At 61.1% G+C, this 56,040-nt stretch carries 49 protein-coding genes, 1 tRNA gene and 4 pseudogenes (2 of these 54 running past the window's edge); 25 read left to right on the forward strand and 29 right to left on the reverse strand.

Annotated elements, in window-relative coordinates:
- Nucleotides 1–648, reverse strand: the 5' end (the start) of a protein-coding gene (locus G6K99_RS07060; RefSeq protein ID WP_174196119.1) for an ATP-dependent helicase. 1,422 nt of this gene lie to the left of the window's left edge; only the first 648 of its 2,070 coding nucleotides appear in the window; the start codon lies at nucleotides 646–648; its stop codon lies beyond the left edge, outside the window.
- 221 nt (nucleotides 649–869) lie between these two features.
- Between G6K99_RS07060 and G6K99_RS07065 the strand changes: the two genes are divergently transcribed.
- The 4 genes from G6K99_RS07065 (at nucleotide 870) to G6K99_RS07080 (ending at nucleotide 4,805) form a co-directional block, all read left to right on the forward strand.
- Complete coding sequence (locus G6K99_RS07065) at nucleotides 870–1,820, forward strand: iron ABC transporter substrate-binding protein (protein ID WP_162238006.1); 951 nt, start codon at nucleotides 870–872, stop codon at nucleotides 1,818–1,820.
- A 72-nt stretch (nucleotides 1,821–1,892) separates the two neighbouring features.
- A complete protein-coding gene (locus tag G6K99_RS07070; RefSeq protein WP_174196120.1) occupies nucleotides 1,893–3,473 on the forward strand; it encodes an iron ABC transporter permease in 1,581 nt (526 codons plus the stop codon).
- Nucleotides 3,470–4,531, forward strand: a complete 1,062-nt coding sequence (locus tag G6K99_RS07075; protein ID WP_174196121.1) for an ABC transporter ATP-binding protein — start codon at nucleotides 3,470–3,472, stop codon at nucleotides 4,529–4,531. The genes G6K99_RS07070 and G6K99_RS07075 overlap by 4 nt, the downstream gene beginning before the upstream one ends.
- Nucleotides 4,532–4,631: 100 nt before the next feature.
- Nucleotides 4,632–4,805, forward strand: a complete 174-nt coding sequence (locus tag G6K99_RS07080) for a DUF1328 domain-containing protein (protein ID WP_082471987.1) — start codon at nucleotides 4,632–4,634, stop codon at nucleotides 4,803–4,805.
- Between the two features lie 314 nt (nucleotides 4,806–5,119).
- Here G6K99_RS07080 and G6K99_RS07085 read toward each other — a convergent pair.
- A tRNA-Val gene (locus G6K99_RS07085) sits at nucleotides 5,120–5,194 on the reverse strand.
- Nucleotides 5,195–5,291: 97 nt separating this feature from the next.
- The gene (gene cpdR1, locus G6K99_RS07090; RefSeq protein ID WP_062460988.1) at nucleotides 5,292–5,654 is read right to left on the reverse strand and encodes a response regulator CpdR1; all 363 of its coding nucleotides are present in this window, start codon (nucleotides 5,652–5,654) and stop codon (nucleotides 5,292–5,294) included.
- A 180-nt stretch (nucleotides 5,655–5,834) separates the two neighbouring features.
- Here cpdR1 and G6K99_RS07095 point away from each other — a divergent pair, with 180 nt between their 5' ends.
- Nucleotides 5,835–6,722, forward strand: a complete 888-nt coding sequence (locus G6K99_RS07095) for an N-formylglutamate amidohydrolase (protein ID WP_174196122.1) — start codon at nucleotides 5,835–5,837, stop codon at nucleotides 6,720–6,722.
- 379 nt (nucleotides 6,723–7,101) lie between these two features.
- Nucleotides 7,102–7,878, forward strand: coding sequence for a histidinol-phosphatase (gene hisN, locus G6K99_RS07100; protein WP_174196123.1), 777 nt, complete (start codon nucleotides 7,102–7,104; stop codon nucleotides 7,876–7,878).
- A gap of 6 nt (nucleotides 7,879–7,884) precedes the next feature.
- Here the strand turns inward: hisN and G6K99_RS07105 are convergent, their stop codons facing one another.
- The gene (locus G6K99_RS07105) at nucleotides 7,885–8,874 is read right to left on the reverse strand and encodes an alpha/beta fold hydrolase (RefSeq protein ID WP_062582322.1); all 990 of its coding nucleotides are present in this window, start codon (nucleotides 8,872–8,874) and stop codon (nucleotides 7,885–7,887) included.
- Nucleotides 8,875–9,165: 291 nt separating this feature from the next.
- On the opposite strand from G6K99_RS07105, the gene G6K99_RS07110 reads away from it, so the two are divergent.
- The 3 genes from G6K99_RS07110 to mazF all read left to right on the forward strand — a co-directional run bounded on the left by G6K99_RS07110 (nucleotide 9,166) and on the right by mazF (nucleotide 10,391).
- Nucleotides 9,166–9,648 carry an Hsp20 family protein gene (locus tag G6K99_RS07110; RefSeq protein ID WP_062460976.1) on the forward strand — a complete coding sequence of 161 codons (483 nt, stop codon included), beginning with the start codon at nucleotides 9,166–9,168 and terminating at the stop codon, nucleotides 9,646–9,648.
- Nucleotides 9,649–9,816: 168 nt separating this feature from the next.
- Complete coding sequence (locus tag G6K99_RS07115) at nucleotides 9,817–10,059, forward strand: AbrB/MazE/SpoVT family DNA-binding domain-containing protein (RefSeq protein WP_062582324.1); 243 nt, start codon at nucleotides 9,817–9,819, stop codon at nucleotides 10,057–10,059.
- On the forward strand, nucleotides 10,056–10,391 hold the full coding sequence (mazF, locus tag G6K99_RS07120) for an endoribonuclease MazF (RefSeq protein ID WP_062582325.1): 336 nt from the start codon (nucleotides 10,056–10,058) through the stop codon (nucleotides 10,389–10,391). The genes G6K99_RS07115 and mazF overlap by 4 nt, the downstream gene beginning before the upstream one ends.
- 16 nt (nucleotides 10,392–10,407) lie before the next feature.
- Here the strand turns inward: mazF and G6K99_RS07125 are convergent, their stop codons facing one another.
- Nucleotides 10,408–11,409: a bile acid:sodium symporter family protein gene (locus G6K99_RS07125; protein WP_062582327.1), complete on the reverse strand. Its 1,002-nt coding sequence runs from the start codon at nucleotides 11,407–11,409 to the stop codon at nucleotides 10,408–10,410.
- Between the two features lie 97 nt (nucleotides 11,410–11,506).
- Between G6K99_RS07125 and G6K99_RS07130 the strand changes: the two genes are divergently transcribed.
- On the forward strand, nucleotides 11,507–12,358 hold the full coding sequence (locus G6K99_RS07130) for a LysR family transcriptional regulator (protein ID WP_174196124.1): 852 nt from the start codon (nucleotides 11,507–11,509) through the stop codon (nucleotides 12,356–12,358).
- A gap of 9 nt (nucleotides 12,359–12,367) precedes the next feature.
- On the opposite strand, the gene G6K99_RS07135 is transcribed toward G6K99_RS07130, so the two are convergent.
- Complete coding sequence (locus G6K99_RS07135) at nucleotides 12,368–13,420, reverse strand: low specificity L-threonine aldolase (RefSeq protein WP_062460968.1); 1,053 nt, start codon at nucleotides 13,418–13,420, stop codon at nucleotides 12,368–12,370.
- A 477-nt stretch (nucleotides 13,421–13,897) separates the two neighbouring features.
- Between G6K99_RS07135 and gltB the strand changes: the two genes are divergently transcribed.
- The 4 genes from gltB (at nucleotide 13,898) to G6K99_RS23255 (ending at nucleotide 20,814) form a co-directional block, all read left to right on the forward strand.
- The gene (gene gltB / locus G6K99_RS07140) at nucleotides 13,898–18,634 is read left to right on the forward strand and encodes a glutamate synthase large subunit (protein WP_174196125.1); all 4,737 of its coding nucleotides are present in this window, start codon (nucleotides 13,898–13,900) and stop codon (nucleotides 18,632–18,634) included.
- A complete protein-coding gene (locus tag G6K99_RS07145) occupies nucleotides 18,631–18,801 on the forward strand; it encodes a hypothetical protein (RefSeq protein WP_174196068.1) in 171 nt (56 codons plus the stop codon). The genes gltB and G6K99_RS07145 overlap by 4 nt, the downstream gene beginning before the upstream one ends.
- A 15-nt stretch (nucleotides 18,802–18,816) precedes the next feature.
- A complete protein-coding gene (locus G6K99_RS07150; protein WP_092659813.1) occupies nucleotides 18,817–20,271 on the forward strand; it encodes a glutamate synthase subunit beta in 1,455 nt (484 codons plus the stop codon).
- An 84-nt stretch (nucleotides 20,272–20,355) separates the two neighbouring features.
- Nucleotides 20,356–20,814 (forward strand): hypothetical protein, encoded by a 459-nt coding sequence (locus tag G6K99_RS23255; protein WP_244631404.1) that lies wholly within the window; start codon nucleotides 20,356–20,358, stop codon nucleotides 20,812–20,814.
- A gap of 21 nt (nucleotides 20,815–20,835) precedes the next feature.
- Here G6K99_RS23255 and G6K99_RS07160 read toward each other — a convergent pair.
- The 3 genes and pseudogenes from G6K99_RS07160 to G6K99_RS07170 form a co-directional block, all read right to left on the reverse strand.
- A pseudogene (locus G6K99_RS07160) lies at nucleotides 20,836–21,756 on the reverse strand (alpha/beta fold hydrolase).
- A 118-nt stretch (nucleotides 21,757–21,874) separates the two neighbouring features.
- Nucleotides 21,875–23,041, reverse strand: a complete 1,167-nt coding sequence (locus tag G6K99_RS07165; protein ID WP_174196127.1) for a DUF459 domain-containing protein — start codon at nucleotides 23,039–23,041, stop codon at nucleotides 21,875–21,877.
- Nucleotides 23,042–23,151: 110 nt separating this feature from the next.
- Nucleotides 23,152–24,372, reverse strand: coding sequence for a lytic murein transglycosylase (locus G6K99_RS07170; RefSeq protein ID WP_082472037.1), 1,221 nt, complete (start codon nucleotides 24,370–24,372; stop codon nucleotides 23,152–23,154).
- A 198-nt stretch (nucleotides 24,373–24,570) separates the two neighbouring features.
- On the opposite strand from G6K99_RS07170, the gene galU reads away from it, so the two are divergent.
- Nucleotides 24,571–25,458 (forward strand): UTP--glucose-1-phosphate uridylyltransferase GalU, encoded by an 888-nt coding sequence (gene galU, locus G6K99_RS07175; RefSeq protein ID WP_062460958.1) that lies wholly within the window; start codon nucleotides 24,571–24,573, stop codon nucleotides 25,456–25,458.
- Between the two features lie 81 nt (nucleotides 25,459–25,539).
- Here galU and fucP read toward each other — a convergent pair whose 3' ends face one another.
- Together fucP and G6K99_RS07185 are read right to left on the reverse strand one after the other, a co-directional pair.
- The gene (fucP, locus tag G6K99_RS07180; protein ID WP_244474112.1) at nucleotides 25,540–26,817 is read right to left on the reverse strand and encodes an L-fucose:H+ symporter permease; all 1,278 of its coding nucleotides are present in this window, start codon (nucleotides 26,815–26,817) and stop codon (nucleotides 25,540–25,542) included.
- A gap of 393 nt (nucleotides 26,818–27,210) precedes the next feature.
- Nucleotides 27,211–28,734: an outer membrane beta-barrel protein gene (locus G6K99_RS07185; protein ID WP_062582342.1), complete on the reverse strand. Its 1,524-nt coding sequence runs from the start codon at nucleotides 28,732–28,734 to the stop codon at nucleotides 27,211–27,213.
- Between the two features lie 460 nt (nucleotides 28,735–29,194).
- On the opposite strand from G6K99_RS07185, the gene G6K99_RS07190 reads away from it, so the two are divergent.
- Nucleotides 29,195–29,380, forward strand: coding sequence for a Flp family type IVb pilin (locus G6K99_RS07190; RefSeq protein WP_062460949.1), 186 nt, complete (start codon nucleotides 29,195–29,197; stop codon nucleotides 29,378–29,380).
- A gap of 307 nt (nucleotides 29,381–29,687) precedes the next feature.
- Entirely contained in the window at nucleotides 29,688–30,683 is a 996-nt protein-coding gene (locus tag G6K99_RS07195) for an SIS domain-containing protein (RefSeq protein ID WP_174196128.1), read from the forward strand.
- A gap of 14 nt (nucleotides 30,684–30,697) precedes the next feature.
- On the opposite strand, the gene G6K99_RS07200 is transcribed toward G6K99_RS07195, so the two are convergent.
- Nucleotides 30,698–31,177: an NfeD family protein gene (locus G6K99_RS07200; protein ID WP_062460943.1), complete on the reverse strand. Its 480-nt coding sequence runs from the start codon at nucleotides 31,175–31,177 to the stop codon at nucleotides 30,698–30,700.
- Between the two features lie 7 nt (nucleotides 31,178–31,184).
- Nucleotides 31,185–32,222, reverse strand: a complete 1,038-nt coding sequence (locus tag G6K99_RS07205) for an SPFH domain-containing protein (protein ID WP_092659823.1) — start codon at nucleotides 32,220–32,222, stop codon at nucleotides 31,185–31,187.
- A gap of 147 nt (nucleotides 32,223–32,369) precedes the next feature.
- On the opposite strand from G6K99_RS07205, the gene queC reads away from it, so the two are divergent.
- Entirely contained in the window at nucleotides 32,370–33,080 is a 711-nt protein-coding gene (queC, locus tag G6K99_RS07210) for a 7-cyano-7-deazaguanine synthase QueC (RefSeq protein ID WP_174196129.1), read from the forward strand.
- A 3-nt stretch (nucleotides 33,081–33,083) separates the two neighbouring features.
- Here the strand turns inward: queC and G6K99_RS07215 are convergent, their stop codons facing one another.
- The 6 genes from G6K99_RS07215 to G6K99_RS07240 form a co-directional block, all read right to left on the reverse strand.
- Nucleotides 33,084–33,770, reverse strand: a complete 687-nt coding sequence (locus G6K99_RS07215; RefSeq protein ID WP_174196130.1) for an SDR family oxidoreductase — start codon at nucleotides 33,768–33,770, stop codon at nucleotides 33,084–33,086.
- A 17-nt stretch (nucleotides 33,771–33,787) separates the two neighbouring features.
- Nucleotides 33,788–34,822 carry a ferrochelatase gene (gene hemH / locus G6K99_RS07220; RefSeq protein ID WP_174196131.1) on the reverse strand — a complete coding sequence of 345 codons (1,035 nt, stop codon included), beginning with the start codon at nucleotides 34,820–34,822 and terminating at the stop codon, nucleotides 33,788–33,790.
- Nucleotides 34,823–34,955: 133 nt separating this feature from the next.
- Entirely contained in the window at nucleotides 34,956–37,049 is a 2,094-nt protein-coding gene (locus G6K99_RS07225; RefSeq protein ID WP_174196132.1) for a 5'-nucleotidase C-terminal domain-containing protein, read from the reverse strand.
- 222 nt (nucleotides 37,050–37,271) lie between these two features.
- Nucleotides 37,272–37,634: an outer membrane lipoprotein Omp10 gene (gene omp10 / locus G6K99_RS07230; protein WP_062460929.1), complete on the reverse strand. Its 363-nt coding sequence runs from the start codon at nucleotides 37,632–37,634 to the stop codon at nucleotides 37,272–37,274.
- A gap of 286 nt (nucleotides 37,635–37,920) precedes the next feature.
- Nucleotides 37,921–39,369 carry a homospermidine synthase gene (locus G6K99_RS07235; protein WP_062460925.1) on the reverse strand — a complete coding sequence of 483 codons (1,449 nt, stop codon included), beginning with the start codon at nucleotides 39,367–39,369 and terminating at the stop codon, nucleotides 37,921–37,923.
- A gap of 529 nt (nucleotides 39,370–39,898) precedes the next feature.
- Complete coding sequence (locus G6K99_RS07240; RefSeq protein WP_174196133.1) at nucleotides 39,899–40,789, reverse strand: LysR family transcriptional regulator; 891 nt, start codon at nucleotides 40,787–40,789, stop codon at nucleotides 39,899–39,901.
- 112 nt (nucleotides 40,790–40,901) lie between these two features.
- On the opposite strand from G6K99_RS07240, the gene G6K99_RS07245 reads away from it, so the two are divergent.
- Both G6K99_RS07245 and G6K99_RS07250 read left to right on the forward strand, forming a co-directional pair.
- Entirely contained in the window at nucleotides 40,902–41,621 is a 720-nt protein-coding gene (locus tag G6K99_RS07245) for an SDR family oxidoreductase (protein ID WP_174196134.1), read from the forward strand.
- 14 nt (nucleotides 41,622–41,635) lie between these two features.
- A complete protein-coding gene (locus tag G6K99_RS07250; RefSeq protein ID WP_174196135.1) occupies nucleotides 41,636–41,968 on the forward strand; it encodes an Atu4866 domain-containing protein in 333 nt (110 codons plus the stop codon).
- Between the two features lie 10 nt (nucleotides 41,969–41,978).
- On the opposite strand, the gene G6K99_RS07255 is transcribed toward G6K99_RS07250, so the two are convergent.
- On the reverse strand, nucleotides 41,979–42,632 hold the full coding sequence (locus G6K99_RS07255; RefSeq protein ID WP_062460911.1) for an aminotransferase class IV family protein: 654 nt from the start codon (nucleotides 42,630–42,632) through the stop codon (nucleotides 41,979–41,981).
- 36 nt (nucleotides 42,633–42,668) lie between these two features.
- Nucleotides 42,669–44,513 (reverse strand): M3 family oligoendopeptidase, encoded by a 1,845-nt coding sequence (locus tag G6K99_RS07260; RefSeq protein WP_174196784.1) that lies wholly within the window; start codon nucleotides 44,511–44,513, stop codon nucleotides 42,669–42,671.
- Between the two features lie 190 nt (nucleotides 44,514–44,703).
- Between G6K99_RS07260 and G6K99_RS07265 the strand changes: the two are divergent.
- The 3 genes and pseudogenes from G6K99_RS07265 to G6K99_RS07270 form a co-directional block, all read left to right on the forward strand.
- Nucleotides 44,704–45,892: pseudogene (locus G6K99_RS07265) on the forward strand (sigma-54-dependent transcriptional regulator); the annotation flags it as partial.
- A 182-nt stretch (nucleotides 45,893–46,074) separates the two neighbouring features.
- Nucleotides 46,075–46,287 (forward strand): annotated as a pseudogene (locus G6K99_RS23480) (helix-turn-helix domain-containing protein); the annotation flags it as partial.
- 195 nt (nucleotides 46,288–46,482) lie between these two features.
- Nucleotides 46,483–48,462, forward strand: coding sequence for a DUF882 domain-containing protein (locus G6K99_RS07270; protein WP_180215466.1), 1,980 nt, complete (start codon nucleotides 46,483–46,485; stop codon nucleotides 48,460–48,462).
- Here the strand turns inward: G6K99_RS07270 and G6K99_RS07275 are convergent.
- The 4 genes from G6K99_RS07275 to G6K99_RS07290 form a co-directional block, all read right to left on the reverse strand.
- Nucleotides 48,446–49,714: an FAD-dependent oxidoreductase gene (locus G6K99_RS07275; RefSeq protein ID WP_174196136.1), complete on the reverse strand. Its 1,269-nt coding sequence runs from the start codon at nucleotides 49,712–49,714 to the stop codon at nucleotides 48,446–48,448. The genes G6K99_RS07270 and G6K99_RS07275 overlap by 17 nt on opposite strands.
- Before the next feature lie 94 nt (nucleotides 49,715–49,808).
- Nucleotides 49,809–50,081, reverse strand: coding sequence for a DUF2312 domain-containing protein (locus G6K99_RS07280; RefSeq protein ID WP_062460899.1), 273 nt, complete (start codon nucleotides 50,079–50,081; stop codon nucleotides 49,809–49,811).
- 97 nt (nucleotides 50,082–50,178) lie between these two features.
- Nucleotides 50,179–50,487: a DUF1244 domain-containing protein gene (locus tag G6K99_RS07285; protein ID WP_113109767.1), complete on the reverse strand. Its 309-nt coding sequence runs from the start codon at nucleotides 50,485–50,487 to the stop codon at nucleotides 50,179–50,181.
- Nucleotides 50,488–50,510: 23 nt separating this feature from the next.
- Nucleotides 50,511–51,308 carry an N-formylglutamate amidohydrolase gene (locus tag G6K99_RS07290; protein WP_244631405.1) on the reverse strand — a complete coding sequence of 266 codons (798 nt, stop codon included), beginning with the start codon at nucleotides 51,306–51,308 and terminating at the stop codon, nucleotides 50,511–50,513.
- Between the two features lie 290 nt (nucleotides 51,309–51,598).
- On the opposite strand from G6K99_RS07290, the pseudogene G6K99_RS07295 reads away from it, so the two are divergent.
- Nucleotides 51,599–51,973 (forward strand): annotated as a pseudogene (locus G6K99_RS07295) (DUF1036 domain-containing protein); the annotation flags it as partial.
- Nucleotides 51,973–53,412, forward strand: a complete 1,440-nt coding sequence (gene pyk / locus G6K99_RS07300) for a pyruvate kinase (RefSeq protein ID WP_062460890.1) — start codon at nucleotides 51,973–51,975, stop codon at nucleotides 53,410–53,412. The pseudogene G6K99_RS07295 and the gene pyk, both read left to right, overlap by 1 nt.
- A 62-nt stretch (nucleotides 53,413–53,474) precedes the next feature.
- Here pyk and G6K99_RS07305 read toward each other — a convergent pair whose 3' ends face one another.
- The 4 genes from G6K99_RS07305 to G6K99_RS07320 all read right to left on the reverse strand — a co-directional run.
- Nucleotides 53,475–54,512, reverse strand: coding sequence for an alpha/beta fold hydrolase (locus G6K99_RS07305; protein WP_174196138.1), 1,038 nt, complete (start codon nucleotides 54,510–54,512; stop codon nucleotides 53,475–53,477).
- A gap of 9 nt (nucleotides 54,513–54,521) precedes the next feature.
- Entirely contained in the window at nucleotides 54,522–55,175 is a 654-nt protein-coding gene (locus tag G6K99_RS07310) for a tetratricopeptide repeat protein (RefSeq protein WP_174196139.1), read from the reverse strand.
- Between the two features lie 107 nt (nucleotides 55,176–55,282).
- Nucleotides 55,283–55,408 (reverse strand): type B 50S ribosomal protein L36, encoded by a 126-nt coding sequence (ykgO, locus tag G6K99_RS07315; RefSeq protein ID WP_003497670.1) that lies wholly within the window; start codon nucleotides 55,406–55,408, stop codon nucleotides 55,283–55,285.
- Between the two features lie 144 nt (nucleotides 55,409–55,552).
- A protein-coding gene (locus G6K99_RS07320) for a 5-(carboxyamino)imidazole ribonucleotide synthase (protein WP_174196140.1) crosses the window boundary here: on the reverse strand, nucleotides 55,553–56,040 show its end. The gene runs 586 nt beyond the window's last position; the window shows 488 of its 1,074 coding nt (coding positions 587–1,074); its start codon lies off the right edge, out of view; the stop codon is at nucleotides 55,553–55,555.

Below are 56,040 nucleotides of genomic sequence, written 5' to 3' on the forward strand. Positions count from 1 at the left end.
GAGCAAGAGATCGTCGTAATCGAGCACGTTCTGCGCCTGCTTGGCGTCCACATAGGAGGCAAACAGGTCGCGCAGCTGCGGTTCCCAGGCAAGGCACCAGGGGAAGGATGTCTTCAGCACCTCGTCCAGCGGCGTCTCTGAGTTGACGGCCCGCGAATAGATCGCAAGGCAGGTGCCCTTGGTCGGAAACCGGCTTTCCATCTTGGAGAAGCCGAGCTCGTGGCGAACGAGGTTCATCAGGTCGGCGGAATCCTCACGGTCGTGGATGGTGAATTCCTGGTCGAGGCCGATCTGTTCGGCATAGATCCGCAACAGCCTTGCGCCGATGCCGTGAAACGTGCCGGCCCAGGCGAGCGCATCGGTCATGACGCCGGACTTCGCCCCCATCACTTCGCGGCAGATGCGCTGGACGCGGCGGCCCATTTCGGAGGCCGCACGGCGGGAAAACGTCATTAGCAGCAGGCGGCGAGGATCGGCGCCCGACACAATCAGGTGGGCGACGCGATGGGCAAGCGTGTTGGTCTTGCCGGAGCCTGCGCCTGCAATGACCAGAAGCGGTCCGGCAGCGCCGCCATCCGGCACGTCCGAACCATGCTCGACCGCGCGGCGCTGGGCCTCGTTCAATTTTTCCAGATAAGCAACCGACATTCAGTTTCCGCGGCTTGTTCTTGATGTGTTCGTTTCAGCTCTACCTGATTCGCCGGCATTTGCCGCAATCGGTCTCCATCCCCGTTCGATTCTTAAACTTGACTACGCAGGTCGGCTTTGGCTATCGATGCGATGACGCTTATAAATTGGAGGCAAACTTGAAAATTCTGTCTGCTCTTTCGGCCGGAGCTTCGCTCGCCGTTTCGCTACTCGCTCTGTCCATGCCGGCCAACGCGCAGGTCGCCGACAGCCTGACGATCTACAATGCCCAGCACGAGGGCCTGACCAAGGAATGGGTCGAGGCCTTCAAGGAAGAGACCGGCATCGTCATTACGGTGCGCAACGGATCCGACCTCGAAATGGCAAACCAGATTGTGCAGGAAGGCGCCAACTCGCCGGCCGACCTGTTTCTGACGGAAAATTCGCCGGCCATGGCGCTTGTCGATGGCAAGGGGCTGTTTGAGCCTGTCGACAAGGCAACGCTCGATCTCGTTCCCGAGCAGTTCCGCCCGGCCAACGGTCACTGGACCGGAATTGCCGCGCGCTCCACCGTGTTTGCCTATGACAAGACCAAGCTCACCGAGGACAAGCTGCCGAAATCGATGCTCGATCTCGCCAAGCCCGAATGGAAGGGCCGTTGGGCCGCATCTCCGTCGGGTGCCGATTTCCAGGCGATCGTCGGCGCGTTTCTGCAGCTGAAGGGTGAGCCGGAAACCGCTGCCTGGCTGAAGGGCATGAAAGAGAACTTCACTGCCGTGCGTGGCAATTCCACCGCCATGAAGGCCGTCAATGCGGGCCAGTTCGAAGGCGCGCTGATCTATCACTACTACTATTTCGGCGATCAGGCGAAGACCGGCGAAAACAGCAAGAACGTTGCGCTGCATTACTTCAAGAACCAGGATCCGGGCGCCTTCGTGTCGATCTCCGGCGGTGGCATTCTGGCCTCTTCCAAGCACAAGGAGCAGGCGCAGGCATTTCTGAAATGGCTTGCCGGCAAGGGCGGCCAGAAGATTCTGCGTGACGGCACCTCGTTCGAATACGCCGTCGGCAAGGACGAGGCTTCCAACAAGGCGCTCGTTCCGATTGCCGACCTTCAGGCGCCGAAGGTCGAGCCTTCGAGCCTCAACAATGCCAAGGTCACCGACATGATGACAGCCGCCGGCATTCTCTAAACACCATCGAATCCTGTTGCGCACGGACATCGCAGGGCGTACCTGCGATGTCTCTTCTTTCTTGAGCACGCGATGACGTTTACCACCGAGAGCATGGTTGCCAGCCGGCCGCGCCGGAAGCCTGCGGGGAAACCCCTTGCCGGATCCTCATGGACGCTGGCAATCGCCGTTGCGATTGCCGCCCTGACGCTGACGCCGCTCGGGTTCGTGTTCTGGGCAACGGTTGCGACCGGCTGGGAAACGGCATCGCAGCTGATCTTCCGTTCCCGTGTCGGCGACCTCCTGTTCAATACCGTTGCGCTGATCGTCTTCACGGTGCCGGTCGCGACGGTTCTCGCAACGGCGCTTGCATGGCTGACGGAGCGCACCGACCTGCCGGGCGCAAAGCTATGGGCCTGGCTTGCCATCGTGCCGCTCGCCATTCCCGCTTTCGTGCAGTCCTATGCCTGGATCGGTATGTGGCCGCGGCTGAACGGGCTTGGAGCGGGCGTCGCGATCTCGGTCGTGACCTACTTTCCCTTCGTCTACCTTCCCGTTTCGGCGGCCCTTCGGCTGATCGATCCAGCGCTCGAGGATCAGGCGGCCTCTCTCGGTCTTTCGCCCGCTGCTGTCTTGCGGCGTGTCGTGTTGCCGCAACTCAGACTGTCGCTGTGTGGCGGGGCGCTGCTGATCAGCCTGCATCTCCTGTCGGAATACGGGCTCTATGCGATGATCCGGTTCGACACGTTCACGACGGCAATTCTTGACCAGTTCCAGTCCACCTACAACGGCGTTGCAGCGCATATGCTGGCGCTGGTGCTGGTGGCCTGCTGCTTCGTGCTGATCGGCGTCGATGCCGCTGTGCGGGGCCGCCGTCGCTATGCCCGGCTGGGCTCGGGCGTTGCCCGCCATCCGGTGCGCGCCTCGCTTGGCGTCTGGCGATATCCCTGCCTACTGCTGCCGGTCGTGACTACTGCGGTTTCGCTTGGCGTGCCGGTGCTGACGCTCGGGCGCTGGCTGATCGCCGGTGGTGCTGATATCTGGCAATTCAGCGAGATCGGGTTGGCCCTTTCCCAGACGCTGACGATCTGCGTGATCGGCGGTGTGGCGACGGCTGCTGCCGCCGTGCCGATCGCCTGGCTTTCGGTGCGCCGCCCGACGCGTTCCAGTCGGTTTCTCGAAGGCTGCTATTATCTCGCAAGCTCGATGCCGGGCGTGGTTGTCGCGCTCGCTCTGGTGACGATCTCGATCCGGGTGATGCTGCCGCTTTACCAGACGGTGGCAACGATCGTCATCGCTTACGTCATCATGTTTCTGCCGCGGGCGCTGGTCAGCCTGCGCGCCAGCATCGCGCAGGTGCCGGCAGAGCTGGAACAGGCGGCCGAAAGTCTCGGACGTTCGCCCGCGCGGGCGCTCTGGTCCACCACAGTGCGGCTGGCAGCGCCCGGCGCTGCATCTGCCATGGCGCTTTCCTCGCTCGGCATCATGAACGAGCTGACCGCGACCCAGATGCTGGCGCCCAACGGCACGCGCACGCTTGCCATGGCATTCTGGGCGCTGACCAGCGAGATCGACTATGCGGGAGCCGCACCGTATGCGCTGCTGATGATCCTGTTTTCGCTGCCGCTCACCCTTCTCCTTCACCACCAGTCGAAAAAGATCGCCGGGCGATGACGCTGCTTACCATTTCCTCCGTTGCCAAGAGTTACGGTTCCGTCGCAGCCGTTGCCGGTGTCGACCTTGCAGCCCAAAGCGGAAGCCGCACGGCCATCGTCGGACCTTCCGGCTGCGGCAAGACCACTCTGCTACGGCTGATCGCCGGGTTCGAGGTTCCTGACGCCGGCTCGATCACGCTTGGCGGCGAGATCATGTCCAATGCGGACGCGCATGTCGCTGCCTACCGACGTAATATCGGCATCGTGGCGCAGGACGGCTGCCTGTTTCCGCATCTCTCGGTGCTCGACAATATCGGTTTCGGCATGGATGCGGATCGCACGGCCAAACAGGCAAGGGCTGCGGAACTGATGGAAATGGTCGGACTTGACGGGGCGATGCTTGCCCGCAAGCCGGATCAGCTCTCCGGCGGCCAGCAGCAGCGTGTGGCGCTGGCAAGGGCGCTTGCCCGCAGGCCACGGCTGATGCTGCTGGACGAACCCTTCTCGGCGCTCGACATGGGCCTGAGGACCGCCACCCGAAAGGCTGTGGCCGACGTACTGTCGGCTGCCGGCGTCACCACCATTCTCGTGACCCATGACCAGGCGGAAGCGCTTGCCTTCGCCGATGAGCTGGTCGTGATGCGGGCGGGAAAATTCGCCCAGGTCGGCACGCCGCGCGAGGTCTATCTGAAACCCGTCGACCGGGCGACGGCCACCTTTCTCGGAGAAGCGGTCGTGCTGCCGGCAGTGGTCGGCGACGGGATAGCCGACAGCCCGATCGGCCGGCTAGAGGTTGCGGACGTCACCTATCGCGGCCGGGCGCAGATCATGATCCGGCCTGAGCAGTTTACCGTCAGCCGGATCGAATACGCGCCGGACAACGGGGTCTCGGCTGTGGTCAGCGACGTGGTTTTCTGCGGGCCATCGCTTGATGCGAGGATAACACTCGCCGGAGACGGTATCGCCGAGGGCGAGATTTCCTTCCGCCTGGATATCCCCGGCCGCGAGCTGCTTGCGTCAGGCGACCGGGTGTCGATCGGCATCTCGGGACGAGTGCATCTGCTTGCCGACGCGTAGTTCACATTTTTGCCGGAATATTTCTTCGCGGCCATCACGGCGCTGGAACCTGGAACCTTTTGTCACGTTGTTCCCGCATCAAATATGAAGGAATAATACCATGTTGAAATGGGCTCTCATCTTTCTCGTCATCTCCGTGATTTCAGGCTTCCTCGGCTTCTCCGGCGTCTCCTCTGCCACCGCGGGCATCGCGAAAATCCTGTTCTTTATCGCTATCGTGATCTTCCTGATCTTCCTGGTTCTGGCACTGACGGCAGGCGCCGTGGTCTTCTAAGAAAGACCCCAAGGATCACAACAGCAAAGCCGCCCTGGAGCTTCCACGGGCGGCTTTTGTTTGCGGTAAATTCGGGAAGTGAAGCGCTATTGAAGCGGCCGGAGCCCCACACGACCCCGGCCGCCTGAGTGCCACTGGCCGAGAGGCCAGCCACAAACTCAGACCCACAAGCTCCCGCATCCGCAAGCCTAGCGCTATTGGTATTGTTACGGATGGAAGAATGGTGACGGGACGTTATGCGGTCGGTTAACGGCTTGAAACGAAAAAGGCTTCCGGTTTCCCGGAAGCCTTTCGTGCCTTGCGGCTAATCAGGATGGTGGGCGTAACAGGGATTGAACCTGTGACCCCTACGATGTCAACGTAGTGCTCTCCCGCTGAGCTATACGCCCATCCGATGGGCGGCTTAAGACCACAGAAACCGATGTGCCGTCAATAGGCTTTTTCCGGTTTTGTGAAGTCTTTTTGACAGCCGCCGGAAAACCGGGCTTACGCGGCCAGAAGCTTGTTCACTTCATCCACAAGATCGCGCAGGTGGAAGGGCTTGGAGAGAACCTTTGCATCCTTCGGGGCCTTCGAATCAGAATTCAGAGCGACGGCGGCAAACCCTGTGATGAACATGACCTTGAGATCGGGGTCGAGTTCGGTCGCGCGCCGGGCGAGCTCGATGCCGTCCATCTCGGGCATGACGATGTCGGTCAGGAGCAGCGAGAAAGGCTCTTCGCGGAGCCGGTCGTAGGCGCTGGCGCCGTTGTCGAAGGAAATGACCTTGTAGCCCGCCTTTTCCAACGCTTTCACCAGGAACCGGCGCATGTCGTTGTCATCTTCGGCGAGAAGGATTTTTGGAAGCATCTCGGGGACCGCTATCTGTCTATGAGTCGTGGCTGTATGGCCGTCTACACTCTCAATTGACGGTAAACATCCGTTTAATAAGAGCCGAAGCAGCCTTGGTGGGATTACATAGTATGGACTTCCCGCCGGGCAACTGGCAACATACCTCATCTGACTTGTTCATGACATGGTAAAAACGGAATGGATTTCAACGCCGGCGATCCTGAGCATTTTGAGGTAAGGGAACCCGCCAGGCAAACCATTCCCTTCGTGTACAACTCTCCCCATAGCGGCCGGTGCTACCCGGAAAGCTTTCTTGCCGACAGCAATCTCGACTCGATGGCGATTCGCCGTTCGGCAGATCATTATGTCGACGATCTCTTCGCCGATGCGCCGGAACTTGGCGCGCCCTTGCTGGCCGCCCATTTCCCCAGGGCCTATCTCGACGTCAATCGCGAGCCGTTCGAACTCGATCCGCGTATGTTCGATGGTCCGTTGCCGCCTTACGCCAATATCGGATCGATGCGCGTTGCCGGTGGGCTTGGCACCATTCCGCGCATCGTCGCCGAGAACATGGATATCTACCGGCGCAAGCTTTCGGTGGCGGAGGGCCTGTCCCGGATCGAGGCAATCTACAAGCCATACCATGCCTGCCTGCGCCGGCTGATCGCGGCCACGCATGCCCGGTTCGGCATCTGCGTGCTGATTGATTGTCACTCGATGCCTGGCAATATCCGGCTTTCGGGTTCGAACGTGAAGCCCGACTTCATCATCGGCGATCGCTACGGCACAAGCGCGTCTGCCGAAATTTCGCGCGCAGCGCTCAGCTTCCTGAGTGAGATGGGTTTTGCCGCCGTGCGCAACAAACCCTATGCTGGCGGGTTCATCACCGAACATTACGGCCGGCCCGTGCGCGGCCTGCACGCGCTGCAGATCGAGATCAACCGCGGGCTTTACGTGGATGAGGGGACGCTTTCGAAGCGGCCGGAATTCGATGCGATCGCCGCCGCACTCTCGCTCTTCATGCGCCAGATGGCCGACTTCGTCGCTGATTTTTCGGCCAGCGACACTGCGCTCGCAGCGGAATAGTATCCCCGCATCAGGCTGACTTCGATCGCCGAGGTAGCCGACTTCCCTGACAGAGCGCATTCGATGCCGCAGCATGCAGACATCTGCGTGCTCATCGAGCGATACCCTTCCGCCCGTGTATTTTGGACAAAAAAAACCGCGCTTACAGCGCGGCTAAGTCTAGGGAGGAAACACCCAAGGAGGGTATTTACAGTCAAAGACTGTAGGAAGACGCTACGTCCGTTATGCACATTTGTCAATCAATTATTTTATGTGATGAAAATTGCATCATTATTTGGCGAAGTGACCGAGTTTTGGTCAGTCCAAGAGCGGTTCAGGCCTTTCTAAGCGCCAAGACCTGCTTTAGAACAGGGGCAGCTTTTCTGGGACGGAGTTTTTGATGCTGCCTGATCGCGCCTTTTTCGATACGCTCGCTGATGCCGCCCGCGAGCAGACGCTTCCGCGCTTCCGCACCGGTGTCTCCGTCGTCAACAAGCTGGCCGGCGGTTTCGATCCGGTGACCGAGGGCGACAGGGCGGCGGAAACCGCGATCCGGACCCTGATCGAGGCGCGTTTCCCCGAACACGGCATCCTGGGCGAAGAGCATGGCAATGTCGGGCTCGACCGCGAGCATGTCTGGGTCATCGATCCGATCGACGGGACGCGGGCCTTTATCTCAGGCGTGCCGCTGTGGGGCACGCTGATCGGCTTGCAGTGGAATGGTCGCGCCACGATGGGCATGATGGACCAGCCGTTTACCGGCGAACGCTATTTTGCCGATGGCAAGGTTGCGACCTATCGCGGGCCGGGCGGCGAGGCCGTGCTTTCGGTGCGTGACTGCGGACAGCTGTCCGACGCCGTTCTCTTCACCACGTCACCGCATATTTTCGAGGGCGAGGATCTGGCCCTTTACCGCTCGATCGAAGAAAAGGTGCGGTTGTTCCGCTATGGCTGCGATTGCTACGCCTATTGCCTTCTGGCGGGCGGTCATATCGATCTCGTGGTTGAGAACAATCTTCAGCCCTATGATGTCGGTGCGCTGATCCCGATCATCGAGCAGGCCGGCGGCATCATCACCGATTGGGATGGTGGCCGGCCGGAGAACGGCGGCAATATCATCGCCGCCGGTTCGCGTAGCGTGCACGCCGAAGCGCTTGCGCTGCTGGCGCGCCGATAAGACGGGTCAGGCCGCGGTTTCGCTGAGGTCTATGCCGCCATCGAGCCCAGGCATGAAGGCCTCGAGCGCCGCCATCACCTGGGCCCGGTAGATATTCTTTTCCTGCAGCAGCTCATGGCGGCCGCCGGTGATGGTGATGAGCTGTGCCGCGCGGAAATTTCGCGATAGTTCCTCCTGCGCAGAATAGGGCACGACGCCATCGAGGACAGGCGCGATGATCAGCGTCGGAATGGTGATCCGTGTCAGATGCGCCTGCGACGAGACGCGCCGGCCTGCGCGAAGGGTCTCGTGAACCCAGCCGGCCGTCGGTGCGCCGACCGTCAGTTCCGGATAGGCGGCGTAGAGGCCGAGATTTCGCTCGAAGCGGGTGCGATCGCCGGTCAGGCCGTTTCGTTCGAAGGGTATGAAGCGCTTGTCTCCGCCAAGCTGGATCTTGCCGAACCCGGTCCAGCGCATGACCGTCGAAAGCGGCCAGACGATGCGTTCCGGCAGGGCCTGGCCCTGAAAGCCGATATAGGGCGACAGCAGCGCCATGCGGCTGATCCGGTTGGCGAGTTTCGGCGCCGACGACAGGGCGATCAGCGCGCCGGTGGAATGGGCGATCAGAAAAAACGGCAGGCGCGCATCCGGAAGCACGATCTGCTCGAGAAAGATGTCGAGGTCTTTCTGGTAGTCGGAGAAATGTCTGACATGGCCTTTTTTCGGATGCCGCGTCTCGCGGTCGGAACCGCCCTGGCCGCGCAGATCGTAGGTCGCGACCCACAGGCCCATCGCGTTGAGCTCGCGGATAGTCTCGAAATATTTCTCGATGAACTCATTGCGCCCCTGCAGCAGCACGATCGTGCCGCGGGCTGGTGAGACCGGTGAGCGGAAAAGCGCGTAACGCAGCTTCGTGCCGCGGTGACCGGTGAAATGGCCAGCGGTGTAATCGGCCGGCGCCGGGTTTTCCGGCGTCGATCGCAACAGGGTCTGTGAGGCGTGGGGCGTGTCAGTCATGCCGACAGGCTCAAGCGATCCGGGCCGCCACGTCAAGTGAAATCATCTGAAATGGTGGATGCGGATAGAGGCGAGGCCGGAGCGGAGAACTCTGACCTGCCGGCCTATAACCAGAAAGCCGAGCCCGTCACGGGATGAATCTCCCCAATGAAAAAACCTCTTGAATGACGGAAAATCAATTCCCATCTTTCCTCTGCAGGCGCCGAAAGGGCCTGCAGAACGGGGTCTTCATCGCCAGAACGGGGTGAGACGCCAAACCTAAACCGCAACGTCGCTTCAATGGAGGACTTTATGCGTCACGTCGATTTTTCCCCCCTTTACCGCTCCACCGTCGGTTTCGACCGTCTCTTCAATCTACTTGACAATCGCAACCTTGGCGATCAGGCGCAGAGCTATCCGCCCTACAATATCGAGCGGACCGGCGACAACACCTATCGCATCACGATGGCTGTCGCGGGATTTGACGAGAAGGAACTCTCGATCGAATTCCAGGCCCATTCGCTGACCGTGAAGGGCGAGAAGAGCGATGACGAAGCCGGTGCCGAGACCGAATATCTCTACCGCGGCATCGCCAAGCGCGCCTTCGAGCGCCGCTTCCAGCTCGCCGATCACGTGGAAGTCGAAACCGCTTCGCTGAAGAACGGTCTCTTGCACATCGATCTGGTGCGCAACATTCCGGAAGCGCTGAAGCCACGCCGTATCTCGATTGCGGCCGATGCTTCCGACAGCGTCAAGACGATCGAAGCGCAGATCGCTCCGCAGCAGGTCAACTGACCCGCCACGGAGAGTAATGACAGCCCAATGACCTCCAGTCACGGGTAGCATACAGACGCCTCTTCCCACGCCGGGAGGGGGCGTTTTTGGTTGGCATTGACCGGGTTTGCCGGGCGGCCTACCGTATCGACATTATCTCAGCCTGATCTTCAACGTGAGGGAGTGCCGATGCGTGTTACTGTCAAGAAATCGGGCGACAGCGCTTCTGTTCGCATTCCGGCAGCCGTCATGGAAGCGGCAAACCTCAAGCCGGATTCCGTCGTCGAAGTATCCGAAGAAAACGGCCGTATCGTTATCCAGGCTGTTACCGAACTGGACACAACGCTAGACCACCTTGTTGCCGGTATGAACGCCGACAATCTGCATGACGAGGCCGACTTTGGTGCGCCGGTCGGCAGAGAAGCGTTGTGAACGCTCAGTCCAACGTTCCCGATGCCGGCGACATCCTCTGGCTTGATTTCTCGCCGCAGTCCGGACACGAGCAAGCGGGGCGGCGGCCTGCAGTCGTCCTTAGTCCCGCAAGCTACAATCGTTTCGGACTGATGCTCTGCTGCCCGATGACGACGAAGGTGAAAGGGTATCCATTCGAGGTCGTTCTGAAGGACGACAAAGGATGCGTCCTTGCAGATCAGGTAAAAAGCCTCGACTGGCGCTCACGCCGCGCCGAACGCAAGAGCCGTGTTTCAGCCTCTGAGCTTCAGGAAATCAGGGCCAAAGCTTCGGCCCTGATTGGCACACCTTAAGGTCTGCACGCCGGTTTCAGGCTGCGGCGACCTTGGCGAGGGCTTCTTCCTTGGCCCTGGCGCGATCGGCGTATTTCTGGGCGATCGCGGCGCAGGCCATCAGCTGGATCTGATGGAACAGCATGATCGGCAGGACGATGGCGCCGATCGAGGCCGACTGGCCGGAGAAGATGGCGTTGGCCATCGGTACGCCGCTTGCCAGCGATTTCTTGGAGCCGCAGAAGGTGATGGTGATCTCGTCTTCCTTCTTGAAGCCGAGCAGTCTGCTGCCGAACATGGTGATGCAGATGACGACGGTCAGAAGCAGCATGTCGATGACGACGACTGCGGCGATGTCGCTCACCGAAAATCGGCTCCAGATCCCTTCGATGACCGCTTCCGAGAAGGCGAGGTAGACGACCATCAGGATCGAGCCGCGGTCGACGGGCGAGAGGATCTTCTTCTTGGAGCGGATCCAGTTGCCGATCCACGGCTGCAGGATCTGGCCGGCGATGAACGGTGCCAGAAGCTGAAGACCGATCTTCTGGATGGCATCGGTCGAAACGCCGGCGTCGCCAGTCGTCGACAGAAGCAGGCCGACCAGAAGCGGGGTCAGGAACATGCCGAGGATGTTGGAGCCGGATGCCGCGACGATCGCCGCCGGCACGTTGCCGCCCGCCATCGAGGTAAAGGCGATCGACGACTGCACGGTGGACGGCAGCACGCAGAGGAATAGGATGCCCATGTAAAGCGGTGCCGGCAGGATGTCTTCTGGAACGAACCCGATCATGAGCCCAAGGATCGGGAAGATCGCGAACGTCGTCAAAAGAATCGTCAGATGCAGGCGCCAGTGCAGGACGCCTGCGACCACCACATCCCGCGACAGGCGAGCGCCATGCAGAAAGAAAAGCAGGCCGATGGCGATGTCGGTCGCCACCCCGAACCATTCCGCCCATACACCCTGGATCGGCAGGAAGGAGGCGAGGATGACGGTGCAGACGAGCATGACGGTGAAGCGATCCGGCAGGTAGCGGCGCATGGAAAATCCTTCGACGATTTCATTGTTTGTCGAGGCTGTCTTCGCTTATCATGAATTTGAATGCAAACACTAACAGCTATCGCGAAGTCGGATAACCATGCTCAACCTGCATCACCTGAACAGTTTTCTCGTGCTGGAGCAGACGGGAAGTTTTACCGATACGGCAGCGCGGCTGGGGCTGGGGCAGTCGACCGTTACCCAGCATATCCAGCGGTTGGAAAAGTCGCTCGGGCGTCAGCTCGTTTCGCGGGATACGCACCACGTGCGGCTGACGACGGAAGGGGAGGCGCTGCTGGGCTATGCGCGCGGAATGCTGGATCTCAACAGCAAGGTGTCCTCGCTGTTCGGCGAAAGCCGGCTGCGTGGCAGATTGCGGCTCGGTGTTTCCGAGGATGTGGTTGCGAGCCGGCTGACGGGCATTCTCGAAGATTTTATTCGTCTGCATCCACTGGTCGATCTGGAGCTGACGGTGGCGCTGTCGGCCGTGCTCAATCAGATGCAGGACGCGGGCGATCTCGATCTGGTTCTCGCCAAACGGCATGTGGGAGAAACCCATGGGCGGCTGCTCTACCGCGAGCCGCTTGTGTGGCTGGCGCGGGATCCGGAGCGCATGATCGACCGGACCGATGCTCTGCCGCTGATCGCCTTCCCGTCGCCCTCGATCACGCGGCGGGTGGCGCAGGAGGCGCTGGACGGAGCCGGTATGTCCTGGCGGATCGTCTGCACCTGCGGCAGTCTCAGCGGTCTGACGGCTGCGGCGCGGGCGGGAATGGGCGTGCTCGTGCAGCCGCGCAGCATGGCGCCCGAAGGCCTCAAGGAGATCACCGGGGACCGTTTGCCAACGCTGCAGGATGTCGAGTTCGTGCTGATTTCCAGGCGCGGCGCAGATGCCGCGCTGGTCGAGGCCCTGTCCAGCCTGATTACGGCGCAGATTGCGCCGCAAAAGTAGGGCTGACGATCAGGCGGAAGCGCAGATCGACAGGAACTGGTCGACGTCTTCTTCCGTGGTCGCAAACGATGTGACCATGCGGATGAGCACTTCGTCTGCCTTGACCTTTTCCGGAATGTCGCGTGGTGCCGGCCAGTTGTAGAAGCGCGCGCCCTGTTCTTCGGCGGCCTTGGCGGAGGCTTTCGGCAGGACCGCGAACACTTCGTTCGATGTCGTCGGCCAGGCAAGCCGGGCGCTGTTGAGCGCGCCGAAGCCGGTGCGCAGGCGATCGGCCATGGTGTTGGCATGGCCGGCGAGACCCATCCACAGGTCGTCCTTCAGATAGGCGTCGAACTGGGCTGCGATAAAGCGCGATTTCGAAAACAGCTGTGCGCTGCGCTTGCGCAGGAATGCAAAATCCTTGGCGAGATCAGGATTGAAGAACACGATCGCCTCGGCGCACCAGCAGCCGTTCTTGGTGCCGCCGAAGGACAGCACGTCCACGCCGCGCTTCCAGGTCATCTCGGCGGGCGAGCAATCAAGCGCGACCAGAGCATTGGCGAAGCGGGCGCCGTCCATGTGCAGCGGCAGACCGTTGTCCTTGGCGATCTTTGCGATCGCGTCGATTTCATCGAGCGTATAGATCGTGCCGACTTCTGTTGCCTGCGTCATGGTGATGGCGGCGGCGCGGCCGTGGTGAATGGCGTCCTGCGGGTAGCGTGAGATGCGCTCCACGAGGTTTTCCGGCAGCATTTTGCCGGCCGGGCCCTCGACCGCGACCATGCGCATGCCCGAGAAGAAGTCGGGTGCTCCGCACTCGTCCTCGATCACATGCGCTTCGGAATGACAAAAGGTGAGGCCGCCGGGGCGGGCGACGCTGGCAAGCGCTAGCGAATTGGCTGCCGTGCCGGTCGCGACAAAGAAGACGGCGACGTCGCGTTCAAACATCTCGTTGAAGCGAGCCTCGATCGAGCGGTCGAGCTCGCTGTTGCCGTAGGCCGCGGCAAAGCGGGTGGATTCCTTCGACAAGCGTTCATTGATTGCGGGATGGGCGCCAGCCCAGTTGTCCGAGGCGAAGAACATGACGTTACCTTGCAAGCGATGTGGGATAAGATGCGGGGCTTTGAGCGAGGCGGACCATAAGCCTTTTGGACCGTTGATCAATCCGGAAACATGCCGAATGAGCGGTGTCTACTCGTGCCGCGTAATCAAAGCCGAGTTTTGTCAGTTGCGGCGCAAGATTATTTCAAGCTGGCATCGCAACCAGTAATCAACTGTCGTTTAGCCTTAACTTTTTCGTGGGCCGGGGATTGAAGACAGGCGGCACTTATGTCATAAAATTCGAGAATTAGGACAGAATTGTTGTCCTAATTTCTGAAATGAAGGCGGTTTTTCGTTTCCGAGCGGTGACCGTCGACGTGTTCAAGGGTATGCTTCGTGCTCTCAAGGGCTTCCTGCTTCCGCAGTCTGCCACCTGAAAGGACGAGGCATTTCTTCGGGTGAAATGAAGAATACGCCGTTTGCAAGCTCGATCGTGAGTGGCCAACAGGAGGAATAGCAATGACGAAGAATGTTCCTGAAGTGCACTGTCTGCCCGCCACCGCAACCGCGGCGGAAGCTGGCTCGGGCGTCGAACAGCGTCTGCCATTCATTGCCTCCGGTATTCCGGCAGCGCAGGGGCTTTACAACCCGCGCAACGAGCACGATGCCTGCGGCGTCGGCTTCATCGCCCATATGAAGGGCCAGAAGTCGCACCAGATCATCAAGGATGGCCTGTTCATTCTGGAAAACCTCACCCATCGCGGCGCCGTCGGCGCTGATCCGCTGATGGGCGATGGTGCCGGCATTCTGCTGCAGATCCCCGACAAGTTCTTCCGCGAGGAAATGGCAAAGCAGGGCATCACCCTGCCTAAGGCTGGCGAGTATGCCGTCGGTCACTTCTTCCTGCCGCGCGACCCGGATCAGATCGAGCATTTCAAGAAGGTCATCGTCGATGTGACGGCCGAAGAGGGCCAGCAGTTCATCGGCTTCCGCGAAGTGCCCGTCGACAATTCCTCGCTGTCCAAGGCGCCGGATATTGCCGGTACCGAGCCCTATCACCTCCAGGTGTTCATTGGCGCCGGCCGCGATGCCGCGACCAATCAGGATTTCGAGCGCAAGCTCTTCCTCATTCGCAAGGTCATCTCCAACCGTATCTACGATCAGTTCGGCGGCCAGGAAACCGGCTTCTATCCGGTATCGCTGTCATCGACGACGATCGTCTACAAGGGCATGTTCCTCGCCTATCAGGTCGGCGCCTATTACAAGGATCTGGCCGACCCGCGGTTTGAAAGTGCTGTCGCCCTCGTGCACCAGCGGTTCTCCACCAACACGTTCCCGTCCTGGAAGCTCGCGCATCCATACCGCATGGTTGCCCATAACGGCGAAATCAACACGCTGCGTTCCAACGTCAACTGGATGGCGGCGCGTCAGGCGTCGGTGTCCTCGCCACTGTTCGGCGACGACATTTCCAAGCTCTGGCCGATCTCCTACGAGGGCCAGTCGGATACGGCCTGCTTCGACAACGCGCTCGAATTCCTGCTGCGTGGCGGCTATTCGCTGGCGCATGCGATGATGATGCTGATCCCCGAAGCCTGGGCCGGCAACCAGTCGATGTCGAAGGAGCGCAAGGCGTTCTACGAGTACCATGCGGCTCTGATGGAGCCATGGGACGGTCCGGCTGCCGTCTGCTTTACCGATGGCCGCCAGATCGGCGCGACGCTTGACCGCAACGGTCTGCGCCCGGCGCGTTATCTCGTCACGGACGACGATCGCATCATTCTGGCGTCCGAAGCCGGCACGCTGCCGGTGCCGGAAGAAAGCATCATCAAGAAGTGGCGTCTGCAGCCGGGCAAGATGCTGCTGATCGACATGGAAAAGGGTCAGATCATCTCCGACGAGGAGTTGAAGACCACGCTTGCGACCCGCCATCCTTACGAAAAGTGGCTGGATCGCACGCAGCTGATCCTTGAGGACCTGAAGCCGGTTGAACCGCGCGCGCTGCGCCGCGACGTATCGCTGCTCGATCGCCAGCAGGCATTCGGCTACACATCCGAAGACACCAAGATCCTGATGTCGCCGATGGCGACGACCGGTCAGGAAGCCGTGGGTTCGATGGGCACCGACACGCCGATCTCGGCGATGTCGCAAAAGTCGAAGCTGCTCTACACCTATTTCAAGCAGAACTTTGCGCAGGTGACGAACCCGCCGATCGATCCTATCCGCGAAGAGCTCGTCATGAGCCTCGTGTCGTTCATCGGGCCGCGGCCGAACATTCTCGACCATGAAGGTGCTGCAAACGCCAAGCGGCTCGAAGTGCGCCAGCCGATCCTCACCAATGGAGATCTGGAAAAGATCCGCTCGATCGGTCACACGGAAGACCGTTTCGACACCAAGACGCTCGATTTCACCTACGATATCGAGCGCGGCGCCGAAGGCATGCCGGAAATGCTCGATCGCCTCTGCGAGCGTGCGGAAGCGGCGGTCAAGGGCGGCTATAACATCATCGTTCTCTCCGACCGCCAGATCGGACCGGACAGGATTGCCATCCCGGCGCTTCTCGCGACCGCTGCCGTGCATCACCATCTGATCCGCAAGGGTCTTCGCACTTCGGTCGGTCTCGTCGTCGAATCGGGCGAGCCGCGCGAGATCCACCATTTCTGCCTTCTCGCCGGCTATGGTGCCGAAGCCATCAACCCGTATCTTGCCTTTGACACGTTGACCGACATGCATATGCGGGGCGAGTTTCCGAAGGAAGTGGACAGTTCCGAGATCGTGTCCCGCTATATCAAGGCGGTTGGCAAGGGCATTCTCAAGGTCATGTCCAAGATGGGCATCTCGACCTACCAGTCCTACTGCGGCGGCCAGATCTTCGACGCCGTTGGTCTGAACACGGAGCTGGTCAACCAGTATTTCTTCGGCACAGCGACGTCGATCGAAGGTATCGGTCTCGATCATATCGCCGAGGAAACCGTCACCCGCCACCGCGCAGCCTTCGGCAAGGATCCGGTTCTGGCCTCCTCGCTCGATATCGGCGGCGAATATGCCTACCGCATGCGTGGCGAAAGCCATGCCTGGACGCCGGATGTGGTCGCCACCCTGCAGCACGCCGTGCGCGGCAACAGCCAGGATCGCTACCGCGAGTTTGCCGAAATGGTGAACGAGAGCGCGGTGCGGATGAACACCATTCGCGGCCTGTTCAAGATCAAGTCGGCGGAAAGGTCCGGCCGCAAGCCGGTGTCGCTCGACGAAGTCGAACCGGCAGTCGATATCGTCAAGCGGTTCTCGACCGGCGCCATGTCGTTCGGCTCGATTTCCCGTGAGGCGCATACGACGCTGGCAATCGCCATGAACCGCATCGGCGGCAAGTCGAACACCGGTGAAGGCGGCGAGGAAAGCGATCGCTATCTGCCGCTGGCCGACGGTTCGATGAACCCGGAACGCTCGGCGATCAAGCAGATCGCATCCGGACGTTTCGGCGTGACGACCGAGTATCTGGTCAATGCCGATATGCTGCAGATCAAGGTGGCGCAGGGCGCAAAGCCCGGCGAGGGCGGTCAGTTGCCCGGCCACAAGGTGGATGCGACCGTGGCCAAGACCCGTCACTCGACGCCGGGTGTCGGCCTCATCTCGCCGCCGCCGCATCACGACATCTATTCGATCGAAGATCTGGCTCAGCTGATCTACGATTTGAAGAACGTCAACCCGACCTCCGACATCTCCGTCAAGCTGGTCTCGGAAGTGGGCGTCGGCACGGTTGCGGCAGGCGTTGCCAAGGCCCGCGCCGACCATATCACGGTTGCAGGCTTCGACGGTGGCACGGGCGCTTCGCCGCTGACATCGCTGAAGCATGCAGGTTCGCCTTGGGAAATCGGCCTTGCCGAGACCCAGCAGACGCTGGTGCTGAACGGTCTGCGGTCGCGGATCGCGCTGCAGGTCGATGGTGGCCTGAAGACCGGCCGCGACGTCATCATCGGTGCCCTTCTCGGAGCAGACGAGTTCGGCTTTGCGACGGCGCCTGTCATTGCCGCCGGCTGCATCATGATGCGCAAGTGCCATCTCAACACCTGCCCCGTTGGTGTCGCGACGCAGGATCCGGTCCTGCGCAAGCGCTTCAAGGGCACGCCGGAACACGTCATCAACTACTTCTTCTTCGTGGCTGAGGAAGTGCGCGAGATCCTCGCATCGCTGGGCTTCACCAAGTTCGACGAGATCATCGGCCTTTCCGAACTGCTCGAGAAGGACGACATGCTGGCGCATTGGAAGTCGCAGGGTCTCGACTTCACAAAACTGTTCCACAAGGTTGAGGCTCCGAAGTCTGCGACCTACTGGACCGAGCGGCAGAAGCATCCGATCGACGATATTCTCGACCGCAAGCTGATCGAGAAGTCGCAGGCAGCCCTTGAAAGCAAGGAGCCTGTTGTCTTCGAAGTGCCGATCAAGAACGTCGACCGGTCCGTCGGCGCCATGCTGTCGGGTGCGCTGGTCAAGCGCTGGGGCCAGAAGGGTCTTAAGGACGATACGATCCATGTGACGCTGCGCGGCACGGCCGGTCAGTCGTTCGCGGCCTTCCTCGCACGCGGCATCACGTTCGATCTGATCGGTGACGGCAACGACTATGTCGGCAAGGGTCTGTCGGGTGGGCGCATCATCGTGCGGCCTCCGGAAAACTCCAGCATCGTCGCTGAGAACTCGATCATCGTCGGAAACACCGTGCTTTACGGCGCAACGACCGGCGAGTGCTACTTCCGCGGCGTCGCCGGCGAGCGTTTCTCGGTGCGCAACTCGGGCGCCATCGCGGTGGTCGAGGGCGTGGGCGACCATGGCTGCGAATACATGACCGGCGGTATCGTCGTCGTGCTCGGCGAAACCGGCCGCAACTTCGCAGCCGGCATGTCGGGCGGTGTTGCTTACGTGCTCGACGAGACGGGCGACTTCGCCAAGCGCTGCAACATGGCGATGGTGGAACTGGAGCCGGTTCCGGAAGAAGACGACATGCTGGAAAAGCTGCACCACCACGGCGGCGACATCATGCACAAGGGACGCGTGAACGTTTCCGAAGACATGACGCGTCACGACGAGGAACGGCTCTACCAGCTGATCTCCAACCACATGCACTATACCGGCTCGACCCGCGCCAAGGACATTCTCGACCGCTGGAGCGAGTTCCGTCCAAAGTTCCGCAAGGTCATGCCGGTCGAATATCGCCGTGCACTGGTGGAGATGGAACGGATGCGGATGGGCGTGGCTGCGGAGTGAACCGCATTGGACGCATCGTTCATGCCGGAACGGCCGTGGCAATCGCCGCGGCCGTTCCAACGGTCGCCGCACTGGTCAACGGTGCGCTAGTTTTGGAATTTGTGGTGCTGGGGGCGGTGATCGGTTTCGCCTACTGGTACTGGGGGCCGCAATGGCCGCCTCTGTGAACTGAGGGAAAGACTATGGGCAAAGTTACGGGATTCATGGAAATCGACCGGCAGGTTGGCAAGTACCAGCCGGCGTCCGATCGTATCCGCCATTTCCGCGAATTCACCATTCCGATGTCGGATGCGGAAGTGACGAAACAGGCGGCCCGCTGCATGGACTGTGGCATTCCCTATTGCCACGGCCCGACCGGCTGCCCTGTTCATAACCAGATCCCCGACTGGAACGACCTCGTCTACAACAACAAGTGGGAGGAGGCGATCCGCAACCTTCATTCCACCAACAACTTCCCGGAATTCACCGGCCGCGTTTGTCCCGCGCCGTGCGAGGAAGCCTGCACGCTCAACCTCGAAGATGCGCCTGTCGCGATCAAGACCGTCGAGCAGGCGATTGCCGACAAGGCCTATGAGCTTGGCTATATCGTGCCGCAGCCGGCGACTGTGAAGACTGGCCGCAAGGTTGCCGTGATCGGTTCGGGTCCGGCGGGCATGGCGGCGGCTCAGCAGCTTTCGCGTGCCGGTCACGACGTGCATCTGTTTGAGCGGGAATCCAAGGCCGGTGGCCTGCTGCGCTACGGTATTCCTGATTTCAAGATGGAGAAGAACTTCATCGACCGGCGCGTCGAGCAGATGACCGGCGAAGGCGTGACCTTCCACTACGGCGTCAATATCGGTGTCGACAAGAAGGTGGAAGAACTGACCGCGGAATTCGATGCCGTGCTTTATTGCGGCGGTTCCGAAACCCCGCGTCCGGCCGGCATTCCCGGCACGGAACTGCACGGCGTCTATGATGCGATGCCGTATCTCGTGCAGCAGAACCGCCGCATCGGCCGCGAAAATATCGATAGCGTCGCCTGGGCCGCCGAGCCGATCCTTGCCGGTGGCAAGCATATCGTCGTTGTCGGCGGTGGCGATACCGCGTCTGACTGCGTCGGCACCGCGTTCCGTCAGGGTGCGGTCAAGGTGACCCAACTCGACATCCGCCCGCAGCCGCCGGAAAAGGAAGACAAGCTTGCCGTCTGGCCATTCTGGGCCACCAAGATGCGCACCTCGTCCAGCCAGGCCGAAGGCGCGATCCGCGAGTTTCAGGTAGCAACGCTCGAATTCGTCGGAGAAGACGGCCAGCTGACCGGCGTTCGCTGCTGCGAAGTGGATGATCGCCGCCAGCCGATCGCGGGCACCGACTTCATCATCAAGGCCGATCTCGCCTTCATCGCCATCGGCTTCTCCGGTCCCGCGACGGACAGCGTGCTGTCCGAACTCGACGGCAAGCTGGCGCTCAACGTCGACCGCCGCGGCTCGACCAACGTCATTGCCAACGAGCGCGACTACAAGACCTCGGTCGACAAGCTGTGGACCGCCGGCGACGTGCGCCGCGGCCAGTCGCTGGTCGTGTGGGCGATCCGCGAAGGCCGTCAGGCAGCACGAGCCATCGACGAAGCGCTGATGGGATCGAGCGTCCTGCCGCGCTAACTGATATGTCAAAATGAACGGCCTCTCTCCGTTTCGCGGGGAGGGGCCGTTTTTGTTTCGGCAGAATCAGGTCATGCTTGCCGCATGTACATCCTGAAAAGCGGCATCAAGAAAGACCCCGTCCGTCGTTGGATGCTGCCCGACCGAATTTTCTTCGGGCATGGAGCATGCCATATTCTGGCCGGTACCTATCTTCTTCACCCGCCCGTCGCAGGTTTTTACGCTGAACGGATTGTTACGGCGGATGGCTTTCCCGGCGCGCATGTCTATGTGACCGATGGGACTGTCGCTTTTGACTACCATGGCTACAGCTTGCGAGCGCGCTTGCTCGCCCATCATAGAAAGGGATGGTCCCGCCATCGCGCCGGGTGGACGTGCGAAATGGTGCCGGTCAATTTCGATCTGCTCGATACGCTGGAGCTCAACCTCCGCAAAATGCTGGGGCCGGATCAGTATCTTCACGATCCAATCCCAAGGGCGCAGACGTTCATCAGAAGGATCGACCATAACCACTGCTACGCGGACACTTGCGTTCCACGATAAGCGTCTGGTTTAACGATCGTATCACTCGCTGCTGGAGAGAAACGCGTCGATCATCTTGACGGTGGCATCCGGCTGTTCTTCCATCAGCCAGTGGCCGGCATCGGCGATTACGCCCTCGCTGACCTGCGTGGCTGCGGTGCGCATCACCGCCGCCATGCCCGGCCCGAAGGACTTTTCACCGCCAACGGCCAGAATGGGCATTTCCAGTTTTGCGCCCGTTGCTGCCTAGGCGCGGTTTTCGATCGCATCCTGGTCGAAGGCCGCGAACTGGGCGAAGCCGGAATGCATGGCGCCTGGCAAGGCATAGAGGGCGGCATAGTGTTTGCGGGATGCTTCGTCGAACCGCTTTGGGTCGGCGGAAAATTCGTTCCAGAACCGGTCCAGATAGATGCGCTCGCGCCCGGCGACGAGACGCTCCATGTCCGGCCCCCCGAAGCGGAAATGCCAGAGAAGCGGGTTTTTCAGGATCTCGTCCCATGGGCCGATGCCGGGAACGGGCGCATCGAGCAGCGCGAAGCGGGTCACGCGGGCGGGTTGCTGCGTCGCGAGGGCGAAGCCCACCATGTTGCCGATATCGTGCGTGACCAGCGCGAAACGATCGATGTGCAGTCCGTTCAGAATGGTCGCCAGGTCGCGGGCCTGGCTTGCCTTGTCGAAGCCGCCTTCGGGGTGTGATGACAGACCCATGCCGCGAAGATCGGGAACGATGACCAGATGATCCATCTCGAGCTTTGCAGCCAGCGGCGCCCACATGTCGCCGGTTTCGCCGTAGCCATGTAGCAGAACGACGGCAGGTCCCCTGCCGCCAATCCGGAGATGGATGTCTACGTTGCCGACATGGACAGTTTGGGTCCTGAAGGTGGATGGAAACGGCGGAACCTCTGCAAGGACCGGCGTCGCAAGCAGGATCGTGGATACGATAACGCGAAAAAGCAGGTTCATGCGGGCACTCCGATAAAAGAGATCAGCTAGGCCATGCACGTCTGAACTGGGAATTTATGACTATGTAGCACGTTTTTTCACGAAGCTACAGGCGAGAGCTCGCGCTCGTGTCAAAGACCTACTGGGTCGTGAGCCGGTAGTCGTCGATCCGACCGGCCGGGGCGGGCTCGAGTTCGCCGCGTTTGACCAGTTTGTCGCGCGGCGTTTCCGTCAGACGGGCCGGTGGCGCATTGCCGCCCAGAAGCTCCTGGCCGCCGTCCAGCTCCGGGTCAACCAGGCTGATCGGCCGTACGGGCACTTCGGGGTTGGCAGGAGATTCGAGCGTCTGGAGCGGCGGGAGGGTGCTGCTGTCGAATTTGGCGAGATCGGGGCTTGCCATGTCGCCCAGATGCCGGCGCAGGACCTTGTCGACATAGAAGGCGAGCTTTTCCTTGCCGGGCTTGGTGAGCGTGATGCCGTCGGAATTGCGCAGGCGTACCTGCTGTCCGTTGACGTCCGAGCCAGTCAGGACGAACCTGCCGTCCTCGTCGACGAAGCCGTCCCAGATGTCGACGAATTCGCCGCCGACCTTCTCCACCTGTCCCCGATAAAGCGTGTTGAGCGTGACCGCGTCCGCCATCATCGATGGCGACTGGAACGCCGGCAGGCCGACCCAAAGCAGCGTTAGCTTGCGCTGCGCGATCGTGCCGGCAAGCTCTGCGACACGGGTTTCATATTGTTTGAACCACGCATCCGTGCGGAATTTCTCGCGGCCGCTGGCGGTGTCCATTTGCTGGCGGTCGTTGGCACCCAGCATGACGACCACGATCGCGGGTTTGGCCTCGTCGAGAATAGCCGGCAGTTGGCCAAGCCAGTCGTAATGGTCGTCGCGCACCAGGCCGGAGGATCCGTCGCTGCGGCTGATGATCGAAACCCCCGGGGAGGTCGCAAACGTCGTTTCCAGCTCACCGCCGATATTGCCGGCAAGAAAATCGCCGATAACGAGGATCTTTTTGGCGGTTTCCAGTTTGGCGACGGGTTCGGCCTGGGGCTGAGAGGGTATCGGTGCCGTCCTCGTGCGGGGAACCGCAGCCTGCGGAGTGGCACGGCTTCTCTGCCGGCGTGGCGCCATCTCGATGATCGATCCATCCTGCCGGTCATATCGCCGGGTCGGACGTTCGTAGCGTTCATATCGCTCTGTGCGCGGCGCACCGAACAGCATGTTGAACAGGTTGCGCCGATCGCCGCCGTCCTGGGCAAACGAAACGGTTGATGGCAGCGACAGCACGAGGCTGGTCGCTACCATGAATACCGTCCGGACCAGGCGTCGGTTTGGCCTGTTGTGGCGCAAGAGCTTCATCGTTTTCATGCCTTTTGGCCGCACCGTTCACGATTGCGGCGCATCGCATGCTAGCCTCAACGGATCGCCTTGAGAAGAGAATGCGACGGCTCGCCATCCGGCTGCATGCCGAGACGCTTCTGGATGGCGGAGATCGCGGCCTTCGAGCCGGAGCCGAAATTGCCGTCCACTTCGCCTTCGTAATAGCCGAGTTCCTTCATGCGGCTCTGCAGCTCGAACTTCTCCTTGATGTCGAGCGTGCCGTTGGGGCGCGGCCAGGACTGCTGTACACCGCCGAAACCTGCGATCTCGTCGGCGAGAAGACCGACCGCGAGCGCGTAGCTGTCGGCTGCGTTGTAGCGCTTGATGGTGAAGAAGTTGGAGAGCATCAGGTAGGCTGGACCGTTCGCGCCGGCCATCAGCTTCAATGTCGCGCGGTCTGCTCCGCGCGGAAAACCCTTGCCGTTCGGACGCTGGAAGCCCAGCGCTGCCCACTGTGCCAGGGTCTTGCTCTGGCCTTCGTATTTTGCGGCGCCGGCGGGAAGCACGGATTCGTAGCCCCAGGTCTTGCCGGCAGTCCAGCCGTTCTTGGCCAGGAGGTTGGCGGAGGTCGCCAGCGCATCGGGAACCGAATGCCAGATGTCGCGCTTGCCGTTGCCATCAGCGTCGACCGCATAGAGCAGGTAGCTCGTCGGGATGAACTGGGTATGGCCCATCGCGCCTGCCCAGGAACCGGTCAGCTGCTTGGGGGATACGTCGCCAGCCTGGAGAATCTTCAAGGCGGCGATCAGCTGGTTGCGCGCGAACTTGCCGCGCTTCGGATCGCCCCAGCCGAGCGTCGCCAGTGCCTGCGGCACGTGGTGCAGACGTTCGGGATTTTCCAGAGCTGCGCCATAGTTGGATTCCATCGACCAGATGGCGAGGAGAATGTTTCTGTCGACACCGAAATGCCGCTCCACGGCGTTCAGCGTCGCGCCATGGCGGGCAGCCATTTCGCGGCCGATCTTGACCGTATAGGGATTGACGCGGCTGTCGAGATAATCCCAGATTTTCGACTTGAATTCCGGCTGGTACTCGGCCTTGCGCAGGACTTCCTGGTCGGGACCGCTGATGCCTGCAAAGGCGCGATCATAGGTCGAGCGACTGATGCCGCTTTTGGCAGCAGTCGAATAGAAATTTGCAACCCACGTCTTGAAACCGGCATCGGCGCGGGCATCTATCGCGCAGGTCGATATGGCAAGGCCGGCGACAAGCGAGAAGATCGTTGCGCGGAAGCGATTGGGGCTGATTTTTTTCATCGGCAGTCGGTCCATTTTTATTCTGGCCATCATGGCGAGATCGGGATGCGGCTCAACGATGTGATAACAGGATAGGGTCAACAAATTCTTTACCATGAAACGCGCGGCCGGGGCAGATCTTTGCTAAAAGGTAGCAAATGTTTATTACAGCCGACAAAAGACCCGAAACCGCACAGCGAAATGCATCAGGAGGCATGAGTGTCACAAGAACGGAAAATTCGTAAAGCAGTCTTCCCTGTTGCGGGCCTCGGCACCCGCTTCCTGCCGGCCACAAAGGCTGTGCCAAAAGAAATGCTGACGGTCGTCGACAAGCCGGTCATCCAGTATGTGGTCGATGAAGCGGCGGAAGCCGGCATCGAACATTTCGTATTCGTGACCGGCCGTGGCAAAGGTGTGATCGAAGACTATTTCGATATTCAGTTCGAACTCGAGCAGATGCTGCGCGAGCGCAACAAGAATGCCGAACTGACGCTGCTCTCGCATATCCTGCCGAAGGCCGGTACGGCGAGCTTCACCCGCCAGCAGGTTCCGCTCGGTCTTGGTCACGCCGTCTGGTGTGCGCGCGACATCGTCGGCAACGAACCCTTCGCGGTCCTGTTGCCGGACATGATCATGTCGTCGGAAAAGAGCTGCCTCAAGGGCATGGTCGAACTTTACGACCAGACCGGCGGCAACGTTCTCGCGGTCGAGGAATGCGATCCGGACCAGGCCCACAAGTACGGTATCGTCGGCAAGGGTGAGACCGTCGGCGACGGTTTCAAGATCACCGAAATGGTCGAGAAGCCTGCCAAGGGTACGGCCCCTTCGAACTTCTTCATCAACGGCCGCTACATCCTGCAGCCGGAGATCTTCAAGATCCTGGAAACCCAGGAACGTGGCGCCGGCAACGAGATCCAGTTGACCGACGGCATGCTGGCGCTGGCCAAGAGCCAGGAATTTGCCGGCTACCACTTCAAGGGCGAGACCTACGACTGCGGCGCCAAGGACGGCTTCATCATGGCCAATATCGCCTTTGCCCTGCAGCGCCCGGACATTCGCCCGGCGATCGAGGAGCCCCTGAAGGCGCTCGTCTCGAAGCTGATGTAAGCCTATCCGTTACTGCAAAAGAAAACGCCCCCGCGAGACGATCGCGGGGGCGTTTTTCGTTTCAGGGATCCATGCCTTCGATCAGGCGGCCCTGTGACCCTTGAGGCCGTAGTAGGCGATGTAGAGGTAGCAGATCGCCGGCATCAGGAAGGCGAGGTGGATGCCGACCGTATCGGCCAGCATGCCCTGAACGACCGGCAGGATGGCACCGCCGACGATCGCCAGGCACAGGATGCCCGATCCCTGGCTGGTGTGGCGACCAAGACCCTTGAGTGCCAGGCTGAAGATGGTCGGGAACATGATCGAGTTGAACAGGCCGATGGCGAGGACCGACCACATTGCCAGCGAGCCGCCCGCAAACACCGTGAGCAGGATCAGCAGGATCGCAACACCGGCATTGAACGCCAGCGCCTTGCCGTCGTCGACGAACCGCATGACATAGGCGCCGACGAAACGACCGATCATGGCGCCGCCCCAGAAATAGGCGACGTAATGGGCGGCTTCGGATTCCGGCATGCCGGCGATGCTTGGTTCTGCCAGGTAATTGACCAGGAACGAGCCGATCGACACTTCGGCACCGACATAGACGAACAGGCCGATCGCGCCGAGAACGAGGTGACGGTAGGCCCACGCGGAGCTACGTTCGCCGCCTTCAGCGACCGTCGTGTCTTCCGTTTCGACATGCGGCAGCTTCAGGGCTGCAAAGACGGCGGCCAGCACGAGGAAGGCGATTGCCAGAAGCATGTAAGGGAAGCGGACGGCATCAGCCTCTGCGAGGCGCAAGGCTTCGAGTTGTTCGCCGCTCGCGTTCTGGATGTCGCCGGTCGCGGCCGACAGGATGAGGAAGGCGCCGAAGAGCGGTGCGATCGTGGTTCCTAGCGAGTTGAAGGCCTGGGTCAGCGTCAGCCGGCTCGAGGCGGTTTCAGGGGCGCCCAGCTCCGTCACATAGGGATTGGCGGCAACCTGCAGAATGGTGACACCGCTTGCCAGCACGAACAGCGCACCGAGAAACAGCGCATAGACGCGGTAGCTGGCAGCCGGGATGAACAGCGCACAGCCGATCGCTGCAATCAGCAGGCCGACGACAATGCCCCATTTGTAGCTGATGCGCTTCACAAGCGCGCCGGCCGGCAGCGACACGATGAAATAGGCGCCGAAGAAGCACAGCTGGATCATCATCGACTGGGTGTAGTTGAGCTGGAAGACGTTCTTCAGGTGTGGGATCAGAATGTCGTTCAGGCAGGTGATAAAGCCCCACATGAAAAACAGGGAAGTCAGGGCAACGAGAGCGAAGCGGTAATTGTTACCTGCCGTCGAACTCGTTGCTGTGCGCGGTGTGGTCGCGCTGTCTGTTGGAATTCCAGCCACGTTGAGCCTCTAATCTATCAGGATGTATCGATGGAGCGCATTAATGCTGCACTGCGACAATTCGTCGTGAGCGCTTATATGTTGCGCACAGTCCTGAGGGGAAGTGGGCGGAAGCCCGGGCGCAAGCTTTGTACAACGTGCATGGACGGCGTGATCGGCTGGAGAAGCCATGCGCTGGAGGAGTAGCTGGAGCAACGATTGCTGCAGTGCGGAAATAATTGTTCGCGGGAAGGTATGTTGGAGACAGAACCCATTCCGATCCTGGGCCGTTTAGGGCGACTTCGTACTTTATGCCTATTGTGAAGGCACACATGTCGAAGCGTTGGCGCCGAGTGGCGGCAGTACCGGGATAGATATCACGGAAACGTGATTGCCTGATGGACGCTATCGCTTCAGAGTCAGCCCCATGCCCGCGCGAACGATGTTCTGTTCGGTGCCGCCCGTGGTTTTCTCGTATTCAACGTCGCTCGTGAGATCGAGATAGCGGTTGATTGCCCATGTTATCCCCGCGCCGGCAAGCCAGGTGACCTCGTCTTCGCTGCCGGAATCAAAGTTGCGGAACACGGTGCTGCCGCTCAGGCGTGCCACGACGCTGTCGCGCATCTCGTGCGCAAGCGCTGCGGTGAGTTCATACTCCACCCATCCGCCTTCGCCGGGCGTTGTGGAATCCTGGACTGTCGTGCGCAGACCGAGATTGACGTCGGTGCCGCGCTGTGGTGACCAGGTCGCATCGCCATCAAAGCTGATGCCACCGACATTCTTGAGGCGGTTATCCTCGTAGTCGACGACCTCATAGCCCGTTCCCAACTCGCCGCGCAGTTTCTCGCCGAAATCGAACTCGACGCCGGTGCGTGCGGCATAGGTCTGCGATGAGCGCTGATAGCCAGAAGCATCGCGTTTGCGATCGTAGAATGTGTGGCCAGATGCGATTTCCCCAAACGGGATGAGGGCAGGCGAAAGTTCATAGCCGAGGCGCAGTCGACCATCGATGCCGCTGCGATTGCGGTCTTTCATGTTGAGCGTGCCGCCGTCCGCAAGCTTTGCCTCGGTATAGACATATCGAGAGCCGTTGACGGCGGCGAGTGCTCTGATCTTGCCGATGTCGCGACCGATCGATGCCCCGGTCTGGAACAGGTGCACGCCGGACTGGACGTCGGCGCCACCGACGGCGTTCGGGTCGTCATTGTCCTCACGGGTAAAGCTGTAGCCGCTGGTCAGATGCGCAACGGTATCGTCTGCAAGATCGAGACGCAGATCAGCGCTGATCTTGCCCTCCGGATCCTCGCCTTCCTTGCTCTTGGTGAAATTGTGCTCGATCGTGGTTTCGCCGGTAACTGTCAGCGCATGCCGTGACCAGTCGGAGGTCAGCGTTCCGCGAATCCCGGTTGCCGCGTAATTGCGCGTTTCCTTCGATCCGTTCTCGCGGGTGATTTCTGTGTTGATGCTCTGATTGATGGACGGGCGCAGCATGAACGTGCCGAGCCGGATGCCGGTCGGATCCACCTCTTGACGCGGAGCCTCCTGCGGATCGATTGCCTCGGGACCATCATCGAGCGGCTCGAGATCGGACGGACCGATCGGCTGGTTGAGGTCGACTTCCGGCTCCTGAACACGCGCGGCCGCACTCTGTTGCGCCGTCGTATCGGCGGCCCGTTCGTCTCCGGCAACGGCGACTATGCCGGGAATCGTCCCGCCGACCGGTGCAGTCGGGGTGTTGCGGGTAATCGTCGATGTTCCGGCTGTTCCGACCTGGCTGCTGGGAATGGCTGGAAGCGCGCTGCCACTGTCTGGAAAAAGGCTCTGCGAAACGGCAGCCGACGGGAGGATCAGTGCCGAGCCGGCCAGCAGCAGTCCATACGCACGGCCGCGCAACGAAAGCGTCGTGGCTTTTGTCCTGCTGATAATCATCGGACTGCCCGGAAATCGGAAATGCTGATCCAAAGGCAAAGTCCAGCGTCGCTCCGCATCCACAGGTCCGTCCTGGCTAAGTGTATGCTTTGAAACACGAATGTCACCTTGTCGGATTTATCGCGAAGTATGCCTCGAAAGGGTTAGTTTATGGTTAACAGTTGGTGAAACCGGCCGCGTGGGGCTGCGCGACTGCCCTTCACGCTATCCGTCCACTCGCCAGGAGATGCCACTACATTTGCATGAACATTCCCAGCGCGCATGGATGGTCGCAGGGCACAAACGCCGGTTGCCCAAGGCTGGCGAATTCGCGCGTTTACGGTGATTTAACCAAGTCAAACGTGACATTTACACACATTGGATTTGTTTAAGCGCATTAAGAAAATGTATCTACAGTTCAAGTATAGAAACTTGACATCGGAGCAATTCCGTTCCGAGGGGCGAGTCAGGGAAGAGTTATATGTCAATTCTTGCACGCATGATGAAGGATGAGTCGGGCGCGACTGCCATCGAATATGGCCTCATTGCCGCACTCATTTCCGTTGCTTTGATTGCCGGCGCAACAACGCTCGGCGGCGCTTTGAATAACCAGTTCAGCAACATAGCAGGAAAGCTCACCTGCGACGGAAGTGCCACCACTTGCTGATTGCAGTCTGCGAAATGCCATAGAAGGAGCCGTCTCGACATTCGAGGGGGCTCCGTTCGTCATCAGGCTGCACTGCGCTGGGTCCTGTTGGACATATTTATTCCGCGAAAATCTTGAAACGCAGGACTCGTTGGTGATGAACGCCAACAGCCGTGCGATTTTCCGTTGCATGGTTCTTTCCTTGCTCAGCGACACTCTAGCCAGCGACCGGTTTCGAAGATCGACGCATTGTTTTCTCGAAGTCCGCAATACTTGCTCAGCGGCTAATGCGATGGACTTGACCAGGAAAAAGCGCTAAGCCTGCGACATGATAAAGAGAGCGTTGCAGGCCGCAGAGGTCGATGTCATTGATTCCGCCCTGCGGACGATTGCCTTTGGAAAACAGGGCCTTGTAGCCCTTGATCATGCCCTTCAGAATGGCTTGGGCGGCCCGTTCCGCGCAGCGGCCGAGCTGATCGGCGGCATCAGCGGTCGTGTCATCGTGACCGGCATCGGCAAGAGCGGCCATATCGGCAAAAAGATTGCTGCAAGCTTTGCCTCGACAGGAACGCCGGCCTTCTTCGTGCATCCGGTCGAAGCAAACCACGGCGATCTCGGCATGATTGCGCCCGGCGATGTCGTGCTGGCGCTGTCCTGGAGCGGCGAGACCGCCGAGTTGCAGGGGATCGTATCGTTCACCCGTCGCTTTTCTATTCCTTTGATCGCACTCACGTCTGGTGAGGTCTCAGCGCTCGGCAGAGCGGCAGATGTCGTTCTGCTTCTGCCGAAGGAACAGGAAGCCTGTCCGCACGGGCTGGCTCCAACCACCTCCACGCTGATGCAGCTTGCGATGGGCGATGCACTTGCTGTTGCGCTGCTGGAAGCGCGCGGTTTTTCGGCAACCGATTTCCGCGTCTATCATCCTGGCGGCAAGCTCGGCGCCATGCTGTCGCATGTCAGCGACCTCATGCATGTCGGCGACAGCATTCCGTTGGTGCGCCAGGGCGTGCTGATGCCGGAAGCGGTGCAGGAACTGTCGCGCAAGCGGTTCGGTTGCGTCGGTGTTACCGATGATGAGGGCCGGCTTGTCGGCGTCGTCACCGATGGCGACATTGCGCGCCATCTCGATGTCGACCTGACGAAGATGCCCGTGGACGAGGTCATGACCGTGCGCCCGAAGACTGTCGGCAAGGATACGCTGGCGACTGCGGCTCTTGCGCTTCTCAACGAGTACAGTATCGGTGCACTTCTCGTCGTCGGCGAAGATCAGCGCCCGATCGGCATCGTCCATTTCCACGATCTGCTGCGCGTCGGAGTCGCCTGAAACCCATCTTAGTTTCAGGTGGGACGCAAGACTGTCGCCGTTGCTTCGACGCGAAGATCGCGGCCATTTGATTCGATGATCACCACCTGAGTGCCGGCTGGCAGGTCCGGCCCGATGATCGACCACCACGTATCGTCAAGCCTTATCCGTCCGCGACCTTCCGCGATCGGCTCGTGCAGCGTTGCGGTGCGCCCGACGAGGCTTTCGCCACGCCGGTTGAGGTTCGGCTGATCGCTCTCGCCGCCACGGCTCGAATAGAAGCGACGCCCGACCACCGCCAGTGCGACCGCTAGCACGGCAAACAGCAGAAGCTGCACCTGCCAGGTCCAGATGCCGGTATCCCAGAGTGCCAGAGACAGCGCGCCGACGATGATGGCGGCAAGCCCGATCCAGATCAGGAAGGCACCGGGAACGGCCAGTTCTGCTGCGAGCAGGACAAGGCCGAGGAGCCACCAGCTCCACGAGCCGAGGCTGCGTACCAGATCGATGATCATTGCAGCCTCATTTGTCGGAGGAGGGCGTATAGGGCGGGATGACAGCGGTCACGCTCGGCGTGCTGCGGGTGGTGCGCGAAGGCTGGCCGGGTTGCGTGCGGGGCGCTGCCGGGGCAGGGCCGTCGCCATTTCCGAAGACTTCCTTGGCGATGGCGCCGATGCCGCCGAGCGAACCGATCAGCGACGAGGCTTCAAGCGGCATCAGCACGATCTTGGAATTGTTCGCCTTGCCGATCTCGACTAGAGCTTCCGTATATTTCTGCGCCACGAAGTAGTTGATCGCCTGCACGTTGCCGGAGGCGATTGCTTCGGAGACGACCTGCGTCGCGCGCGCTTCGGCTTCTGCCAGTCGCTCGCGCGCCTCGGCATCGCGGAACGCGGCTTCGCGTTCGCCTTCGGCCTGCAGCACAGCTGCCTGTTTCGCGCCCTCGGCCCGCAGGATCTGCGCGTTGCGTGAGCCTTCGGCCTCGAGGATCTGGGCGCGCTTCTCGCGCTCCGCCTTCATCTGGCGGCCCATCGATTGCACGAGGTCTGCCGGCGGCTGGATGTCCTTGATCTCGACGCGGGTGACCTTGATGCCCCAGGGATGAACCGCCTGGTCGACGACGCGCAGCAGCCGTTCGTTGATGACTTCGCGGTTGGACAACAGCTCGTCGAGGTCCATCGAACCCATGACCGAGCGAATATTGGTCATCGTGAGGTTCTGGATGGCGAGCTGGAGATTGGTGATCTGGTAGGCGGCCTGCGCGGCGTTGAGCACCTGATAGAAGGCGACGGCATCGGCCGAAACGCTGGCATTGTCCCTGGTGATGACTTCCTGGGTAGGAATATCAAGCACCTGTTCCATGACGTTCATCCGCGCACCGATGCGCTCAATGAACGGCGTCAGGATATTGAGGCCCGGCTCCAGCGTGCGCGTGTAACGGCCAAATCGCTCGACGGTGTAGTTATAGCCCTGCGGCACGGTCTTCACGAGGGCAAAGAGCAGGAGTATCGCGAGGATTACGATACCGATGACAAAATAGTCGAAACCGTCCAGGCTCATGAAGAGTCCTCCTGCCCAATAAATTGCGTTCGTTTCATACCAGACAACCCTAGAGGTGCGGGAACGTGTTCACAAGTGCATGTTCTTACACTAAAAAGCGCAGGACACACGGGTCGCAGCCTACCCCGACAAAACAAGGACCAAACCATGAAGACCATCGTTGTCTGCTCCGGCGGATTGGATTCCGTTTCTCTGGCCCACAAGATCGCTGCCGAGCAGGCGTTGATCGGGCTCGTCTCGTTCGATTACGGCCAGCGACACCGGAAGGAACTCGACTACGCCGCGGCTTGCGCGCTGCGGCTGGGCGTGCCCCATCAGATCATCGATATGCGCTCGATCGGTGCCCAGCTGACCGGATCGGCGCTGACGGACGATCTCGATGTTCCTGACGGCCATTACGCTGAGGAAACCATGCGCGTCACCGTCGTGCCGAACCGCAACGCGATCATGCTTGCGGTCGCGTTCGGCGTGGCGGCGGCCCAGAGCGCGGATGCGGTGGCGATCGCCGTCCATGGCGGCGACCATTTCATCTATCCCGATTGCCGACCCGGCTTTATCGACGCGTTTCAGACAATGCAGGATCATGCGCTCGACGGATACGCCTCGGTGCGGCTGCTGGCGCCCTATGTGAACGGATCGAAGGCCGATATCGTCACCGATGGCGCGAAGCACTCGACGCCGTTTGGCGACACATGGTCCTGCTACAAGGGTGGCGAAAAGCATTGCGGCCGCTGCGGCACCTGTGTCGAGCGGCGCGAGGCGTTCCATCTCGCCGGGGTCGCGGATCCGACCGAGTATGAGGATGCCGATTTCTGGAAGTCTGCAACGGACGGGTTTCGCGCCGACGAGGTGCGGTAGGCGCTATTCGGCGTAGATCATCTTCTTGGTCATGCCGCCGTCGAGCGTCAGGACCTGACCGGTCATGAAACCGGCACCCGTCAGATAGAGAACGGCGTCGGCAATGTCCTTCGGCCGACCGACGCGGCCAACCGGGTGCTGTGCGTGGTCTTCCTCGCTCAGCTCCGTCTCATTGGTGATCCAGCCCGGCGCGATGGCATTGACCCGGATGTTCGGGCCTAGGCTGATGGCAAGCGCATGGGTGAACGCGACCAATGCGCCCTTTGAGGCGGCGTAGGCTTCCGTATCCGGTTCCGACATGAAGGCGCGTGTCGACACCATGTTCACGATGGATCCGCCTGATGACATCAGCGGAACCGCCGCACGGGTCATCAGGAAGGCGCCGGTCAGATGGCTGTCGGTCACGCGGCGCCAGTCGGCCAGCGACAGCTCCGCAATCGGGCCGTGGTTCGGGCTGGCGATGCCGGCATTGTTGACGAGCAGGTCGAGACTGTCCCAGCCAAGCAGCGCAAAGGCTGACTCGACCGAGGCTTCGTCGGAGACATCGCAGAGAACGGGCTGGACGCCCTTCGGGACGTCAGCCGTTTCAATGAAATCGAACGAAGCGACCTCGAAACCGTGTGCGGCCAGTTCAGCGCAGATGCTGCTTCCGATCAGGCCGGCACCGCCGGTAACGATGGCTCGCTTCATCGCGATCTCCCTAAAGCTCAGACCCAGCCCTGCAACTCGCGACGAACCACTGCCTCAAGCACATTGATGCCGTCGACGCTGTCGTTGAGGCAGGGGATATGGACGAATTTCTCGCCACCATGATGCATGAAGATCTCGCCTGCCTCGCCGGCAATTTCCTCAAGCGTTTCCAGGCAGTCGGAGACGAAGCCGGGGTTCATGATGGCGACGCGCTTGATGCCTTCGGCGGCAAGCGTTTCCATCGTCTTGTCGGTATAGGGCTGCAGCCATTCCTCGGGCCCGAAGCGCGACTGGAAGGTCAGGCGCAACTGCTTGTCGGTATAGCCGAGTTCTTCGCGCAGCAACCGCGCGGTCTTGTAGCAGAAACAGTGATAGGGATCGCCGGCCTTGAAATAGGACTGCGGAATGCCGTGGAACGAGGTGATCAGCAGTTGCGGTTCCCACTCGAGCGTCGACAGCGTCTGGCGAACGGAATTGGCAAGCGCGACGATATAGGCGGGATCGTCGTGATAGGTCGGCACCGTGCGCAGAGCCGGCTGCCAGCGCTGCTTCATCAGATACTCGAACGCCTTGTCGTTGACGGTTGCCGTCGTTGCAGCCGCGTATTGCGGGTAAAGCGGAAACAGCAGGATCCGATCGCAGCCCTGTGCCTTCAGCGCATCCATGCGCTCGGCAATCGACGGCTTGCCGTAGCGCATGCCCCAGTCGACCACGACGTTTGGCAGATCGGCCAGACGCTCGGCCATTTTCTCACCCTGGCTGCGGGTGTAGGTGCGCAGATAGCTCTCGTCGAGATCCTTGTTCCAGATCTCTTCATAGGCCTTGCCGACCTTCTGCGGGCGCTTGTTGAGGACGATGCCGTAAAGGATTGGAAACCAGAAAAGCCGCGACCATTCGATGACGCGCTTGTCGGACAGGAATTCGGCGAGATAGCGCCGCATCGACCAGTAGTCCGTGCCGTCGGGCGTACCGAGATTGACGAGCAGGACGCCAACTTTGCCGAAGGTAACCTTCGGATGACCTGTGGGCAGATGGGAGGGCACGGGGTTCATGCGGTCACTTCCGATCGGGTTCGACCGCAGGATGCGGCCGGAGGATTTTCTGGTCTCTATTTAGAAACAATCAACGGCCCGGGGAAGCCCCGAGCCGTCGGTTGTATCAGGACAAATTGTCCCGCTTTCGATTTTATCTCGCCGGCAGTTCCAGCTCCGTGCCGATGCGGATGACATCAGGATTGCGGAGACTGTTGGCCTTGGAGATTTCCGTCCACTTTTCGCCGTCGCCGTAGGTGCTCTCAGCGATCTTCCACAGCGAGTCGCCCCGCATAACGGTGTACTTGCTCGGGCCGGCAGGAGCCGGGGACGCCGTCGTGGCCGGTGCAGGGGTGGCAGGCGCCGTCGTGGCCGGTGCAGTGGCTGTCGGAGCCGGTGTTGCCGGTGCGGCTGGAGCCGTGGCCGTAGGGGCTGGCGTGACCGGAGCAGGGGCGGCAGGAGCCGGTGCTACCGGTGCTGGTGCAGCCGGCGCGGGCGTAGCCGCTGGGGCAGGAGCCTGGGCGGTCGTTGCGGGTGCCGGAGCAGCCGGAGCGGGCGTTGCAGCAGGCGCAGGCGCAGGCGTTGCAGCAGGGGCAGGTGCCGGGGCAGCAGCGGCCTTCGGTAACGGCTTGTAGTCTGCCGGTGTCAGGTCGGTGATGCGGCCGTCGGTATAGGGCTTGTAGGGGCTGTTGGCCGAGATGTAGTCGGCAACGGCGTTTTCGAGATTGGGTCCGAAATCGTAGGCGTTGACGGCTGCGGTGTTGAAGATCTTGTAGCCGTCGCCGCCGGTGCGGACGTAGTTGTTGGTAACGACTCCGTATGTCTTGTTCGGGTCGATCGGAACGAAGGCCTCGCCTTCCTTGACCTGAACGTCGCTGATGCGGCTACCGCTCGACTTCGACCGGTCGAAGGAGAACTTCATGCCCGCTACCTGCGGGAAGCGACCGGCGCCGTCGTCGATCTGGCTGACGCCGTTTTCGAGGGCGGTGACGACATCCGAGCCTTTCAGCTGGAAGGTTGCGATCGTGTTCTGGAACGGCAGGACGGTCAGGATTTCGCCCATCGTCACTTCGCCGGAATCGATCGAGGCACGCAGGCCGCCGCCGTTCTGGATGGAAAGCGTGATGCCCTGATCCTTGACGCGGTCAAGCTGTGCATCGGCAAGCAGGTTGCCCATCGTGCATTCCTTGGCGCGGCAGTTGAGGCGATCGCCATCGATGACGCCTTCGGTCGAGCCGACGACCTTCTTCTTGATCTCTTCGAGCGGGCCGCCGAGTTCCTTGACCTTGGCGACAAACGCCGCGTCCTGCGGAACGCTGGAATCGAGCAGCTTCGGTGCCCCCGCGGAAGACCTCACGACGCCGTTGTCATCGAAAACGACCGAGAGATCACCGAGATATTTGGAGTAGGCGTAGGACGTCACGATCGGAATATCGACGCCAGCCGGGCTTTTGACGATGGTCGGGTAGGGGCCGGAGGCCTTGGGGTCGGTGCTGGACAGGTAGGTATGGCTGTGGCCGCCGACGATCACGTCGATGCCGGCAACGGCTGCCGCGATTTCCTTGTCCTTGACGTAGCCGACATGGGAGAGGAGCACGATCTTGTTGATGCCCTGCGACTGAAGGTCCGCTACGGCATTCTTCACATAGGTGATCTCGTCCTCGAAGGTGATGTCGGGACCAGGCGAAGAGGTCTCGCTCGTATCTTTCGCGAGAACGGAGACGATGGCAACACGCTGGCCGCCGAAATCCTTGATCACGTAACCCTTGTACTTGTCGGCCAGCGGTGTTCCAGCCTTGGCGATGGTATTGCCGGAAATGATCGGAAACTTCAGCGCGGTAATGAACTTCAGCAGTTCCTGCGGGCCGTCGTCGAACTCGTGGTTGCCGATCGCCATCGCATCGAAGCCGATGCCGTTCATGAATTCGGCAACGGGCGCGCTCTTGTAGGTGCTGTAAAACAGCGATCCCTGGAACTGGTCGCCGGCATCTAGAACGAGAACGTTCTTGCCCTGCAATTCGCTGCGGCGGGCGTCGATGGCCGACTTCACGCGCGCAATGCCGCCGAAGCATTCGTTCTTTTCGGTCTCGGCCGGCGTGCAGGTGGAATCGTATTTGTTGATCGGCTCGATACGGGAATGCAGGTCGTTGATGTGGAGAATGTTGAGTTCGAAGTCGGCCATTGCGACGCCGCTCGAGAGGGCAATGACCGATGCGGTCACGATCCCCAATCCGATAGTTCTCATCATCATCTCTCTCCTTTTATGATTGCGCGCGTGTGGGCGTGCATGTTCCCGATTTTTGTATCACGCCATGGTGACGATCGTTGTGCAGCGCATGTTTTCACCAAGCAAAACTGGTTTCAAGGTAAATGTGACAGGGCCAGAGCTATTCGCCCTCGCGCACAACGCGAAAGGCCCCGCATCAAGCGAGGCCCTCCCTAACTCTGGAATGACTGTGAAGCTGGGCGATCAGCTGCGGCGGGCGAGCGAAAACTGCGCGCCGCTATCCTGCGTGCAGTTCAGCTGGCTCTGGGTGACCAACGAGCAGTTGACGCGCGACTGCGTCTTGCGCACCAGCGAGGTCATGTTGATCTCGACCAGCGTCGGCGAGAGCTTGTTATAGGTGCCGGAGGCGAGAAGCGCGTTGCTGTCGCTTGCACGGGTGTTGAACGTGCCCGCCTGGAAGGTGGAGACGATACCGTTCGGATCGACCCATGCGCCCTCGACGCCCTGCGGCTGCACTGGTGCTGATACCATGCGTGGCGGCGGAGAAGAGACGCAGGCCGTGAGGCTGGCTGCCGCAATGAGCACGAGGCCCGTTTTGAAGTTCATGATCTGTCTCCCGCGATTCGGTCCGGCTTGTGGTCTGCAACCATGCCTTCTGGAGCCTATGTAAAGCAAGACTGCGGATTGGGAAGACTGGGGAAAGGCAGGAGTTTTCGCTTTGTGAAGAACGGGCGCGGGTGTGGCTTTTATACGCTCCAGCCGGTTCTTCCCGTCATGGCCTGGAAGAGGCCGCAAGTTGCCGCCGCAAGGTGCGATCGAGGCGGCGTTCCGCGCCGCGCAAGCGGGAGAGGGGGGTGGGGTCCGCGGCTGACGCGAGCCCCCTCATTGATTCCTAGCGAACCAGGATGTTCTTGAACTGCCAGGCGTCCTTTTCGTCGATGTCTTCCGGGAACAGACCCGGGCGACCTTCGAGCGGGGTCCAGTCGGTGTAGTGACCTTCGACCGGGCCGAGATACGGCATCTGCACTTCGAGGCAGCGCTTGTAATCCACCTCGTCGGCTTCGACGATGCCGGCCTTCGGGTTTTCGAGCGCCCAGACCATGCCGGCGAGAACCGCCGAAGTTACCTGCAGACCGGTTGCGTTCTGGTAAGGCGCGATGCGGCGGGTTTCTTCCAGCGACAGGCGCGAGCCGAACCAGTAGGCATTCTTCTCGTGACCGTAGAGCAGCACACCGAGTTCATCGACACCGTCTTCCAGTTCATGCTCGTCGAGCACGTGCAGGACGGGCTGCTGAGTGCCGCCATTGCCGAACATTTCGTGCAGCGACAGAACCGCGTCATTGGCCGGGTGGTAGGCATAGTGGCAGGTCGGACGGTAGACGACTTCGCCGTCCTTTTCGACGGTGAAATAGTCGGCGATCGAGATCGACTCGTTGTGGGTGACGAGGAAACCGTATTGCGGACCCGGCGTCGGGCACCAGGTGCGAACGCGGGTGTTGGCGCCCGGCTGTTCGAGATAGATCGCGGCCTGGCAGCCCTTCTTGTGCTTCTTGGCGTTCTTCGGCATCCAGTTTTCGTGGGTGCCCCAACCGAGTTCGGCCGGCTGCAGACCTTCCGAGATGAAGCCTTCGACCGACCAGGTGTTCCAGAACACGTTGAGCGGCTTGGGGTTCTTGGTGCGCTGGGTGTCGCGCTCGGCAATGTGAACGCCCTTGACGCCCAGCTTCTTCATCAGCTTAGCCCAGCCTTCGCGGTCGTGCTGGTCCGGCTCGTCGAATTTGAGGCCGGTGTCGTTGGCAAGGTTCACCAGCGCCTGCTTGACGAACCAGGAAACCATGCCCGGGTTTGCGCCGCAGGTGGAAACGGCCGTGGTGCCGCCCGGGTTCTTCTTCTTCTCGTGGCGCACGGTCTCGCGCAGCGCATAGTTGGTGCGCTCGGAGTTCTTCATGCTCTTGTCGAAATAGAAGCCGAGCCAGGGTTCGACGACGGTGTCGATATAAAGGACGTCAAGCTTGCGGCACATCTTCATCAGATCGAGCGAGCCCGTGTCGACCGACAGGTTGACGCAGAAGCCCTGGCCTTCGCCTTCGGTCAGAAGCGGCTTCAGCAGCTCCTTGTAGTTTTCCTTGGTGACATGGTCCTTGATGTGACGGATGCCGTGCTTCTTAAGGATCTCCATGTCGGAGGGCTCTTCGCGCGGGTCGATAACCACCATCCGGCTCTTGTCGAACTTGAAATGGCGTTCGATCAACGGCAGCGTGCCGCGGCCGATCGATCCGAAACCGATCATCACGATCGGACCGGTGATTTCGCCATATACCGGATAGGTCTCGTCTTTCATCGTATTCTCCCTATGGGTCGACTGCTCTTCCACCGCCGCAGCCTGCGTTTTGCAGGCGTAACGGACCCGTGTGACATGCATCTGATGCCCGGCCTAGATCACAAAATTTCGTCACAATAAAGGGGTCGCGTTTGAGGCGTACGCTGGAATAACGGTCCCGAGGTTGTTTTCGCCCGACCGGCGCGCCGGCCGCCCAAAATGTGGTTTCCGCTCGGTTGGTCCGTTTTGCGTGGATAATGCTAAATCTAGCACCTGTCCCTTGGAACCGTTTTCGCGCACCCTAAAATCTGCTGGGAACGACCAGGGGAATGTCATGTTGAAATTCGGTTTGCGTTTGTCGCCGAATAGGTCAGGGCGCGGGGGCATCGGGGCGATCGTGGTGCCGTCGAAGCTTAGCAGGATCCGTCGCGGCAATGTGTCGATGGGACGTGCTTTTCCGGCGTGGGGATTGTGGGTCGTGTTCTGGTTGGTGCTGGCGCTTGGGTGCACCATGGCGGTGGCTGTCGCCCGGTCGCCTGCCTGACATCACTCATCTGGTCCTTTGCAGGTGATCCACCAGAGCGCGTAGTTTTGGTGCCATGTTCCGCCTGCTCGGATAGTAGAGATAGAAGCCCGGAAACCACGGGCTGAATTCTTCGAGCACCGGCACCAGCTCGCCCGTGGCGATCGCCGGGCGGAAGCTCTCTTCCATGCCGAAGCTGATGCCCGCGCCGGCAATGGCCAGGCGAACCATCAGCGCCATGTCGGTCGTGGTGATGGTGTCAGAAACGGCGACCGAGAATTCCTTGCCGTCTTGCGAAAACTCCCAGCGATAGGGCGCCTGATGGACGGAGGCCCGCCACCCGATGCAACGGTGAACGCCAAGTTCGCGTGGGTGAGCCGGGGTGCCGTAGCCTTTGAGGTAGCCCGGCGAGGCGACGGCGATCTGGCGCTGGTTTCCGGAAACCGGCACGGCGATCATGTCCTGTGCGATGACTTCGCCGAGCCTCACGCCCGCATCATAGCCCTCCGCAACGATATCGAATTCTTCGTCGGTCACAGTGATATGCAATGTCACCTCCGGATGTTCCTCGGCGAAGGACGCGAGCACGGGGCCGGATAGAAAGCTCTCGGCAATCGAGGAGACCGCAAGGTTCAGGCGGCCGCGCGGACGTCCGTGCAGGTTTGCTGCCGCCTCGGTGGCGCCGCGCATCTCCGACAGCGCTGGCGCAACCTCGGAATAGAGCCGCTCGCCCGCCTCCGTCAGGGCAACGCTGCGGGTGGTGCGTGCAACGAGCGCGATGCCGAGCGTCTCTTCCAGCCGGCGGATCGTCTGGCTGACGGCCGAGCGGGTGACGCCGAGGCGGTCGGCGGCGGCACGAAAGCTTTTTTCTTCTGCAACCAGCGTGAAGACCGCGAGCGCATTGTAATCCGTCAGCATTGGTTAGAATTCCTTGCCACTGTGGAAACAGCTGGGCGGCTTATCGCGACAATGGAGGAGGAATAGGGTCCTTGCAATCCGCAGGCAAGCGGAGAGCGAAGGAGCTAATCACATGGACAAGGTTGTTCTCATCACCGGCGCATCGAGCGGGATCGGTTCAGGTATCGCCCGCGAACTGGCAAAAGCCGGGGCGGCACTGATGCTGGGCGCCCGCCGCACCGACCGGCTGGAGGAGCTCGCCCGGGAACTCCGGGACTTGGGCGCCAAGGTCGCGATCCGCAGGCTTGACGTCACCGATCGCGCCGATGTCGCGGCATTTGCGCAGGCGGCGGTGGCGGAATTCGGCCGGGTCGACGTGATCGTCAACAATGCGGGCGTCATGCCGCTATCGCTGATGTCTTCGCTCAAGGTCGACGAGTGGGACCGGATGATCGACGTGAATATCAAGGGCGTGCTCTACGGCATAGCTGCCGTGCTGCCTCTGATGACGGCGCAGGGCTCAGGCCAGATCATCAATATCGCATCGGTCGGCGCTCTCAGTGTTTCACCCACGGCTGCGGTCTATTGCGCCACCAAATATGCGGTGCGGGCGATTTCCGACGGCTTGCGGCAGGAGCATGACAACCTGCGCGTCACCTGCATCCATCCGGGTGTGGTGGAAAGCGAGCTTGCCGATACCATCACCGATGCCGTGGCTGCCGAGGCCATGAAGACCTACCGCGCCATTGCCCTGAAGCCGGATGCGATCGGTCGCGCCGTGCGCTTCGCGATCGAGCAGCCCGACGATGTCGATGTGAACGAGATTGTCGTTCGCCCGACGCGGGCGCAGTGAAGGGTACGGCTGCCATGAACCGCCGCCATCTCCTCCTTGTTGCCGCCGCGTCTTTCGGCGCGGCGCTTCCTTCCCATGCAGAGGACATCATGGACAACAAGATCCAACCCGCGAGTCATCCCTACGTCGGAATGTGGGTAACGGCAGACGGACATATCCGCCACGAGCTGCAGCAAGATAACCGCTATGATGAAGTACGCGGCTCTCGCAAAAGCGCGTATCAGGGCCGGTATCTCGTCACCGGCGATCACATCGATTATTGGGACGATACCGGGTTCACCGCCGATGGCGACTTCATCGACGGCGTGCTGCATCATGCGGGGATGGTGCTCTACCGGGAACAGTAGGGGCTTCGCGTCAGACCAGTTCGGCCCGGATCAGGCCGCGCAGGGAATTGCCGACGAAGAGGCGTTTCCCGGCAAGGTCGGTCTGTTTCACAAGGCCAGACTTGGCGCGGCCCTCGCGGATCAGATCGCCGCGCAGGATCCCCGCAAGCAGACCGGATGAGATCGGCGGTGTCGTCAGCGTGCCGTCGGCCTGCTCCACGAAGAGATTGGTGCGCGTGCCTTCGCAGACCTCTGCGCGTTCGTTGAGCAGGATCACCTCGTCCACGTCTTCAGGGAATTCGGCGCGGGCGGCGTCATAGACTTCGCGGCGCGATGTCTTGTGGCGATACATCGGATCATCCGAGGGCAGGCGCGTCTGCGCGATCCCGATCCGCCAGATCGCATCCTTGGCAACGGGCGCGAACGGCGTGGCGACGATCTCGACCTTGCCGCGGAACGTCATTTCCAGCCGCACGCGAAGCGGCGTCTCTCCTTCGACCGAGGCCTGGAGCTGTTTCATCAGGTCTGGCGGGGCCGGGCGAAAGCCCAGGGCATCGGCCGAACGGTTCAGCCGACGCAAATGCTGGTCGATCCGGGTAAAACCGGAACCCGGCTCCCAGCGCATGGTTTCGATCAGCGAAAGATCCACCGGTTTTGCACCGCGACCCTTGGCCTTCACAGACATCGCAACCCCTCCGACCTGCGTTTGACCGTCCGTTGATCAGACAGCCTTGTCCAAAGCTTCCAACTCGTCGATCAGACCTTCGATCATCGACAGGCCCTTCGACCAGAAGGACGGATCGGTGGCATCTAGGCCGAATGGCTTGAGCAATTCCGAATGATGCTTGGTGCCGCCTGCCTTCAGAAGGTCGAAATACTTGTCCTGGAAGCCGGGGGCGGCGTTCTGGTAGACCGCGTAGAGCGAGTTCACCAGGCAGTCGCCGAAGGCATAGGCATAGACGTAGAAAGGCGAATGGATGAAGTGGGGGATATAGGTCCACCACGTCTCGTAGCCTTCCGAGATCCGGATTGCCGGGCCGAGGCTCTCGTTCTGGACGGACAGCCACAGTTCGCCGATCTGCTCCGACGTCAGTTCGCCCTGCTTGCGGGCCGTGTGGATCTTGCGCTCGAACTGGTAGAAGGCGATCTGGCGGACGACCGTATTGATCATATCCTCCACCTTCTGGGCGAGCATCGCCTTGCGTTCGCGCTTGTCCCTGGTCTTTTCCAAGAGTGCCCGGAACGTCAGCATCTCGCCGAACACGGAGGCGGTTTCGGCAAGCGTCAGCGGTGTCTGGCACATCAGCGCGCCCTGGCCGCCGGCGAGAACCTGATGCACGCCGTGGCCAAGCTCATGGGCAAGCGTCATCACGTCGCGCGGCTTACCCATATAGTTGACGAGAACGTAAGGGTGCGCAGACGGCACGACCGGATGCGCGAACGCGCCCGGTGCCTTGCCGGGCCGTGCCGGCGCGTCGATCCATTCCTCGTCGAAGAAGCGGCCGGCGATGGCGGCCATCTCCGGCGAGAAGGCGCCGTAGGCGGACAGGACGGTGTCCTTTGCTTCCGGCCATGAAATCAGGCCTTTCGGCGTTTCCGGCAGTGGCGCATTGCGGTCCCAGTAGTTCAGCTGGTCGACGCCGAGCCATTTCGCCTTCATCGCGTAATAGCGGTGCGACAGGCGCGGATAGGCCTGCGTGACAGCTTCCGAGAGCGCGTCGACGACCTCGCGTTCGACACGGTTCGCCAGGTGACGGCTGTCGGCGATATCCTCAAAGCCGCGCCAGCGGTCGGAAATTTCCTTGTCCTTGGCGAGCGTGTTGGTGATCAGCGTGAAGACGCGCAGGTTCTCGCCAAAGGTTTTTGACAGTGCTACGGCCGCCTTGGCGCGGGTTTCCGGCTCGGGCTCTACCAGCATGTTGAGCGTGATTTCGAGCGGTTGTTTTTCGCCGTCCACCTCGAAGCGCAGCTCCGACATGGTCTCGTCGAACAGGCGGTTGAAGGCTGCGGCCGACGTCATCGACTTCTCGAGAAAGAGCTGTTCCAGCTTGTCGTCCAGCTGGAAGGGCTTGTCCATTCTCAAGTCCACCAGCCAGGGGCGGAAATGGCCGGTTGTTGGATCGCGGTCCATCGCCGCATTGATGACCGCATCGTCGATCCGGTTCAGTTCCAGCGCGAAAAACAGGAGATGCGAGGAGAGATCCGTCAGCTTTGTCTGGATGTCGCCGTAGAACTTGCCGTTTGCCGGGTTGGACGTGTCTGAAAAATAGGTGAGGCCGGCGAACGAGCCGATCTTGCCGAGGAGGTCGTCGAGCGCGTCATATTCCGACAAGGCCTCGCCAAGTCCGCCGGCACCGGTCTTTGCGGCAGCGTCTGCAAGCTTGCCTTTCCACTTTTCCTCGAAAGCCAGCGACAGCGTGCGCGCTTTTTCCAGATCGGCCACAAATTCCGGGGCATCCTTGGCAGCGTAGAGATCGGACAATTTCCAGACTGGCAGGACACCGAGCGCGGGGTCGGCGGGCGAAGCAGCGGGGGACGCGCCGGAAAAAGCAGGAGAGGCGGTCATGGTGTGCCAGTTACGGAAATTTCTCACGGTTTTCTCCTGTCGACGGCGATCCTGTGCCAGAACCGACTGTTTTCCCCCTCGGCCGTTAAAATGCAAGCTTTTCTCAAAAGGGGATGTTCAAGCCTCTCTGACACAACTTGCAGCATAAGAGCCCATCAAGGGTGCACGATGAACGTTGCAGGAGCCGAGCATGATTGCCCATGTCCTAGTCGTAGATGACGATCCGATCCAGCGCCGCCTCTTGAAGAATGCCGTCGAACGGTTCGGACATGTCGCCCATCTCGCCGAGAACGGCCTCGTTGCTCTCGACTTTCTCCAGAACCTCAGCGGACCGGTCAATGTCATCGTGCTTGACCTGATGATGCCGGAAATGGACGGGCTGAGCTTTCTTTCAACCATCCGCAGCATGGGCATCGATACGCCCGTCATCGTGCAGACCGGCCAGGGCGGCATCGAAACGGTGGTGGAAGCCATGCGCGCCGGTGCCTTCGATTTCGTCGTCAAACCGGTGTCACCGGAGCGGATCGGTGCGTCGATCGGCAATGCCTTGAAGGTTGGCCAGAAGGAAACCAAGTCGCGCACCGGTCGACGTCGCGCCGGCATCGTCGGTTTCAACGATATCGTTTCGGCAAGCCCGGACATGCTGCGCGTCATCGATCTGGCCCAGCGCGCCGCGCATTCCAACATTCCGGTGGTGCTCGAAGGCGAATCGGGCGTCGGCAAGGAAATGGTGGCCCGCGCAATCCAGTCCGCGAGCGACCGTGCGGGCAAGCCGTTCATCACTGTCAACTGCGGTGCCATCCCGCACAATCTTGTCGAGAGCATCCTGTTCGGTCACGAGAAGGGCGCGTTTACCGGCGCCTCCGAGCGTCATACCGGCAAGTTCGTCGAGGCTGATGGCGGCACGCTGTTCCTGGACGAGATCGGTGATCTTCCGCTCGAAGTTCAGGTGAAGCTTCTGCGCGCCGTGCAGCAGGGCGAAATCGAGACTGTCGGGGCCGGCAAGGTCCAGAAGGTCAACGTGCGGCTGATTTCGGCGACCAACAAGGACCTGATCGAGGAAGTCCGGGCAGGGCGGTTCCGCGAGGACCTCTATTACCGTCTCAACGTCTTCCCCATCACCATCCCGGCGCTGCGTCGCCGCAAGGAAGACATTCCGCATCTGGTCCGGGTTTTCGCCGAGCGCTTTTCGGTGGAACAGAAGCTCGAACGCAGTGTCGGTATCAGCGCCAGCGCGATGGCACTTCTGACCGCCTACGACTGGCCGGGCAATATCCGCCAGCTGGAAAACGCGATCTTCCGCGCCGTGGTTCTGACCCAGGGCGACAAGCTGACGGACGAAGATTTCCCGCAGATTGCAGCTCAGCTGCCGGAATTCCGCACGGAAGAACTGGCCGCGACCGGTGCCGCTGTGCAGCCTTCATCGCTCGAGATGGATCCGCGTCCGCGTCTGCGGCACGAGGCCGTTGTCGATGGTGGCTTCCCGATTCCGGTACGGTCCGCCATGCATACCCAGCCGATGCGGCCCGATCCGCGCGCGCTGCTGGCGGCCGCCTATCCGGCTTCCGACAACGTCATCGTCAGCACGGACGACACCGGCGAAGTGCGTAAACTGGCCGACGTGGAAGAAGAGCTGATCCGTTTTGCACTGAAATTTTATCGCGGACAGATGAGCCAGGTGGCACGCAAACTCGGCATCGGGCGCTCGACTCTCTACAGAAAACTCAAGGATTATGGCATCGATCCCGACGATCCGCTGAAGGAAGCGGCCTGAATCGGCGCGAAATCGGGATTTTAATGACGATAATCTTCGCGCAAGCCTCTTCCCCTAACCTTGTCAATCTCTCATTAGCAATTCATTGACTATACGAGAGGTGCTTGTGCTTGTGTGACACATTTGCCATGCTGTCACCGCATTTAGCAGTCAGATGAGACGACGAGGGTAGTTGTCGACAGGACGGGGAACGCTTTGCCGTATTTCAAAGTTCAGAAAACGCCTTCGGGTGTGCGCTCTGACGATGACCGTGCGGCGCGCGTTGGCGCCGGATCTGGTCGTCTTGCAGGGATCAGATCGTCGATCTTCAAGCGGATCGCCAAGCGTTTCGTCGTGGCGTCGACCCTTGCTGCAATCGCATTTACGATTCTTCCAGCTTCGGTGCACGAGGCAGAGGCCGCTGGCGATACCCGCAGCCTGAAGCTCTATTTCGTCCACACCGGCGAGAAGGCCACCATCACCTACAAGCGCAATGGCCGATTCGATCCGCGCGGTCTGGCACAGCTCAACCAGTTCCTCCGCGACTGGCGCCAGAACCAGCCGACGAAGATGGATCCGCGCCTGTTCGACCTGGTTTGGGAAGTCTACCAGCGCTCCGGCGCCACCGATTCCATCCACATCGTCTCCGCTTTCCGTTCGCCGACCACAAACGGCATGCTGCGCGGTCGCTCGCGCAAGACGGGCGTCGCGAAGAACAGCCAGCACATGCTCGGCAAGGCGATGGACTTTTACATTCCGGGCGTGAAGCTCTCGACCCTGCGGGCGCTCGCCATGCAGATGCAGGTGGGCGGCGTCGGCTTCTACCCGACTTCCGGTTCCCCTTTCGTGCATCTCGATGTTGGCGGCGTTCGTGCCTGGCCGCGCATGACCCGCAAGGAACTGGTTCAGATCTTCCCGAAGGGCAACACGCTGCATCTTCCGGCTGACGGCAATCCGTTGCCGGGCTACGAGGTCGCTCTCGCCGATTACAAGAAGCGCGTTGGTTCTGATTCGATTGCGATTGCCAGCACAGCCGGCGGCTCGATCCGCGGCGAAGCACCCAAGCGTCGCGGGTTCCTTGCCGCACTGTTTGGCGGCGGTGGTGCCGACGAGGTCGAAGACAACGAAGACATGAAGGCACCAATGGTCGCCAGCCGTGGAGCACCGCGCTCCGCGCCGGCTGCCGACGATGGCGAAGAGGCACCGGTCGCGACTGCACGGGTTGCGCCGACGCCGACTGCCCCGACGCCGACTGCACCGACACTCGTTGCTGCTGCTGAGCCGGTCGAGCCGGCGATTGCAGCGCCTGTGCCGCTGTCACGGCCGGCCTTCCGTTCCGATTCCAGCACCGCGGGTCCGGGTGGGCTTGCCACGGCGCTCTATCAGCCGACCCGCAATGCGGCGCAGGACGCGCTTGCCATGCAGACGGCTGCTGCAGCCGATGTGCAGCGGGCTGAAAATTTCGCCGATCTGTCCGGTTACGCCATTCCGGTTCCGACCCTCCTTGGCCCTCGCGGGCTGAAGGGTGATGCGGAAACCAGCGTCTTGACTGCCTCGATAGAGCCGGCGCCATTCGAAAACCTTGGCTCCGTGCCAGTTCCGATCCACCGCCCGGGTGCTCCAGCAGCGCCGCTCGTTGCATCGCGCCCGCAGAGCGATCAGCAGAGCCTCACGCCGGAACTGGTGGCAGCGCTGTCGCGAAGCGTCGAAGCGCCGGTTGTTCCGGCACCGCAGGCGGCGCCAGCAAGAGCGCCAGCCCAGGCGGTCGCCGTGTCGGCACCGGTGCCGATGGCCGCGCCTGCGCAGCGCCAGATGGCGGCTCTTTCGCCCAAGGTGATTCAGCCGTCCACCAAGCAGATGCAGTTCGGCGACGGGTTTGACGCGCCGCGTCCTGCAACGGCGTCGCTGGGTACCATGCCGAGCTACGGCACCGCCAAGAGCGGCCGCGCTGGCAAGCCTGCGACTGCACAGGGGCAGGCCAAAGCTGGCAAGAACGGCTTGACCGGTGACATGGTGGCGAAATGGGCGGTGAACAACAATCGCGCCGAAGGTCAGAACCCGGTTTCGATGAAGGCGCCTCGCGTGGTCAGCCGGACGCTCGATCGTGATTATTCGGCCGGTTACACCAGCAGCGGCTTCAAGCCTGTGAGTGCTGCCGTCGCCATCGATCCCAACCGGTTCAGCGGCCAGGACTGAGTTTCAGGACTTTGGCCGCCACCTGTTTGCCGGCGACGATTGCCCCCTCGACGTAGCCCGGGAAAGACGGCGACAGTTCCGACGATGCGAAATGTACCGGCGGCATGCCGGTTGTCAGGGTCGCTTCCGCGTCGGTAGCGTCGAGACTGGTGATCACGTCACTATAGGCGCCGTCGCTCCAGCGGTCGTCGACCCAGTCACGCATGCGAATGTCCAGACTGTGTCTGGCCTCGTCGCCCAACGCCTCCGCCAGTTTCTCAATTACGAACGTTTCAAGCTCACGGGCGGGCTTGTCGTGCCACGTCGCCGCCAAAGGTCCGCTAACGAAGACGATCAGTCCGGCGTAACCGTCGCGACTGGCGTCGCAGGCAAACAGGCCTTGCGGATCATTCCACATGGTCATGCCGCTGAGATCCCGGTCTCGCCAAAAGGGTCGCTCAAAGCGGATGTTGAGCTTGATGACCATGCCAGGGCTCCACGCATCCAGTGCTCTTGTCAGATGCGGCGGGAGTGCTGGGGCGTAGGACAGGCGGCGCGCCATGATGGGCGGCACGGCGAGCACGACCTGCGCGGCCGTCATTTTTCCCGTGCCGGTCATCACCGTGACGCCGTCACCGGAAATGGCAAGCTCAGTGACAGGCATGCCAAGCCTTAGCCGATCGCCGAGTGTTTCCGCCAGATCGTCGGCCAGCGCATGCATCGTGCCGGCGAGAAACAACTCGAGTTCGGACGTGGTGTTGGTGATGCGTCTGTCGTTTGCCGCGAGATAGGTGAAGGCAATCTCCTGCGGCGCGCGGCACCAGAGGCCGGTCACCATGCGCAGAAACCCCTGCCGTATATCGTCCTCGACCGGCTGTCTCTGCGCCCAGTCGTAAGCCGTCAGCTTTCTCAGCGCCGGATCGGAAAGATCGGTCGCGATCATCGTCTCGCGCAGTGCATCGACGCCGTTCCAGATCGCTTCTGCCCGCCCGCGGGGGACTTCGGGAAGGTATGTGGTGTCGCCCTCGGCATAGGTCTTCACAAAGGTCCTGCCGAACTCTCTTGCCAATGAGACCACTTCCGGCATGTCGCGGCAAAAGAACTGTCCGCCCGCATCGACGGCCGTGCCATCCTCAAAAACCTGCGCCTCGACGCGTCCGCCGACGCGCTCCTGGGCTTCGAGCAAAACAACGTTCACGCCCGCTTTCATCAGCTGCGTTGCAGCAGTCAGACCGGTAAAGCCGGCGCCGACGACGATGACATCATAATCCATGACCGATTCCGAGTGTCTCTGAGGAAGATGCGATGCTTGCGCTCATGAAAAAACCCGCCGTTGCCGGCGGGTTCCTTGTCGTCTTCGAAATTGTTTAAGCTGCGTCCTGTTCGGCCGGGCTTTCGATCATGCCGAGGGCGGCCAGATAGGTATCGAGGATGAGGTCCTCTTCCATCCGCTCCTGATCGTCCTTCTTGCGAAGGGCGATGACCTTTTTCATGATCTTGGTATCGTAGCCCATGCCCTTGGCCTCGCCATAGACATCCTTGATGTCGTCGGCGATGGTCTTCTTCTCTTCTTCCAGTCGCTCGATACGCTCGATAAATGCGCGGAGCTGGTCGCGGGCGACGCCATGAGCATCAGACATCGGGGCCTCCTGATTTTGATCTGTGTTGATTGGCTGTCACCTGCCGAAAAGCGGCGGCAAGGTCAAGGCCCAAATGCGCGGGCCTTGTCCGTGGGCGTCAGCCATGGGTCGGCTTGTTGCCCTCGAATGCGGCTTTTTGAGCGCCTGTGGATTCTCCCTGGTGCAGATTTTTCCAGTCCTCGTAGGGCATGCCATAGACGATCTCGCGGGATGCATCCTTCGTGAGCGCAAGGCCTGCCTCGTCGGCTGCGTCCTTGTACCAGTTGGACAGGCAGTTTCGGCAGAAGCCGGCCATGTTCATCAGATCTATGTTCTGAACGTCGGTCCGCTCGCGCAGATGTGACACGAGGCGACGGAAGGCTGCAGCCTCGAGCTCGGTCTGCTGTTCCTTGGAAAGTTCGGTCATCGTGACCTCCTTTGTCTGAACGCTCACGCGGGGTAGGGGCCGGTGCGCGACGGAAAGATTTTGTACTCGTGCAATGTGGGGTCTGCATTGAGCGTCGTGAAGATCGGCGCCAGTCTTTGTGCCCAGTCCTCGATGCCTTGCTCGTCGCCGATCAGGTCCTGGCGCACTTCGAGCAGGGTGTGCGGAATGCCCGGGATCATGCAGTGCCGGTACATGGTGTCGCCCCTGAGTGCGCCGTCATAGGGTTCGTTGTCGCCGACGACGATATCGCCGGGAAGGCGAAGCTGCTCGATCAGCGGCACCACGACCCGATCGTCGGTATCCCACAGTACGCCCGCATGCCAGGGCCGCGGCGTTTCGCGCCAGAACGGCGTGAAGGAATGCAGCGACAGAACAAGCGGTGCCCGGCCGGACGCGCTGGCCCTTGAAATCGTCTGTTCGACGGCGCGGTGATAGGGCCGGTGGTAGGTGGTAAGCCTGAAATCCCATTCTTCCTGGGTGATCGGGTGGTTGCCGGAAACGATGGCGCCGTCGGAGATCTTCATGATCAGCGTCGGATCATCTTCGCCGCGGTTCGGATCGATCAGCAGGCGGGAAAAGCAACCGAGCACGGCCGGCACGTTCAGAATGTCGGCCAACCGGCGGGTCAATCCCTCGATGCCGATATCGAAGGCGATGTGGCGCCGGAATGCGTCTTCTGGCAGGCCAAGATCGCCGTAGCGGGTGGGCAGGCGGTTCATTGCGTGGTCGGCGAGAAGAACCATCCCGCCGTCATAATCGCCGTCTATGATTTCGAACGGTTGGAAGTCGTCTGTGTCCATCGGGGCTTGTACCATTGTTTTGCGCAGCCTGTCCCGGTGATATCTCGGCCGTTTCCTGCCATGGTCGCCGCGGACAAGGCAAGCGGCCCCCGGCGGGCGTTCAGAATATAATCGATTAGATTGCGTTGACTTTCAAACCCTGCCGCGCGAGAAAGTGCATCACGAATAACCATGGAGTCCTGACGGAAACCGTGTCGAAAAAATCCCTTAGAACATATCTTTCCGCCCTGTTTTCTGTGCCTGCCGTGGCATCCGCGCTCTGCGTCAGTGCGCCGCTGTTGATGGCGTCTCCGGCACTTGCGGATTTCCGCGTCTGCAACGGAACCCAGAACCTCGTCGGCGTGGCGATCGGCTACCGTGCCAAGGATGGCTGGAACACCGAAGGCTGGTGGCAGGTACCCGCATCAACCTGCGCGACGCTGATCGAAGGCGAGCTGCAGTCCCGCTATTATTATCTCTATGCCGAGGACGCGGCCCGCGGCGGCCGCTGGACCGGCGGCGTCAACATGTGCGTCGCCGAGAACGAGTTCAAGGTCGTCGGCGTCGACGACTGCTTCACCCGTGGCTTCCAGCGCATGGGTTTCAAGGAATATGACACGGGCCGTCAGGGCAGCTGGATGGTCCAGCTTTCAGACACGTCCGGATCCCAGGAAGGCCAGAATTGATGAGGCGATACCGCAAAGTTAAGATCCTTGCCACACTCGGCCCGGCATCCTCCGACGAGGAGATGATTGCCAAGCTGCACGAGGCAGGCGCGGATCTTTTCCGCATCAACATGAGCCATTCGAGCCATGAGATGATGCGGACGCTGATCGAGCGTATTCGCTCCGTCGAAAAGAAATCCGGTCGCCCGATCGGCATCCTCGCCGACCTCCAGGGTCCGAAACTGCGCGTCGGCAAGTTTGCCGATACCAAGGTGACGCTGGTCCCAGGCCAGACGTTTACACTCGACAATAACGAGGCTCCCGGCGACGAGAACCGAGTCTTCCTGCCGCATCCCGAAATTCTCGAATCGGTGAAGGTCGGCGATCGCCTGCTGATCGATGACGGCAAGCTGGCGCTGCGGGCCGAAAAGGTTGACGGCACGTCGATCACCTGCACTGTCGTTGCCGGCACCGGCATTTCCGACCGCAAGGGTGTTAGCCTTCCCGATACGCTGCTCGCCGTTGGCGTTCTCACCGACAAAGACCGCGCCGATCTCGATGCCGTGCTTGAGACCGACGATGTCGACTGGGTCGCTTTGTCCTTCGTTCAGCGCCCGGAAGATCTCGCCGAAGTTCGCAAGATTGCCCGCGGCCGCGTCGGCATCATGTCTAAGATCGAAAAGCCGCAGGCACTCGAGCGGATCGATGAGATCATCGATCTCTCCGACGCCGTCATGGTGGCCCGTGGCGATCTTGGCGTCGAAATGCCGATCGAGGCGGTCCCCGGCATCCAGAAGCAGCTGACACGCGCATGTCGCCGTGCCGGCAAGCCGGTCGTGGTCGCGACCCAGATGCTGGAATCGATGATCAGCGCGCCGGTTCCGACCCGCGCCGAAGTTTCCGACGTCTCGATCGCCGTGTTCGAAGGTGCCGATGCGATCATGCTGTCGGCCGAATCGGCGTCCGGTCAGTATCCGGTCGAAGCCGTTTCGATGATGGCGTCGATTGCCCGCAAGGTGGAAGACGATCCGCTTTATCCAAGCATCATCTACGCGCAGCGCGCCACACCGGAAGCAACCGGTGCCGATGCGATCTCGCTTGCTGCCCGCCAGATTGCAGAGACGCTGCGGCTCGCCGTGATCGTCACCTACACATCGTCGGGCACAACAGGCCTTCGCGCCTCGCGCGAGCGTCCGAACGTTCCGATCCTGGCACTGTCGCCGAGCGTCAAGACCGCGCGTCGACTGTCGATCGGCTGGGGCATGCACTGCGTCGTCACCCACGACGCGACTGACCTCGACGACATGGTCAACAACGCCTGCCGCATCGTCGCCTCCGAAGGTTTTGGTAAGCCGGGCGACCGGATCATCATCTCGGCCGGCGTGCCACTGGGCACACCTGGCGCCACCAACATGCTGCGCATCGCCTATATCGGTGCAGATGGGCAGAGTGGGGTTTAAACCCGCTATCAACAGCGTGAAATGAAAACGGCCGTCGGAGTGATCCGGCGGCCGTTGTCGTTTCAGGTCTTTTCGATCGAGAAATCCATGTCCGGCATCGGCTCGTCGACCACTTTCGCCAGTCGCGCCTCGACCCTGCGGGCAACGGACTGCAGGTCGCGGTGGTGACCCGCAAGCTTCTCGATCCCGGCGATGGCGAGATCGGTCGCGAGGTAATCCGGCTTGTGGCCGAGGCCGCGGATGACGACCAGTTCGGCGCCGGCGACGGCGGCCGTCAGCGCCTTCGCATGGATATCCATCGAGACGATCTTGTCGCTGTCGCCGTTGATGATCAGCGTCGGTGCGGTGATCTCGCTGTAGCGCGGTGCGACCCTGGTGACGTAGTCGTTGAGATTGGCGACGTCGATCGCGTTGTTGCGGAAGTTCTCAGGCCGCAACACCAGTGCGGTGGCGCCGCCGTCGAGGTAGCGGTCCGGACGGGGGTTGGGATGGAAGACGGCATGGGTTGCCTTCTCCATCAGCACCAGCCCGGCAGGCAGCGCCAGGAAGCGGGTAAACAGGCGTCCGAGATAAGGGCGGGCTGCGAGATTGTAGTACCAGTCGACGCCGCCCGGCCAGGGATGGGTGGCGGGCGCGAGAAGAAGCAGGCCTGCCGTCTTTTCCGGATGGTAGAGCGCGAAGGATGTGGCGATCGCACCCCCGAAGGAATGGCCGACGATGATCGCCTTCTCGATGCCGTAGCGATCCATGAGGCGAGCGATCGTTTCGGCCTGGCCATCCGGAAAGCCGTTCTCTTCGCCGCCACGCTCGGAATAGCCGTGACCGGGACGGTCGACGAACAGCATTTCGGCGCGCCCTTCTAGCGGTCTGCGGAACGCTGCTTCCTGGTCCTTCAGATTGCCGCTGGCGCCGTGGATGAAGACGATCGGGGGAAGGTCGCCCTCGGCTGGTGCTGCGACATGAAGGGCGTTGATACGGATATCGCCGAGATCGGTGAGTTCACCGTCGTTCGGAAGGTTGGCCTCGATCGCTTTCGCCTTCCAGGCCGTGAAGCCGAAGCCGAATGCGATGAGAGACAAGATAAGAGGTACAATCCCCATGGCGGCCCATCAGGTTCGGTTGCCGGCGATCTTTTCGGATAGCTTGGTCACAGCCTCCTGCGCCTCGCGATCGGCGGGGTAGATGTCGAGATAACGCTCCCACGCATTCAGCGCCTGGCTGTCCCGTCCGGCTTCGGTGAGGATTCCGGCAAGACCGGCCAGCGCGCCGAAATGGCGAGGCTCACGCTTCAGCACTTCGGCAATATCGGCCATCGCCTTGCGCTGGTCGCCCATCGCGTAATGCATTGTGGCGCGGCGGTTCCAGCCTTCGACATAGGCGGGATCGATGAGAGTGACGCGGTCGAGGAAGTCGAGGGCGGCGGCGTTGCGCTTTTCCTTGGCGGCCGTGGCCGCCCAGCCCATCAGGAGATTGACTGTGGGACTGCCCGACTCACCCATGTTCATGGCGATCTGCGTGGCGATGCCGCGCGCCTTTTCCGGATTGCGCTCACGTTTCAGCGCCGCAAATAGTGGGTCGACCCTGGCGTTGAGAGGCTGGCCGGCATTCGGTGCTGCCTGCGTACCTCCCTGCGCCGGACTTTCCAGCGGCGGAGCGGGAGGCATCGGTTGGGATGGCGGCATGGGCTGGGGCAGCGTCTGCGCAAAGGCAGGCACCGCAACACACACAGCAAGGATCACGAAGCTTGAACGAAAATAGCGCATGCGGATAAAGTAATCCGCATGCGCCGAAGGTCAAACCCGAAATTTCACGCTACCGACAATTTGATCGTCTCAGGCGTGCCCGGACAACCCGTCGATATCAGCGCAAATCAGCCCTGGCGGGCCTTGAAGCGCGGGTTCTGCTTGTTGATGATGTAAACGCGGCCCTTGCGGCGAACCAGACGGTTATCGCGATGACGAGCCTTCAGCGCCTTGAGCGAGTTCTTGATCTTCATTGTACTGGTCCAGAAGTCTGTGGGCTCAAAGAGCCGCTTGTCTCTATCAATCGAAAGCGTGCCGCCTATCTGTCGACGAGGGGCGCGCTCAGGTTGGCGTGCAGATAACCCGTGGCTGGATGCGTGTCAACCTTGTGACGCACTTTATGACCGGGTTTTCCGCCCCTTCAGCTCCGTGACATGGCCCATTTTCCGGCCCGGGCGGGATTCCGTCTTGCCGTAGAGGTGGACCAGCACGTCGGTCCTCGCGAGCCAGCCGGGCACGTCGAGGATGTCGTCGCCGATCAGGTTGGTCATCACGCAATCGGAATGACGGCGCGGATCGCCGAGGCTTGCGCCGGCCACCGCGCGGATATGCTGCTCGAACTGCGAGACCACGCAGGCAGCCTCTGTCCAATGACCGGAATTGTGCACCCGCGGTGCGATCTCGTTGGCAATCAGGGTGCCATCGGCCATCACGAAGAATTCCATGCCGATCACCCCGACATAGTCGAGGGCAGCGAGGAGCTTTTCGGCGGCACTGCGCGCGGTCTGCGCTGTCGTGTCTGGAATGGTCGCGGGCAGGGTGGAGGTATGAAGGATCCCGTTGCGGTGGATGTTCTCGGCCGGATCGTAGCAGGAGACCGTGCCGT

Origin of the sequence: Neorhizobium sp. AL 9.2.2 (assembly GCF_013317225.1) — a bacterium.
GTDB classification, from domain to species: Bacteria; Pseudomonadota; Alphaproteobacteria; order Rhizobiales; family Rhizobiaceae; genus Neorhizobium; species Neorhizobium soli.

What these genes read in the sequence shown, in the direction of transcription:
- G6K99_RS07065 (WP_162238006.1), top strand. Translation starts at nt 870, where the DNA reads ATGCCGGCCAACGCGCAGGTCGCCGACAGCCTGACGATCTACAATGCC.
- G6K99_RS07070 (WP_174196120.1), top strand. Translation starts at nt 1,893, where the DNA reads ATGACGTTTACCACCGAGAGCATGGTTGCCAGCCGGCCGCGCCGGAAG.
- G6K99_RS07075 (WP_174196121.1), top strand. Translation starts at nt 3,470, where the DNA reads ATGACGCTGCTTACCATTTCCTCCGTTGCCAAGAGTTACGGTTCCGTC.
- G6K99_RS07080 (WP_082471987.1), top strand. Translation starts at nt 4,632, where the DNA reads ATGTTGAAATGGGCTCTCATCTTTCTCGTCATCTCCGTGATTTCAGGC.
- cpdR1 (WP_062460988.1), bottom strand. Translation starts at nt 5,654, where the DNA reads ATGCTTCCAAAAATCCTTCTCGCCGAAGATGACAACGACATGCGCCGG.
- G6K99_RS07095 (WP_174196122.1), top strand. Translation starts at nt 5,835, where the DNA reads ATGGATTTCAACGCCGGCGATCCTGAGCATTTTGAGGTAAGGGAACCC.
- hisN (WP_174196123.1), top strand. Translation starts at nt 7,102, where the DNA reads ATGCTGCCTGATCGCGCCTTTTTCGATACGCTCGCTGATGCCGCCCGC.
- G6K99_RS07105 (WP_062582322.1), bottom strand. Translation starts at nt 8,874, where the DNA reads ATGACTGACACGCCCCACGCCTCACAGACCCTGTTGCGATCGACGCCG.
- G6K99_RS07110 (WP_062460976.1), top strand. Translation starts at nt 9,166, where the DNA reads ATGCGTCACGTCGATTTTTCCCCCCTTTACCGCTCCACCGTCGGTTTC.
- G6K99_RS07115 (WP_062582324.1), top strand. Translation starts at nt 9,817, where the DNA reads ATGCGTGTTACTGTCAAGAAATCGGGCGACAGCGCTTCTGTTCGCATT.
- G6K99_RS07125 (WP_062582327.1), bottom strand. Translation starts at nt 11,409, where the DNA reads ATGCGCCGCTACCTGCCGGATCGCTTCACCGTCATGCTCGTCTGCACC.
- G6K99_RS07130 (WP_174196124.1), top strand. Translation starts at nt 11,507, where the DNA reads ATGCTCAACCTGCATCACCTGAACAGTTTTCTCGTGCTGGAGCAGACG.
- G6K99_RS07135 (WP_062460968.1), bottom strand. Translation starts at nt 13,420, where the DNA reads ATGTTCTTCGCCTCGGACAACTGGGCTGGCGCCCATCCCGCAATCAAT.
- gltB (WP_174196125.1), top strand. Translation starts at nt 13,898, where the DNA reads ATGACGAAGAATGTTCCTGAAGTGCACTGTCTGCCCGCCACCGCAACC.
- G6K99_RS07150 (WP_092659813.1), top strand. Translation starts at nt 18,817, where the DNA reads ATGGGCAAAGTTACGGGATTCATGGAAATCGACCGGCAGGTTGGCAAG.
- G6K99_RS23255 (WP_244631404.1), top strand. Translation starts at nt 20,356, where the DNA reads ATGTACATCCTGAAAAGCGGCATCAAGAAAGACCCCGTCCGTCGTTGG.
- G6K99_RS07165 (WP_174196127.1), bottom strand. Translation starts at nt 23,041, where the DNA reads ATGGTAGCGACCAGCCTCGTGCTGTCGCTGCCATCAACCGTTTCGTTT.
- G6K99_RS07170 (WP_082472037.1), bottom strand. Translation starts at nt 24,372, where the DNA reads ATGAAAAAAATCAGCCCCAATCGCTTCCGCGCAACGATCTTCTCGCTT.
- G6K99_RS07185 (WP_062582342.1), bottom strand. Translation starts at nt 28,734, where the DNA reads ATGATTATCAGCAGGACAAAAGCCACGACGCTTTCGTTGCGCGGCCGT.
- G6K99_RS07190 (WP_062460949.1), top strand. Translation starts at nt 29,195, where the DNA reads ATGTCAATTCTTGCACGCATGATGAAGGATGAGTCGGGCGCGACTGCC.
- G6K99_RS07195 (WP_174196128.1), top strand. Translation starts at nt 29,688, where the DNA reads ATGATAAAGAGAGCGTTGCAGGCCGCAGAGGTCGATGTCATTGATTCC.
- G6K99_RS07200 (WP_062460943.1), bottom strand. Translation starts at nt 31,177, where the DNA reads ATGATCATCGATCTGGTACGCAGCCTCGGCTCGTGGAGCTGGTGGCTC.
- G6K99_RS07205 (WP_092659823.1), bottom strand. Translation starts at nt 32,222, where the DNA reads ATGAGCCTGGACGGTTTCGACTATTTTGTCATCGGTATCGTAATCCTC.
- queC (WP_174196129.1), top strand. Translation starts at nt 32,370, where the DNA reads ATGAAGACCATCGTTGTCTGCTCCGGCGGATTGGATTCCGTTTCTCTG.
- G6K99_RS07215 (WP_174196130.1), bottom strand. Translation starts at nt 33,770, where the DNA reads ATGAAGCGAGCCATCGTTACCGGCGGTGCCGGCCTGATCGGAAGCAGC.
- hemH (WP_174196131.1), bottom strand. Translation starts at nt 34,822, where the DNA reads ATGAACCCCGTGCCCTCCCATCTGCCCACAGGTCATCCGAAGGTTACC.
- G6K99_RS07225 (WP_174196132.1), bottom strand. Translation starts at nt 37,049, where the DNA reads ATGATGAGAACTATCGGATTGGGGATCGTGACCGCATCGGTCATTGCC.
- omp10 (WP_062460929.1), bottom strand. Translation starts at nt 37,634, where the DNA reads ATGAACTTCAAAACGGGCCTCGTGCTCATTGCGGCAGCCAGCCTCACG.
- G6K99_RS07235 (WP_062460925.1), bottom strand. Translation starts at nt 39,369, where the DNA reads ATGAAAGACGAGACCTATCCGGTATATGGCGAAATCACCGGTCCGATC.
- G6K99_RS07240 (WP_174196133.1), bottom strand. Translation starts at nt 40,789, where the DNA reads ATGCTGACGGATTACAATGCGCTCGCGGTCTTCACGCTGGTTGCAGAA.
- G6K99_RS07245 (WP_174196134.1), top strand. Translation starts at nt 40,902, where the DNA reads ATGGACAAGGTTGTTCTCATCACCGGCGCATCGAGCGGGATCGGTTCA.
- G6K99_RS07250 (WP_174196135.1), top strand. Translation starts at nt 41,636, where the DNA reads ATGAACCGCCGCCATCTCCTCCTTGTTGCCGCCGCGTCTTTCGGCGCG.
- G6K99_RS07255 (WP_062460911.1), bottom strand. Translation starts at nt 42,632, where the DNA reads ATGTCTGTGAAGGCCAAGGGTCGCGGTGCAAAACCGGTGGATCTTTCG.
- G6K99_RS07260 (WP_174196784.1), bottom strand. Translation starts at nt 44,513, where the DNA reads ATGACCGCCTCTCCTGCTTTTTCCGGCGCGTCCCCCGCTGCTTCGCCC.
- G6K99_RS07275 (WP_174196136.1), bottom strand. Translation starts at nt 49,714, where the DNA reads ATGGATTATGATGTCATCGTCGTCGGCGCCGGCTTTACCGGTCTGACT.
- G6K99_RS07280 (WP_062460899.1), bottom strand. Translation starts at nt 50,081, where the DNA reads ATGTCTGATGCTCATGGCGTCGCCCGCGACCAGCTCCGCGCATTTATC.
- G6K99_RS07285 (WP_113109767.1), bottom strand. Translation starts at nt 50,487, where the DNA reads ATGACCGAACTTTCCAAGGAACAGCAGACCGAGCTCGAGGCTGCAGCC.
- G6K99_RS07290 (WP_244631405.1), bottom strand. Translation starts at nt 51,308, where the DNA reads ATGGACACAGACGACTTCCAACCGTTCGAAATCATAGACGGCGATTAT.
- pyk (WP_062460890.1), top strand. Translation starts at nt 51,973, where the DNA reads ATGAGGCGATACCGCAAAGTTAAGATCCTTGCCACACTCGGCCCGGCA.
- G6K99_RS07305 (WP_174196138.1), bottom strand. Translation starts at nt 54,512, where the DNA reads ATGGGGATTGTACCTCTTATCTTGTCTCTCATCGCATTCGGCTTCGGC.
- G6K99_RS07310 (WP_174196139.1), bottom strand. Translation starts at nt 55,175, where the DNA reads ATGCGCTATTTTCGTTCAAGCTTCGTGATCCTTGCTGTGTGTGTTGCG.
- ykgO (WP_003497670.1), bottom strand. Translation starts at nt 55,408, where the DNA reads ATGAAGATCAAGAACTCGCTCAAGGCGCTGAAGGCTCGTCATCGCGAT.